Origin of the sequence: Halomonas sp. AOP43-D1-4, assembly GCF_052446175.1 — a bacterium.
In the GTDB taxonomy this organism is placed as follows: Bacteria; Pseudomonadota; Gammaproteobacteria; order Pseudomonadales; family Halomonadaceae; genus Vreelandella; species Vreelandella citrativorans.
Window position 1 is genome coordinate 112,849 of record NZ_JBQSVY010000003.1, and the last position, 56,833, is coordinate 169,681.

The following is a 56,833-nucleotide window of genomic DNA, read 5'->3' on the forward strand; positions in this document are numbered from 1 at the left end:
TCGTTACCACCCGGAGTGGCGGCCATTTCGTGGAGCGTTATCACCCGCCAGCCGCCGACAAAGTTTGATTATTTTGCAGGGGCTGTTTAGCTGGCTGGTAGAAGCAGGATGGGTCAGCCATAACCCGTTTCGGTTGATGCGCGATAAATCTCGCCGCCTAAATAATCAGACACCGCGTATTGAGCGCTATCTGGAACGTGAGCTATGGGAGTGGTTTTGGTGCTGGCTTAATAAGCCAATGAGTGACGGGAAGGGAAGTCGCGCCGGGTATGAACAGGCCCGACGCCGGTTTATTTTTGGCTTTGCCTACTTATTAGCACCGCGTATTAGCGAAATGGCGGGTGCCCGCATGGGCGATTTTTCCCAATCAGAAGGGCGCTGGTGGTGGTCCGTGGTGGGCAAAGGCTGCAAGCTTGCTCGCGTCCCTGTGCCTGATGATATGCAGGCATGTTTGGCTGATTGGCGACAAGCGCTTGGGCTTGATGGATTGCCCATGCAGTTTGACGAGACGCCTGCTATCCGAGCGCTGGATGGAAAGCGGGGTATTGGTGACAATCAGCTTTACCGGCTGATCCGTGAAACCTTTGCAGAAGCGGCCGACGTGCTTGAAGCTGAAGAGGGGGCGCCCGCCTATGTGGCTGCGCTGCGCAAGGCAACACCGCACTGGCTGCGGCACACCTCGATCACACACCAGGCTCAAGCGGGTATTAGCTTGCGTCACTTGGCAGAAAGCGCCCGCCATGCACGGTTGGACACCACGTCGCGCTACCTGCACACCGAAGATAACGAGTGGCACCGTGAACAGCAACGTCACCGGCTTACGCCATAAGGCACGTCAGGCTGACAAAGCTATCCACGCAAGCCACCTTGAACCCGTATAATGGTCTGACGCTTTTAAATCGAATATGAAAAGGAACGAGTATGAGCACTTCCGGCGCCGAGCAGGCCCAGCAAGAGCTAATCGAAGAGTTTGAAATGTTTGATAACTGGATGGACCGATATCAATACATTATCGATATGGGCAAGCAGCTTCCTGATTTTCCAGAGGCCTGCAAAACTGCGGAGTATAAAATTCAGGGCTGCCAATCCAATGTATGGATGCGCCATGAACAGCAGGGCGACACGCTGGTCTTTAGCGCTACCTCTGATGCGGCAATTGTTTCTGGGCTGATTGCGGTGCTGTTACGCATCTATAGCGAGCGCACAGCGGCTGAAATCCGCACTACCGAACCGCACTTTTTAGCGGATCTTGGGCTGGATAAACATCTTTCCCCCACGCGCAGCAATGGCCTCCACGCCATGCTTGAGCGTATTTACCAAGTGGCGCAGCAAGCCTAATACGGCATTAACGTTGATGTTGATGACAGCATGAAGGAGAGGGCGGCGACTCGTCGTCCTCTTTACAAAGTTGCTCACTACGCCCTCCGGGAACAGGGTCCATGCCACCAGGGTTGCCAGGATGGCATTTTAGGATTCGCTTGATAGCCATCCAGCCACCTTTGGCAGGGCCATGCACCTGAAGGGCTTCAATGGTGTAGGAGGAGCAACTTGGCCAAAATCGGCAGCGTGGCCCGAGCAGGGGGCTAATAAGGTATTGATAGGCACGCACCGTGCCAACCATTACTAAAACCGCCAGCTTGCGTAAAGCACGTAATATGTAATGCACCCAGCGCATGACTAACGGTTACCGTAAAGCTCATCCGGGTGAATAAGCGGTTCACTATTAATGGTGGCATCGGCGCTGGTTAGCGAAAGATAAAAGCAGCTTCGGCGACCGGTATGGCAAGCAGGACCTGTCTGGTCTACCTGTAGCAGCAATGTATCGCCATCACAATCCAGAGCCGCCGACTTAAGATGCTGCTGTTGTCCGGATGACTCGCCTTTACGCCAGAGCTTGTTGCGTGAACGCGAATAGTAGCAAACGCGATGCGTGCTCAGCGTTTCCTCTAGTGCTTCACGCGTCATCCAGGCCATCATTAACACTTCTTTGGTGTCATACTGTTGAGCGATAGCAGGCAATAAACCTTCCGCGTTAAATCTAACAGCATCCAATAACGTCGTGGTGGCGGGTAATGTATCTTGTGGCGTTGCCGCCTCAAGTGCCTTGAATAACGTATCAGCCGGTAGTTGATCAAAACGAGACATATCTATTATTCACTCTTGGCTCGACAGTTTTGACAAAGGCCTTGCAGCTCAATCGTCTGTCGTTCAACACTAAAGCCTTGCCGGCTGGCAAAGGCTGACAGCTGATCGCTAACTTCATCCAAATGCAATTCTTCGACGTAACCACATTGACGGCAAATCAGCAGTTGGAACCCATGAATATGTTCAGGACAGGCGCATGCCACATAGGCGTTTAGCGACTCGATACGATGCACCAATCCTTGGTCAATCAAGAATTCCAGCGCTCGATAAACCGTAGGAGGGCGGGCAGCTGCATGCTCGGTTGAAAGTTTATCCAACAGGTCATAGGCTTTTAAACCGCCGCCATTGTGAGCAATCAATTCAAGCACGCGGCGTCGAATGGGGGTAAATCGAACGCCGCGGCTGTGACACTGTGATTCCGCTTGTTGAAGTAGCGTATTCGCTTCAGTCATTGGTGCACTCAGTAAACGTCATCAGCTTAGTCTACGCGCTTGCGATAGTTGTGTCAGGGCTTTCTGTTAGCTCACTCTTGCGAGCAAAGTGGTGCTGAGCAAACGCTACACGCTCGGCAACTGGCACCCCTTCTGGTTGACGCTCGATGAGATCAAGCCGGCGACGCAAACCCTCTCCGTTGGTCATTTGAATAGCAAGGCCCGGGCGTGCATTCAGCTCAAGCAGCATGGGCCCATGTTGCCTGTCCAACACCATATCGGTTCCCAAATAGCCTAATCCGGTCATTTCATAGCAACCCGCCGCCAGGTTTAGCAGGGTATCCCACTGGGGGACCTCCAGGCTTGCCAGGTCATGCCCGGTATCCGGGTGGTTGAAGCAAGGGCGGTCAAACTGCACGCCGCGAAGGGCTTCTCCGGTGGCAATATTCAAACCAACACCGACTGCTCCCTGGTGCAGGTTGGCTTTGCCATCGGAGGCCGCCGTTGATAAGCGCATCATCGCCATGACGGGGTAGCCCTTGAAAACGATGACCCGAATATCCGGCACGCCTTCGTAGGTATACGCCATCAGACTTTCTTCAAAATTAATCAGCGTTTCAATGACGGCTACATCCGGAGAGCCGCCCAGGGAGTAAAGCCCTGAAAGAATATTAGAGACATGACGCTCTACAGCCTCAAGCGTTAAATGCGCTCCGCTGGGTTTAACAAACTGATTATCAACTACCTTTTCGATAACCAGGATACCCTTACCGCCACTGCCTTTGGCAGGTTTGATAACAAAACCATCATGACCTGTCAGCATATCGCCAATATGCTGAACGCCAAACTGCGTGGTTACCGTACCAATAAGCTCTGGTGTGGTAATGCCATACTCTTGCGCCAAAAGTTTAGTCTTGAGCTTGTCATCCACCAACGGGTAAAGGCGCCGTGAATTATACCGGCCAATATAGCGAATATTACGCCGGTTCATGCCGATAATGCCTTTGTCGCGCAGGCGGCTAGGCCATGTCCAGTTGTTGAGCCAGCTCATGACGGCTTCTCGTCATCAGTAATCGGCTTGAAGCGGCGTAACTCAAGCAAACGATAGCCGGTGTAGTTACCCAAAATCAGAATGAGCGCCATCAAAATCAGCTGAACACCCAGGAAGTTGAAGGTGATGTGACGCACCCAAGGGTTGTTCATGGCAAGGTATGCGAGCACGGCTGTCAACAAGCTGCCGCCCCCCTGAATAATGACCTGTTTTGGGCCTTCTTCTTCCCAGAGGATCGACATCCGCTCAATCGTCCAGGCCAGGATAATCATGGGGAAGAAGGTGACAGTGAGCCCCGCGCTTAGACCCATACGGTAAGCCAATACGGTAAAGATCGAGATAATCGCGATGACCGTTATGATAACCGCCGATACTCTCGCCACCAACAATAAGTTCAAATAAGACAGATAGTTACGAATAACCAAGCCTACAGCCACGATCAGCAGGAAGCCAATCAAACCCGTCAGCAGGGTGGTTTGTATAAAGGCGAGGGCGATCAGAACAGGCATAAAGGTGCCTGATGTTTTCACCCCGACCAATACACGCAAAAACACAACGACCAAAGCGCCAATGGGAATCAGCAGAATCGTTTGGAAAAGTGCTTGTTCTTCAAGCGGTAAGCTATGGATTGAGAAATTCAGCAGCGTATCATCAGAAAAGTGGTTGCGCACAGCAGCAGACGCTGGCTGATGGTGCGTTAGCATAGAGAAGCTAACCCGCGAGTTTGTACCACCTTGAACTTCAAGCACCGCCCGGCCACTTGTTTCCCAGAGCAGCAGGTTCTCGGGCTGGCCTTCCTCGCCCGTTGCAGGGTCGAATATATTCCAGCTTTCTGCAGGCTCATCAAATACCTGAATCCAACTGCTTAATAGTTGACGCCGGCGCCCATCTTCCAGTAGCAGTCCGCTTACTTCTCGCGCTTGTACACCCGCTTGATTTAGCAAGCGCACGATGAGTGCTGACGGCGTTTCCTGGGTGAGCAGTAAGCGGGCATTTTCACCCTGACGCTCACCATTTACATCAAGAATTAGCTCACGCGCAAAGGTCGCATTATTTGCACTTCTGGCCCACGCTCTATCAATTAGCTGGGTAGCTGCTGAATCATAAGGACTTTCCCAAGGCGTGCTCGACGCCAGCCCTGGCGGTGCTTGTACCGGCGGGCGGGAATCAGGTGATACCAGCATTTGCACCGAATAATAGAGCTGCTGGCTGCCAGCAGCATTCCGAATGGTCCACTCCGCTTGGCGCCCGAAATCATCCGTCTGGTAGGCTAAACCATAGCCAGAAGAAGCGGTATTTTCGGTCAGTACACGAAAGCCTGCCTGATGGGAGGGCAGCGCTAAGTCCACTTTTACGGGGCCATTCTGGGCATTGAAATTGATAACGGCCTCAATTTCCCATACCTGACGCTGCTCGCCTGGTACCCACGGAATTTCAAAATGAAGATGTCTATGCACACTGGTGGCAATACCTGCCACAAGAAGTAGACCTACAATGATATAAAACGGAAGGCGTGACATTAAAATTCCTTTCAGCGAAAAGCGGCAGGGGAGCTTTTACTCTTCGATATCGTCTTGGTCGACCGCTTCATCTTCAGCGGCTTGTTCAGCAGGGTCCCCGCCGGGGAATTCTGGACGCTCATGTAAGTAGGTTTGCGCCACATCAACAATAGCAATATCCATTAAGAAACGGCGGCCTAGCAATACGGGGAAATCGAGGTGGGTACGATCATTCAGCGTAAATTCGACGTTTTCACGAATAGGACCGAGCGTCATTAATAGAGAGACAACGGGGCGAGACTCTTCACCAGACGCTTGAACAATGCGTACACGCCGTTGAACAGGTGCCTCTATCCACTCGTTACGCAATGACTCCACGACACTATCATCCTCAGTCAGTGCCAGCTTGAAGCGCACCCAATCTTCGCCATCGCGCTCAAAGCGCGTAATGTCGGAGGCTGATAATGATGATGTCTCTGCACCGGAGTCCACGCGTGCTTTTAAATAGGTACCTACACTCGGCAGGCCAACCCATTCGCTACGTCCCAGCATGGTTTTCATATCTAGCGTGGTATCCACTTCACACTCTTCGCGGATAATGATGGGCTCGTCACCCCGAGCTTCAAGCTCCTTTATATCACCGCGTAAAAGGCGTAGCAGGCTACCCACTTCACGAACATCAGCGGTAAGCACCTGCTGATGGCTGAGTTGTTGCGCCTGATGCTGAGCATTAGCACTGCATTGTTGCCCTAATGCATCCTGTAGCTCGAGCATTCGGGTATTGAATGCTACCTCGTTCAATAACGGTGGCTCATTAGAATCTGGTTGCTGAAGGGCGCAGCCAGAAAACAGAAGTGATAAACCAGCCATCAGCCACAAAACACCTGGGCGCATAACGAGAGACATCCTTGAAAATTAAAAAGGAATAATAAGGAGAAGCTAGACCAGTTGTCCAACGCCGTATTAACTTTTTAGAAGCTATCTGAATCTGTAATTTAACATAATATATATTATGCGAATGCCGGGGTCTTGATTTTCACACAGAACAATTAAGATGGCGTATACCCACCTAACTGGCTGATTTTTGGACCCCAATGGCTTTAACGTGTTCATTCTTACATAACCAGATTCCGATTGCTTCCTCTTGGACCAATTCCGATCGCGGAGATGACATTTATGCTGCAGACAAGCCCAGACAGGTCATCTTAGTCATCAGGCACTAAAAAGCAGCCTGCGTTAGCAAGGCTGCTTTTAAAAGCGGTAAATAACTAAGGTTTACTCATCGGCCGGCGCATAGGATCCATCTTCGCGGTGCACCTCATTGCCACTCAGTGCCGGTGTAAAGACACAGGCCACGGTCATGCCTTTTTCTTTGCCGCGCAGGAGGTGCTCGTCATGCTTGTCCAGTAGATAAATATCGCCCGCTTTGATTGGCCAGATTTTGCCATCCGCGAGGGTTTCGACTTCACCTTCGCCTTCATAGCAAAAAACGGCTTCGTAATGATGCTTATACTGAATGTGAGTCTCTGTGCCCGGGAAGATGCGTGTGATGTGGAAAGAGAAACCCGCATTATCCTCGGCAAGCACCAAACGGGTACTGTCCCAGTTACCATTTTCAGCAGTTACCAGTCGGCTTGTTTTACGTGCTTCTTCAAGACTACGGACGATCATAATATGCTCCATGCCTGAACGGCTGGCGATACCAGCCGTTGAGTTTATCGTTAAGGTTCGTTAACTACCCAAAGTAACGTCAGGTTATCCGTTGATAACCGTGTTGACAGCCGCTTCCAGAATATCCAGCGCTTCAAGCAGATCTTCGTCGCTAATCGTTAACGGACAGAGGCATTTAACGACTTCGCCGCCTTGGCCGCTTGTCTCAATAATCAAGCCGTTTGCAAACGCTTCGCTGGTAATCTTGTCGGCGATGTCACCCGAAACAACGTCGATACCACGCATCAGGCCGCGGCCGCGCTCGGTAGCTGGGATACCATTTTCAGTCAACAGCGCCGCTAGCTTCTGGAAACGCTCTTCAACGATGCGGGCTTTGCGTTGTACGTCGCGCTCAAACGTATCGTTTGCCCAGTATTTTTTAAGCGCGGCAGTCGCCGTTACCATGGCAAGGTTAAAGCCACGGAAGGTGCCGTTATATTGGCCAGGTTTCCACACGTCCAGCTCTGGACGAATCAATACATGAGCAAAGGGCAAGCCAAAGCCAGACAGTGACTTCGAGTTAGTGACGATGTCCGGCTTGATGCCGGCGTGTTCAAAACTGAAGAACTTGCCGGTACGGCCACAGCCTGCCTGGATATCGTCCACGATGAGTAAAATATCGTGTTCACGGCAAATACTTTCAAGCCGTTTTAACCAGTCCAAGCCTGCTACGTTGATACCGCCCTCGCCTTGCACGGTTTCAACAATAACCCCTGCGGGAATATCCAAGCCGCCTGACTGGTCGCCCAGTAATTTTTCAAAGTAATCAAGCGTATCGGCATGCTCTCCCATATAGCCATCATAGGGTAAAAAGCTTGCCCCTTGCGTCGGAATGCCGCCGGTTGCTTCACGGAATTTACGGTTGCCGGTGGTGGCCAACGCCCCCATGGTCACACCGTGGAAACCGTTAGTGAACGTCACAATATTGTGGCGACCTTTGGCTACGCGTGCCAAACGAATAGCCGCTTCAACTGCATTCGTCCCGGTCGGGCCAGGCAGATGAACTTTATAATCCAGCCCACGCGGTTTAAAGATGAGTTCTTCGAGTGTTTCGAGATATTCCCGTTTAGCTGCCGTCCACATATCCAGACCGTGGACAATACCGTCGCTAGACAGGTAGTCAATCATGGCTTGCTTGAGATGCGGGTTGTTATGGCCGTAGTTAAGCGTTCCGGCACCCGCCAAAAAGTCGATATATTCGCGACCGTTTTCGTCGGTTAAACGAGCATTTTGCGCTTTGGTAAACACAACGGGAAATGAACGTGAATAGGTACGAACATTAGATTCCATACGTTCAAGCGATTGGGTCTTCATTGGCGACCTCCTTGTGTCATCGTTAAGCCGAGAGATGTCGAGAGCATCGAGGCAATACGGATAGAAAAAGAAAAATCAGATGTGATCAGTTTGGAATGGGCCGATGCGAACCAGGTTCTCTGGGTCATGCTCCCCACCAAGCTGTTCGGTAGAGAAATATTCACGGCTATTTAACGGCGCATGCCAGCGAGTGGCTAAACGTCGAAACAGTCCCCAGGAAGCCAGGTTGTCAGGTGTAATAGTGGTTTCCAAGTGGTGAACATCGGCGAGTTCAGGGCGAGAAAGAATGGCTTCAACAAGGCGGCGGGCAAGCCCTGTACCGCGTGCTTTTTCACCTACGGCTACTTGCCATAAGAAATAGGTATCGGGGGCATTGTCTTTTACATAGCCAGACACAAATCCGACTATTTCGCCCTCTTCGTTGGTGGCAACAGCGCAGGTATCACGAAATTGGGTGGCTAACAGCAAGTAAGCGTAAGCAGAGTTAACGTCCAGAGGAGGACACGCTTTTACCAGCTCGTATATTCCCCAACCGTCCTCTGCATTTGGCTTTCGGATATAGAGAGGCGCTTCTGAAAACCCAACGACCGCGTCGGCAACGGTGGGTCGTGCGAGCTCAGATGAAGGGGTAAAAGGTTGCATTGGCGTATTCATGGTTATGCTTCGCTGTAGCGAATTTGAGCATCATTATAACAGCTGATTATTAGCAATTCAAAAGCCATATTATCCACCACCCTGTTTTCCATAATTTATGGTTATATTAGGCTTGGTTTTTTAATACTGACATCGCCACTGGCGAAATAAAAATATGAGTTTAGTCCAACTTTTAAAAAACGGTGATATTAAAAAAGCGAGCCACTGGCTCGCTTGATGTACTGCACATTAGGAAGCTGCTGGCAGGTTATTGCCGAGTAACGGTCCGCATGGTGACAAACTCTTCAGCACCGGTTGGATGAATACCAACGGTGAGATCAAAATCCTGTTTGGTAAGACCAGCTCTAACGGCGATGGCAATGCCTTGAATAATCTCCCCGGCCTCTTCGCCTACCATGTGCGCTCCGACGACAATATCCGTTGCATCATCAACAATAAGCTTCATCAACGTGCGCTCCTGGCTTCCCGACAAGGTGTGCTTCATCGCCCGGAACTCCGTGGAGTAAACCCGAATGTTGGTAAACTTTTGGCGGGCGCCCTCCTCGCTTAAGCCAACCGTGCCAATATTGGGCTGACAAAAAACCGCGGTAGGCACCGTAGTGAAATCAAGCCGTGTCGGCGTGGTGTCTTTGAAATGATAATCCACCAACTGCATGGCTTCAGCCAGCGCCACTGGAGTGAGCTCTGGACCAGCCGTTAGATCTCCAAGCGCTAACACAGATGGGACCAGTGTTTCATAATGTGCGTTAACCGGAATTTTGCCGTTGCCATCCAACTGAATACTCAGCTCTTCAAGGCCCAGGCCCTGAATATTGGCTTTACGCCCTGTTGCTGCCAGTACAGCGTCTACCTCTAACGTCTCGCCGGTCGTCAGATGAACGTTGTAACCGGATTCAATGGCTTCAATACGCTCTATATTGGCGTTGAAATGGAGATTGACACCTTTTTTATCCATTTCCTTACGAGTGAATTCACGCACTTCATGATCAAAGGGTTTCAAAAATAGATCGCCACGATAAATCAAATGCGTTTCGCTGCCCAGGCCATTAAAAATACTCGCAAACTCAACGGCGATGTACCCGCCGCCCAGGACCATAAAACGCTTGGGAAATTCGTCCAGGTCAAACACCTGGTTAGAGTCCAGCGCATGCTCATTACCCGGGAAGTCAGGCACCCATGGCCAGCCACCGGTGGCCAATAGTATTTTTTTTGCGCTCACGTGAGTAACGCCGTTTTCATCTTCTAACGCCACCGTATGCGCATCGACCAGTCGACCGCGAGCGCTAAGCAGGGTGACGTCTGCTCCTTCCAGCATGCGTTGGTAAATATTGTTTAAACGCTTAATTTCACTTGTTTTATTGTCTCGCAATGTGGCCCAGTCAAAGGTGGCCGGCTCGGATAGCTGCCAGCCAAAACCTGCAGCGTCATCAAAACTGTCATGAAAATGTGCGGCATAGGCATAAAGTTTCTTGGGTACGCAGCCTACGTTGACACAAGTCCCCCCGAGATAGCGGTCTTCCACAATAGCGACGTTGGCACCCGTTGCTGCAGCCATGCGTGCAGCGCGAACGCCCCCTGAACCTGCGCCAATCACTAATAAGTCATATTGATACTCAGAATCGGCTACCATTATTTGCTCCTAAAAATTGGCATGCGCGTTAAGAAACCGACGGCACATGCTTATTGACCTTAGTCGCGATGAAGGTTAAAACCTTCATCGCTTGCTTGATTTCGCCTTAACCTGACGATGTAACGATACGGAGACTCAATGTCTGACCCTATTGCGACGCTCCTCGAAAATAATCGTGCCTGGGCTGAACGCATGTGCGAAGAGGATCCCGAGTATTTTAAGCGCCTGTCTAATCAGCAAAACCCTGATTATTTATGGATAGGCTGTTCTGATAGCCGGGTTCCCGCTAATCAGATTATTTCATTGCCACCGGGCGAAGTATTTGTTCACCGCAATGTCGCCAACCTTTTACATCACACCGACATGAATGCGCTCTCTGTTGTGCAGTATGCGGTCGATGTCCTTAACGTGAGCCACATCATGATTGTGGGGCACTACGGCTGTGGCGGTATTAGAGCGGCAGTGACGGGGGGTGAGTGCGGTGTCGTTGATTACTGGCTGCACTCCGTCCGTGAGCAATATAACCACCATCGCCACTCGCTTGATCACCTTCCGTTGGATGAGCAAATTGACCGTATGTGTGAGCTTAATGTTAAAGCACAGGTTAAAAGCTTATGTCGCACTAAAATCTTGCAACGCGCCTGGCAAAGCGGCCAGAATATTTCAGTACATGGCTGGGTCTACGGCTTAAGCGATGGTCGTGTTAAAGACCTTAAATGCACCGTCACTGGGCTGGATCAGGTAGAAACGCTTTACCGCATTGATCGAGTGCAGCCAACCGATTAAGCCCTAGGCGACTATTGCCCGAAGCAATAGTCGCCTTTGCCTGCTAATACCGCGTTACCTACCCGCCAATGGGGCATGTTACCCCTGTCCCTTTTAAGCCACAGTATCCGTTAGGGTTTTTGTCCAGATATTGCTGATGGTACGCTTCTGCAAAATAGAAAGTATCCAGCGGCTTTATCTCGGTGGTAACAGTACCTTTACCTGCCGCCTCTAACGCCTTTTGGTACGCTTTGGCACTCTGCTCAGCCGCCTGCAGCTGTTCATCGGTGGTTGTATAGATAGCAGAACGATACTGCGAGCCTATGTCATTTCCCTGCCGATTGCCTTGGGTTGGGTCGTGTTGCTCCCAAAATATCTGGAGCAAGGTGTCAATATCGGTCTTGCTGGGGTCGTACACCACGCGAACCACTTCAGCGTGCCCGGTCCGCCCCGAGCAGAGTGCATCATAATCGGGGTCAGGCGTTTGGCCACCCGCATAGCCTGCGGCAGTCACGTATACGCCTGGTTGCTGCCAAAAGAGCCGCTCGACACCCCAAAAGCACCCCATTCCCAGAACGATTTCCTGATAACCCTCAGGATACTGCGCTTGTAGCGAGTGTCCGCTAATAGTATGAACATAGTTCTCGGTTAATCGTGTCATATCACTCTCTATTCGTTTCGTGCTGAATCACTGGGTTGCCTTGGCGAGTAAAAGTATAAATCAAATCGATCGCCTGATTAGTACCCGATACAGCCTGCACGTATAAGTTACGCCATAGCGTATAGCGAACGGTTAGTTCTGCAATGGGTGAGAAAATTCCCACACCATAGCTAATTCTAATGTCTTCGGTCAGCTGACCGCTAAGGGCAACCTGACTTTCATCCCCGGCGCCGGTTGTATCCAGCGCTAGGTCATCAATGCCAAACGATTGACCAATAGAGCCGACAGCCCCCCCTACACGGCCTAGCGACATTCCGATCAACGCGGTTGTCAGTGCGCTGTCCATCCCACCACCGGAATCCTGACTACGCCCGCGCAGTAAGTAGGAAAGCGCTTGTGTTTCACTCATGGAAGGCTCTGAGAAAATCCCTACGTTAGGCTCGACAGCACTTCCAGTCACGCGGACCCCAGCAATAACGTTATCTTCTGTTCTATCAGGATTACGTATTGCTTCAAAGTCCAGTGTGGGAAGCGATGGTGGACCACTAAACAGTAGTCGGCCACGGCGAACCAGCAAGTCTTGCCCAAAGGCCTGGAAACGCCCGTCAACCAGGTTTACATCCCCAAAAAGCTGAAGTCCACCGCTATCCTGGCGAACTTGAAGTGTCCCGCCCAAATCGGATTCCAGACCATAAGCGGAAATATGCATATCGCGACCTAGCGTCAGGTCAATCAATACATCAAGCGTCATGCCCGTTTGGCCTAGCTCCTCCGAATTGCTAATCCCCCCATTTGCCGCGGCCCTTAGCGCGGCCTCTTCTGCCATGCGGTCGTCGCGCTCAGTAATGACGACCTCATCAGGGCTTGGCTCAATAGCGGACGAGGATCTGGCACCAATAACAAGCCGGGACCACGGTAAATCAACATTACCGCGCACCTGTAAATGCTCGGGTGTAACACGTACCCGAATATCCGGGGCGACTTCTATACGACCAAATTGGGGCAGCACCAGAAGGACGGGCTCCTGAACGGCTTCAAGATCGACACCGATACGCCAATCATCTAGCGCTGGCCAATAGCTGTCGCCGGTAATGTTAAGCCGACCTTTTTCGGCTTCCACAAACCCATTGATATTCCCCTGCTCTCCATCAAATAAAAGCGTAAGTTCGCCATCACGGATGTCAACAGGGATACCTGGCCCATGAACATGCAGGTTGCGCAACGCTAACGCACCCTGTAAATCTGGCTGGCTTGTGGTTCCGCCAATGAGCACCCGCCCATCAAACTCGCCTTCAAGACGGTCTAAGCCGATGGCCATGGGTAGATAAGGTTCAAGCAACAGTTTATTCGCGCGTAGATCGCCTTCTAGCGTGCCCCGACCCATCGGATCATCGAGGGTAAGATCCAGGGTTAGGTCTCCCGCCTCAGAAAACGAGAGTACGATGTTGGCGTCCGCTTGCGCTTGATTCGCCTGCACCTGAACATTGAGGTCAATAGCAGGAAGCTGAACCGGCTGACCATAGTCGTTAACAGCGGTAATGGCGAGATTGCTTAGCAGTTCTACATCAGCCTGCCAGCGCGCTCCACCTTGACGCCAGTCAACAACCATATCGGCCGTTGTATCACCCTCAAACGTCCACTCTTCAGGCAGGAAAGGCTCGAGCATTTCCATAGGTACTTCGCGTACGCTTACCACCGCACGGCCCTGGTTAGCCGAGGCGTTAATCGGCTCTTCAGAGCACACCAGCCCGCCTTCCTCACGGCGCAAACAAAACGCGGAGAGACGCGCTTGACCATTGGCGAGGTTGTAGCTTAGGTCCAAGGGTTCCTCCAGGCGAATAGTGCCCGCCTCGGAATCAATTTCCAGCGGTGTCAAACGGCCTTGGTAGACTTGGCGCTGTTGATCAAAGCGACCATTCAACGCCACTACCACACGGCTTAATGGACTCTCTGGTTGACCTTGCACAGTCGCTTCAAGCTGGTGCTGAGAAAGTCGGCCAGTTAGGTTCAGGTCAACGGCCTCAAGATCCTGCCCGCCTGCAAAAATTTCTTTCAAGCCTAGCTGAACATCAAGTCTTGGATCCTCAAGCCCCCGCACATTAGCGTTAAGCGAGAGTTGCTCCACGAGGCTGTCGGTGAAGCGCAGATCACTGCCTGACAAGTCAGCAACAAGAGTAGGTTGCTCAAAACTACCTCCGGCCTGCAGGTTACCCGTCAATGTACCGCCCAACTCAGGCGAGAGCGTATTGAGTTCACTCAGGTCAATATCAGCCTTCAAGGACATTGCTCGCTCGCTTAGCTGGCCTGACGCGTGAAGCCGGTTGTTGCCCTGAGCGAACTGAAGTTGATGAATATCGATTTCCAGATTACTGTTAGCATCCAGTGCCGCCTGCAAGGTCAAGGGATAATCGCGAAGCTTGCCTTCAATATCGATGTTTGCCACGTTAACCGACCATACATCGTCTAGCTGGCGCACGTTGAGATCAATATCGCCGGTTAAGCTACCTTCCATTTGGTCAACAAAATTGCCGGGATTAAATTGATCCAACCAGACCTGTGCATCGACCGTTAGCGGCGCTAACCAGTGGATACGCCCTTCGCTGCGCAGCCTGCTTTCTTCTACCTGAAGAACCAGCGGCTCCCAACGGAAATGATTAGCATCGCCATCGCCTGTCAGTGTAACGCTGGCGCGAGGCAACTCAGGGCCATGCGCCTCAAGGCTAACCTCCGCATGGTAAGCCTCCATGCTGCCTTCCACCGTCAGGTCGACCGCCTCAGCCACATACGGTTGAGTAGCGTGCACGCCGTCGGCCGCAGGTTCGTCTACCAAGGGCCATTGCAGTCGTTCACTTTGTACACGCGCCTGGAAGGATAAATCGGGTGTTGACCAATCGACATGCCCCTCGCTACGCAGCGTGTTTTCCCCCAGTTGCAGAACTAAAGGCTGCCACTGGTAATGGCCAACGTCTCCATCGCCAGTAAGTGTTACCTGAGTCGGTGGTAACTGAGGGCCCTGCGCGCGTAGGCTAATCTCGGTGCGGTAAGCCTCAAGACTGCCCTCTACCGTAAGGTCAACGGCTTCAATCACATAAGGCTCAAGAGCACTCTCGCCCGCTGGCGGCGTTTCCTCTACCAAAGGCCATTGCAACCGGTCGCTTTGTAGCCGCGCATGGAAAGGTACGTCGGGTGCTAATGCATCTACGCTTACTGCAAGGGATGCGGTTACCACCTCTGAGGCACTAAGCTCAGCCTGTAGATTGTTTAGCGGACCGGACAGCGTAAGAGCCAGTTTTTCCCCCCTTAATTCTGGATAAAGTTCGGGTAAAAACAGCTCGGCATTTAACTGCGCTTCCAGCGGATAACTACCGGTTAAGCCCACATTGCCTACAAGAGTGGCTTCAACATCCTTGGTCACCACATCAAAAGATGTGATATCTACCTTACTTTCCTTCGTGCTACCCGCTAACTGCAAGCGCTCGACAGTATATTCAAAGGCACCTGTCAGTTGAACATCGGTTACTGTCAGGTCGCTCACGCTTATATCGACAGGTAAAGCGATCTCAGGCAGCTCAATACGCTCTCCGTCAGCCAAGCGTTGCTCGGGCGACGGAGCAGGTAAGGCATCCTCTTGAGGCTGAGGCGTGGCCACGGCAATGGCGCCGTCAATGCCCTCAGCCGTTAGTGAGGTTTGAGCACCCTGCGTAAGCTGAACACCCGCTGAGGGCGGTAAATAAATGGTCAACTGATCAAGATGTGTTGGCGCTAAATCAACGTTGCTCCACGCGGCACTAGCAGATGATTCAAATGATGCCCATTGGATACGCGTACCATCCGCAAGCTGCACATTGCTATTATTGACAACCACCGAGCGCAGCTCGATAGGAAATGGCAGATGTAGCCGGAAAGGCTCGCCCGACGCTTGTGGCTCTTCAGGCGTGTCATCTGCACTCAAGCGCACATTTAATCCATCAGCGTGCAATGTATCCAGGCAGAGTCGTCCAGAGAGGAGGCAATCATCGGCCCAGGCAATCTCAAGGTCAGCAATGCCGATCGTTAGGTTACCTAGATCAAGATGAAAGCCTTTTAACGTAAATTGTTCCAGTAATGCGCCGTCTTGTTGCTCGTAAGAAAAGTATCCTCGCTTTTCCCCTTGTGAGAATAAAAAATCAGTCCCCCAAGGTGATAATGCCGTACCCAGTAGCAGTGCGACTAACCCAAATAACCAAAGTGGCAGAACAATAGCCAGCCGTATAAGGCTCCAGATCAATAACCACGCCCGGTGTCGGGATGAGTATGGTTGGCGCGTCGTAGAAGTAGAAGATTCAACCTGGGACAAAGCGTACTCCTAGAATTCCGGGCCGATGGAGAAATGCACACGATATGCATCGTCGTTATCGAAGGGGTGCGCTACATCAAGGCGAATTGGTCCTACCGGCGATACCCAGCGGACACCCACCCCGGCGCCGGTTTTTAAATCGTGTGGCCCCCAGTTATCGAACGCATCACCGGTATCCACGAACGTCGCCGCCCACCAGTCGCCCCTAACACGACGTTGATATTCAAGCGTCGAGGTAATCATTTGACGCCCGCCCTGCAAGCGTCCCTCGTCGTTTCGTGGCGACAGGCTCTCATAGGAGTATCCGCGCACGCTGCGATCGCCCCCTGCGAAAAAACGCAGCGAGGGTGGAATTTTGGAAAAATCATCTGTTTCGATAGCGCCAATGCTTAGCCGTGCTAAAAAGCGATTATCATTGTTGATAGTGCGGATAAATTCGGTATCACCGGTTAAACGCAAAAACTGGGCGTCTGATCCCCACACTGTGTCGGAATACTCAATCGAGAGCTGCTGACGGTCGCCCCAAAGAGGGAATCGCTGTGGCCGTGTCCGCGTTCGGGACCACTGGATGCCTGGATAAAAGAGCCAGACTTTGTCTGCCTCTCCCCCTTGGGTAAAGTCTTCATACGTTGTTCGAAAATACACCGACTGGATCCAGTCGTTGTCAAATTGCCAACGACGAGCCAGCTCAACAGAGCCTTGCATCGACCGGGTATCGCTATTATCAATATTGCGAACCCCGTACTGCAATCGATAGCTATCGCGGAGCGGGTCTTCAAGGGGAACGTTGTACACACCGGTAAAACGCTGTTCCGGCGCAGAAAGATAAAGGTCATGATTCAGGCTGTGACCTAAACTATTAACCCATGGCTGGTGCCAGCTAAAGCGTAAACGGGGGCCTACATCTGTCGCATAACCGATACCCACCTCAAACTGGTGACGGTTCGCAGGATCAACGTTCACATCAATAGGCAAACGAATATCGTCATTTTTATTGATAGTCAGTACGCTCGCCAGTGCCGCACTACTAATCCGCGGGCGCTTCGGCTGGGAAGCTGTGGCTGACTCCCACCAAGGCGAGGCTCCCCCCTCAGGAGGCGCAACAACCAGCTCTTGGGCCGTTGTCAAACGAGGGCGAATCGAAACGGATCGAAACCAACCGGTTTCAACCAAGCGCTGCGTATAAGTAGCAAGCGACTCCGTGAGATAGGGATCGTTATTCTCATACGTCTGCATGTTATGCAGGCGATCAAGAACAATGTGGCTCCCTGTGATATTGGTTTCACCAAACCGAAAGCGTGGGCCGCTATCAAAATCCATATAGAGGCGCGCACTTCGTAAATAAGGGCGCACTTCCATACGCCGTTTGGTAAAAGCCCAATCAAAGTAGCCACGTTCGATAGCTAACCCCGAAAATTGCGAACGCAATTGATCCCAGGGCGGCTGAACTAACGGGTCGCCTACTTTTAAGGGAAAGCTATCCAGGGCGTCTTTAAACGTAGGATCATCTTTGGCATCGCCATCAACATTAATCGCAAGCTCCTGAATTTCGACTCGAGGACCAGAATCAATATTGAGTACAACGGCAGGGTCAATTTGAACCTCAACGGTGGGCTCATAATAACCATAGACACGCATTGCCACTCTTGTACGGCTACGTATCTCACCCTCTAAACGAGTTTGGGTATATAGTTCTTCATCAATACTCTCTAAATAGGCGCTGATATTATCTTCAACGTCGCCGTCAACCCCGTTAATAGTAGCCGTTAACGCCAAAACTGATGGAACATAGGCAAAACTCAGAGGGAGCGCAATCAAACAAGCCATCCGAGTAGCTGAAAGCCAACGCCACTGTCTTCCCATACAATAAACTCCCTAACAAACTCTTTTGTTGGCGGTTATAGCCTGTTCCACTACTACTATCTAAGCATTTCTATTTGGGCACTAAAAGCGAGTTGGGCCTGGCGAATTTGCCGTATATCACTTTCAAGGGTAGACAAACGCTGAGTCCACTGCTCTTCAAATGCCGCAATTTCATCACTTGGAGAGGATGAGTCTAACTGTAGCGTATTTAGCTGAGTGTCCAATTGATTAAAGCGCTCGCTCAAAGCAGCGATTTTCTCTTCCAACGGCCCTGTTACTGTTTGGTTTAACTGATTGACCTGCTCTTCCAGTGACGTGAGCTGCTGAGCGGTGGTTTGCTCCAAATGATTAACCTCTTCAACAAGGTTCTGCCGACCGGATATGCCCGCCTGTTCCAGCGCATCCAGGGAGGTGCTAAACGCTGCCAAGCGGCGATCACGTAAGGCAGCCTGCTCTTGGTACTGGGAAAGGCGCTGATTAAACGACGTTATCATCTCATTGGATGGGCGCTCTTCGTCATCTGTCAGCGCACCATAGAGCTCTTCACGCGTATTGATTAACGCAACAGACAGCTGCTCCTGCTCTTGGAACAGCGTTGTCATCTGAGCCTGCACTAGCGCAATTGTATCCTGCACATCAGTATCACCTGAGTCCAACCGAGCATGAACGTTAGAGACCTCGCCACTGACGCGGTGGAGTTCGGTTAATAAACGCTCGCGCTCAAACCACAGCACGACAGCGGCGCCTGCGAGTAGCACACAGAACAAGAGCATTCCAAGCCATAAGGGCCATACGAGAGGCCCTTTTCGGTGGCGCAGATGCTGAGCCGTTAAGCTTTGGCCTACATCGGGAACAATACGTTGGGAAGGCGTCGGATTAGGCATGGCATTTTCTCAAAAAGACGTAGGGTCGGCACGACGACCAATACCACGGTACTTTAAGCCGCAGTTGGCAACAAATGTAGGGTCGTAAATATTTCGACCATCTAACACCAGCTTAGCGCTGAGTAGCCCTGCAAGTCGATGCCAGTCCGGGTTCCAGTATGACTTCCACTCCGTAACCAGCATTAGCGCATCGGCACCTTCACACGCCTGATATGGGTCTTGATCAAATGTTTGAAGGTCATCGCGCTGCCCAACAAGCTGATGTAATGCGCTAGTAGCGGCGGGATCATGAAGCTTTACCTTTACACCTTGTGCCCACAAAGCGTCTAAAAGCGTCAATACCGGCGCATGGTCGATACGTGCTGTGCCAGGCTTGAACGCGGCCCCCCAAATAGCGATCGTTTTACCCGCTAACTCGCCTTCAAAATGGGCCCAAAGTTTACGGAACAGCGTCTCTTTTTTCTGCTCATTAATGTCCATGACCTGTTCAAGCAACGCGGAGTAACGGCCGCTTTTTGACTGAACATCTGCCAGGCGCATTAAGTCCCGCGAAAAGTTGGGGCCACCAAAACCACAGCCGGGATACAAATACTCAAAACCGATACGTGTGTCGGCCCCCATACCTTGGCGAACATGCTCAACATCCACGCCTAGTGTATCGGCTAAACCGGCAATTTCATTCATGTAGCTAATTCGTGTGGCCAGCATGCCATTGATGGCAAGCTTGGTAAGCTCTGCCGCCCTGCGCGGCATGGGCTGGAAAACTTCTTGGCGGCGATTGAATGCGCGTAAAAGCTCGCGTGCAACGTGCTCTCCGTGGGCATCATCACATCCAAGCAGCCAACGCGTGGGGCGAGTAAACGACGCCCAGGCACGCCCTTCTTCAAGCGTATCAGGCAAGGCCACGCTGCTATGTTGGCCTCTCATTAAATCATCCAAGCGCTCCGTTTCGCCGACCGGAAACGTAGAGTTATTAATTAACACGGCACCTTGCTGCAGACATAGTTCCGACTGTTGAAGCAGTGTGCTGGCGTCGTTACGCTGGCTTGGCGAAAGTGCAAGCCAGACAACATCAGCCGAAGACGCCTGTGATACATCATCAATCAGTACTAACGTGCCATCGGCCAGTCCCTGCTCGATATGCGGCATTAGCTCCGGCTCACTGCGCAGCCAATCCACCTGCGAAAGAACCGTCCAGGGCGCACTCTGATGAGGTAACCACTCTACTTGATGACCTACCCAGGCTAATGCGGACGCTGCTGTCACCGCACTTAGTTCACTGCCGTAAAGAAATACTCGCATTTACCGAACTCCTTGTACGGCGGAAAAGCGAGAAAATATAGCCATAAGATTCATACAATGGTCCTTTTCATGCGTTCTGACCTGGGAGTGGTTAGAATGTCCATAATACTGAATGATTGAGTGGATGCCACTCGCACTTGATGCTAATAACCAGGCTGGATAGGAAAACACTATCCATTGCTGACTGACGATGGGAGTCAACACATGCAAGCGACACCTCAGGATAGCACTGCTGATCGCTACCAAGGCAACGTCGATGCAGCGGAAGTTGCTAAATTTGAAGCACTTGCTAGCCGCTGGTGGGACCCAAAGAGTGAATTCAAGCCGCTACATGAGATAAACCCCCTGCGTCTGAATTTTATTGACGCACGCGCCGGTTTAGCCGGAAAACAGGTGCTGGATGTGGGCTGCGGAGGCGGTATCCTGAGTGAGTCCATGGCACATCGTGGTGCCAAGGTAACGGGCATTGATCTTGGCGAAGCGCCGCTTGGCGTTGCCAGGCTGCATGCAGAAGAGAGCGGCGTGTCCGTTGACTACCAAAATATTAGTGTTGAAGCGTTGGCTGCTCAAACCCCGGGGCATTTTGATGTCATTACCTGCATGGAAATGCTGGAGCATGTACCTGACCCCGCCTCAGTGATTCGGGCCTGCTGTGCGTTGGTACGCCCTGGCGGCTATGTGTTTTTTTCAACGCTCAACCGTACGCCAAAATCCTACGCATTTGCGATATTAGGCGCCGAATATGTCCTTAGGCTACTGCCCCGCGGCACCCACGACTATGCCAAATTTATTCGTCCGTCTGAAATGGCGGCATGGTCCCGCCAAGTGGGCTTGGAAGTACGTGAGCAAACAGGGCTGACCTACAACCCTCTTACTCGTCGCTACCGCTTAGTGGCTGACGATGTCTCTGTAAACTACATGATGTATTGCCGCAAAGTGAGTCAATAGATGCCAACAACGCCACCGCTTGCCATTCTGTTTGATCTTGACGGAACCCTGGTGGATACCGCGCCCGATCTTGCTCAAGCAACAAACGCCCTACGCGCCCACCACGGGCTGGCGCCCCTGGCCTACGAGCAGATTCGTCGTCAGGTTTCCAATGGGGGGAGCGCGCTAGTCACCTTGGCGTTGGATCTTGATCACAAAGCCCTAGGCCATGATACCGCCCGCCAGTTTCTGCTCGATGCCTATGAACAAGCCGTAGCGGTGCATAGCCAAGTATTTATCCCGCTTGACCAATGGCTTATTGAATGGCACGGAAATCAACGGCCCTGGGGGATTGTCACCAATAAGCCGCGCCGCTATGCCGAGCCTTTACTCGCCGCATTAGCGCTGGAGCCCGGTGCGTTGCTGTGTGCCGATGACCTGAGTGTTAAGAAGCCCGACCCGGAACCTTTGTGGGAAGCGGCCCGTCGTTTGGGCGTCGCGCCGGAACAGTGCTGGTATGTCGGCGACCACGTACGTGATATGCAAGCAGCGAAAGCCGCTGGCATGACAGCCGTTGCGGTCGGATATGGTTATATCAGTGAAGAGGATGATTATCAGCAGTGGCCCGCCGACCTGTGGTTTGAAGAGTGCTCAATGCTGGTTGATGCATTAAACGCTTTTAATGATGCGGCGTAGTTAGCAGCTTTCACTACAGCTGGCGTAACAACCACCGTTAGGGCCTTGCTTTAAGGCTCTTCTTAAAGGCTCTTCTTAAAGGCTCTTTTTTAAAGGCGCTGCATTCAAGCCCTAACGGTAGAATTAAGAATCAAACACGCGGCGGTTGCGCATCAAACTTTTGGCCGCTAACACCGGCACTATCGGGGCCCATTAGCCATAAATAGGTCGGCATAATGTCATTGGGCATTCGAAGTGTGGCAGGATCTTCACCAGGGTAGGCGCTTCGCCGCATTTGAGTGCGGGTAGCTCCCGGGTTAAGGGTATTCACCCGGATATTGGTTTGATGCTCAAGCTCGTCGGCCAGCACTTCAACAAACCCTTCGGTGGCAAATTTGGAAACCGAGTAGGCCCCCCAATACGCGCGCCCTTTGCGTCCCACACTGGATGAGGTGAAAATAATGGAGGCGTCGTCTGATTGCTTAAGCAACGGTAATAACGCTTGAGTCATCCATACTGGGCCATTGATATTCACCTGCATGACCTGCTCCCATAGCTCAGCATCGTACTGCTCGAAGGGAGTAATCCGGCCCAGCAATCCAGCATTATGCAAAAGCCCATCCAAACGACCAAATTCTTTATCGAGCGTTTTTGCCATATCATCGAAGTCACTAAGCGTTGCGCCTTCAAAATTAAGCGGAAAAATAGCGGGCTGTGGCCCACCTAACGCCTCAATTTCGTCATAGACCCGCTCCAGCTTTTCGATAGTACGGCCTAGCAAGATAACGGTCGCACCGTGTTGCGCATACTGCAACGCTGCCGCACGACCAATCCCATCGCCGGCTCCAGTGACCAATACGACACGGTTTTCAAGCAATTGCGGCGATGCTTGATAGTCGATTTTGCAACTCATGATACTTCCTGCAAACAAACATTTAACGTGATATTACCCAGCCGACTGGCGAAGAAAATCATTGGCAAGCCCAGCCGCACTACTTTGCGGATAGTCGTCACGCACTTGCTCTAGCAGCTCACGGCTGCGCTCTGCATCGCCTTGACGTGCTTTAACCAAACCAAGTTTATAAAGGGCATCGGGCACTTTACTGCTGCTATCAAAGTCGGTAATAACCCGGCTAAAGGCCGCATCGGCATTATCAAGCTGGCCTTCAGCGGCATACAATTCACCTAACCAGTAATAGCCATTAGAGGTCAAGCTGGTATCAGGATGAGCAGTGACGAATTCATCAAACGCTTGAATTGCCTCTTCAAATTGGCGTGCCTGAACATGGGCAAAGGCAGCCTGATAGTCCGCCTGGGCATCATCACTCACGTTACGTGCTGAGGGTGCACTGATAACTTCTTGAGCGGCCTCAGGTTCAACCTGTGGCGTAGACTGCTCTATGGGCGTAGATCCACTGCTCATTAGGCGGTCTTCGATATCCAGATACTGCTGCTGCGATTGGCGACGCAATTGTTCAAGCTGATGGCGCAACTCTTCAATTTGGCCACGCAACTGTTGGATTTCCTGCGTGTGCGCTTCCACCTGGTTGAACAGCACAAGGTTGCCACCGGATGCTTCCTGACGCTGAGTCTGCTGATAAAATCCGCTGGAATTACCGGAAGAAAGATCCTGGACCAGCGGCTGCTGGGCAATAGCTGCAAGGGGCAATACGGACAGCGGGAGCACTAAGGCTCCCGCACCGCACAGCCTCTCAAAACAGCGTTTGAGACTGTGATTCATGACGACTCCGTAGACAAAGTCGGCGTGCCGTTTACACGCCGTCAATATCAGTAATTAAATACAACGCGACGGTTTTGGGCATAAGCATTTTCGTTATGACCATTTACTGCCGGACGCTCTTCGCCATAGCTTACAACAGTCATTTGTGAAGGAGAAACGCCTTGGATATTCATGAAACGCTGAACAGCGCGTGCGCGACGCTCGCCCAGTGCCATGTTGTACTCCCGGGTACCACGCTCATCGGTATGTCCCTGTAACACAACCTGGGCACTCGGATTAGCACGCAGGTAGCGTACATGAGCCATTACCGCAGATTCATACTCGCTCTTGATAGCATCGCGGTCATAATCGAAGTAAATCGTGCGTACTTCAGGAATGCGAGAGTCAGCTTGTTGACCAGCGCCTGTACCTGAGCCGGTAGTAGAGCCATATTGACCACCGGTACCCGCACCAGAAGTGCCAGCGCCCGTGCTGCTGCCATTCTGGCTTCCGTAAGAATCCCCATCCTGGGTTCCGCCGGTGCTGGAGCAACCAGCAATCGCTACGATAGATAACGCTACGGCCAATGAGCGAGCCAACGGCTTAAGTTGCATAATCAGACTCCTTGCCTGAAAAAAATAACACGATAGATCATTAGTTTAAAAACGGTGACCATGCGGGGTCACGTACTTCGCCTTGAGCAGCAGGAAGCCGGAATGACGATCGCCCGTCGGCAGAAACGGCACTTAGCACCCCATTGTTACCCTCTTGGTTAGCGAAGATTACCATGGTCCCGTTCGGCGCAACACTAGGAGATTCATCTCTTATCGAATCGCTTATTACGACCAGCCGCCCTCCATCCAAATCCTGGCGCGCGACCTGGTATCCTCGGCTGGAACGGTGGATTAAAAAGATCTGATCGCCGTCCGGAGAGTAGCGCGCACGGGCATTATAATTGCCGGTAAACGTCACGCGATTTGTCTCGCCGCTACCTAACGAAAGCTGGTAAATCTGAGGGCCGCCGCTACGATCAGAGGTGAACAGCAGGCTACGACCATCCGGTGACCAAGCGGGCTCGGTGTCAATGCTATTGCTGTCGGTAACGCGCTCTACCGAGCGGTTAGCGATATCCATGATATAGATTTCAGGCTGCCCATCCTTGGATAACGACATAGCGATACGGCGACCATCGGGGGACCACGTGGGTGCACCATTGATACCGTCAAAGGATGTTGCCATGACACGCTGACCGGTGGCGATATCCTGGATATAAATCGCTGGGCGCTCCGTTTCAAAGGAAACATAAGCAAGCTTGCGTCCGTCCGGCGACCAAGTGGGCGACATAATCGGTTGATCAGACGTTAATACCTGCTGGCTATTGCGACCATCAGCATCGGCTATATAGAGACCGAACTGCATATTATCGCCAACCCCTTGGGCCGTTACGTAAGCAATGCTGGTTGAGAAAGCACCGCGTATATCAGTAATCGCCTCAAATATCTGGTCGCTGATATAGTGTGCCGCACCACGCAGATCATCGGCATTCGCTGTGACGGTTTCGCCAATCATCCGGCGCTGGCCACTGACATCCATCAGGTCAAACTGTAGCTGATAGCCGTTGTCCGTTTGCTCGGCACGCCCGACGACCAGATAACGCACGTCCAATGACCGCCAGGTCCCAAACTCAACATCATCCGCCTGGCTTGGTTGGTCAAACATGGCACTACGCTCTAGCGGTGAAAATAGACCACTACGTTCAAGATCATCCTGAATGATTTGAGCAACATCTTCCGACATGCCCTGATTGCCTGCGAAAGGCACCACCCCAATGGGTAATGCCTGGTCGCTGCCCCGTGTAATTTCGATGGTCAAGTTTGCATTCGCAGCTGCGAAACCACTTACTAGCAGTAGTACGCAAAATAACCACACTTTCCTTAGTTTTTGCATCAGCGAACATCCCCCGGGGTAAATCGCAGATTAAATTGACGTAAGTTCCGCTGCTGTTCCGCAGGTAAATCTCTTAATTCACCAAACGGTGCAGCATGTTCAACGGCTTGCATGGCAGATCGATCAAATGCACTGTCGCCACTAGATGTAGCAATTGACGTTGCAAGTAGTTCGCCCGAAGGGCCTAAACGTATTTGTAGCGTAGCACTCAATGAGTCGCTTGCTCCAGGTGGGATCAACCATGCCTGTTCAACCGCTCGACGCACAATATTGATAAAGCTATTGGCGGCCTGCTGCGCTTGCTGTGCATTGGCTGCTGCTTCCGCCTCACCTTCTAACTGGCGCTGCATAGCGGCTTCCGCTGCGGCAGCAGCTTGGCGTTCAGCTTCTTCACGAGCACGCTGCTCTTCAGCTTCACGTTGACGCTCTGCCTCGGCTTCTGCCTGAGCTTCTGCTTCAGCCGCTGCCTGGGCTTCTGCTTCAGCCGCTGCCTGGGCTTCTGCTTCGGCCGCTGCCTGGGCTTCTGCTTCGGCCGCTGCCTGAGCTTCTGCTTCGGCCGCTGCCTGAGCTTCTGCTTCGGCTGCTGCCTGAGCTTCTGCTTCGGCTGCTGCCTGAGCTTCTGCTTCGGCCGCTGCCTGGGCTTCTGCTTCGGCCGCTGCCTGGGCTTCTGCTTCAGCCGCTGCCTGGGCCTCTGCTTCCGCCGCTGCTTGGGCTTCTGCCTCACGGGCTTGAGCTTGCGCCGCCTGTTCTTGCGCTAGTCGTTCGGCTTCCTCAGCGCGGCGTTGCGCTTCGGCTTCTGCTGCGGCTTGGGCTTCTTCCAAAGCTTGTTCCTGCGCTTCAGCTTCAGCGGCAGCCTGCTGCTCGGCCTCTTGGTTATCCGGCTCTGGCTCAGCGACCTCCGGCTCAGGAACAGGTTCAGTTGAGCTGTTCATTGCCGCCTGCTGTTCAGTTACCTGTTGGGCCTGATCTGTGAACGTCTCGGTACTCACAAACGTGGCCTGAACAATGGATGAAGAGTCAGGTTCCGGGGTTGAACTGGGCCAATTGATAAGGCTAAAAACAATAATAGCCAAATGCACAGCGACCGCGAGGATGATTGGCAATGTGTAGCCAACGTCTTGCGGGTCATGCGGCGCAGCAACGGTTACTTGCGGCTTGCCCTTACTCATCTTGCGGTGGCTCTGAAAGCAGTCCTACGTTTTCAACGCCCGAGCGCTGGAGCGTGCTCATGAGTAGAATAATTTGTCCATACTGTACGCCTTGGTCGCCACGCACCATGACGGGCGTGCCCGGGCGACGTTGCAATATGGCCGAAACGCGTTCTGATATTTGCTCCAGCGAAACGGCGGTTGAATCCTCACCCAGCGTAATAAAATATCTACCTTCACGATCCACCGAAATAATGATCGGGTCACTGTCCTGAGTATCGATCGGTTCGGATGACACCTGAGGCAAATCCACCTGAACGCCTTGCGTTAGCATCGGAGCGGTAATCATAAAAATGACCAGCAGTACCAACATAACGTCGATAAAGGGGACAACGTTAATCTCCCCCATCGGCTTACTTTTGCCGCTGCGATTGAACGGACCTTGCATGGCTAACTCCCTTAACTGGCGCTAGGCTTGCCATCACGGCCTTGCAAATTACGATGCAAGATAGCGTGAAACTCTTCGGCGAAGTCTTCATATTTACCGAGTAAGCGAGACGCACTGTTAGATAAGCGGTTATAGAAGATAACAGCGGGAATAGCCGCGAAAAGCCCCATAGCGGTCGCAATGAGTGCCTCGGCGATCCAGGGTGCTACGGTTGCCAGTGTCGCTTGCTGGGTCATTGAAAGGGACTGGAAAGAGCCCATGATGCCCCAGACGGTACCAAACAAGCCGATATAGGGGCTGGCAGAGGCAACCGTTGCCAAAAACACCAGGTGTTGAGTCAGACGGTCTTCTTCGCGTGACCAGGCAACGCGCATGCTGCGCTGCACACCTTCAAGCACGGTGTCGGCATTGTGAGTTTTTGGCATTAGTCGGTTGAATTCACGAAACCCAGACTGAAAGATATGTTCGGCGCCATGGCGCGGGTCATCAGCTGGTATTTCTCGGTAAAGTTCGTTTAAGTCGACACCTGACCAAAACGACTCTTCGAATTGGTCGTATTCCCGCTTGGCACGGCGCAGCGCAATACTGCGCTGAAAAATCACCACCCAAGAGAGGACTGACCCCACCACCAAGAGTAGCATTACCAGCTGTACAACCGTGCTGGCATTCATAATCAGGTGCGGGATGGACATGGTGTTATCGTTCACAGGTGCCCTCATCAATCAATGATTGTCGGTCAAGCCCGACAAGTAGTGGTCTCTAAATTACGAAACCGCAGTGTTAAGAAATCGCTAACGTTTGTAGCTGGGACTGAAAAAAAGCGGGCCAGGCTTTGGGCCGCATCCGTTCAGCGCTCAAGCACGCTATCTCGACTGTCGCGCTGCATAGGAGTTCCTCACCGCGCATTACAAACTGCTCAAACGTTACTCGGCATCGCCCTATATCAATGACCCGTGCGGTTATCTCTAGCGCTTCGTCCAGGCGAGCCGGTTTCGCATAGTGACAGGCTAAGCGATATACCACTAGCTGCGTGCCCTCGTCTAGTAACGTTTGCTGGTTGAGTCCTTGCTCGCGCAGCCACTCACTGCGCGCTCGCTCCATAAACTTCAAGTAGTTAACGTAGTAGACAATGCCACCAGCGTCAGTATCTTCCATATAAACACGTAGAGGCATTGAAAACGAAGTACTCATGGGCGACGCTCCCCCTCCATATCAACCGAGTGCTCGTTGGGAACGCGGTTAAAGTGCCGCCATGCCTGACGCGTAACGGTACGTCCACGCGGCGTGCGCATCATCAACCCTTGTTGAATAAGATACGGCTCAATGACATCTTCTATCGTTGTGCGCTCCTCTCCAATGGCGGCCGAGAGAGAGTCGACGCCTACCGGTCCGCCTTCGAACTTATCGATCATCGCGAGCAGCAGCCGCCGGTCCATGTGGTCCAGACCATAGTGATCCACATTGAGCATATTAAGCGCCGCATCCGCCAATGCCACGTCTACGGTGCCATCCCCTTTAATTTCTGCGTAGTCACGCACTCGGCGCAGCAAGCGATTGGCAATACGTGGCGTCCCTCGGGAGCGCCGGGCAACCTCAACCGCGCCTTCATGGTTGGTTTTTACACCCAACAGGCGAGCTGAACGGGTCACAATTTCAGTGAGTTCTTCGAGATTATAAAACTCAAGCCGCTGAACGATCCCGAACCGATCACGTAGCGGTGCTGTTAAAAGACCTGCGCGGGTCGTCGCCCCCACCAGCGTAAAACGCGGCAAGTCCAGCTTGATGGATCGCGCAGCGGGTCCTTCACCAATCATGATATCCAGCTGAAAGTCTTCCATGGCGGGATAAAGGACTTCTTCAACGGCGGGCGATAACCGATGGATCTCATCGATAAACAAGACATCGCCTGGCTCAAGGTTGGTCAGCATGGCAGCCAAGTCGCCTGCACGCTCCAATACGGGACCAGACGTTGACTTAAGCCCTACGCCCATTTCCGTTGCAATGATGTTGGCCAGAGTGGTTTTACCTAGCCCTGGTGGGCCAAATACAAGGGTATGGTCAAGGCTCTCTTCGCGTAATCGGGCTGCGCCAATAAATATCTCAAGCTGCTCGCGAACCCGTGGCTGGCCGATGTAATCATCCAGCCGCTTGGGGCGAATGGCATAATCAATCCGCCCCTCTCCCTGTTCTGGTTCAGCCGCTATCAACCGATCATGTTCTAACATAGATGCTCTTTTTGAATATCTGGCGATCTGTTTGCACTGGGTGACGGCAAAACGGCGACCGCTATCAACCGCTCATTCGCCGTGTTAACGCTGCCTTGATCAAGGCCTCTGCCGATTGCTGTGGGTCAAGGTCTGAGAGCATTTTACTGGCTTCGGCTAGCTTGTAGCCCAGACTAACGAGTCCGGACTCGGCATCGGCCAGGTTATTACGGCTCGGTTGCCCATTGGTGCCTTCCAGGGCAAGCGGCGCGTCAGCACCTTGCTCCCATTCGGGAAAACGGTCACGCATTTCGATGATAAGTCGTTCGGCGGTTTTCTTGCCAACACCAGGCAGCTTGGTTAACGCCTTACTGTCATCATCACGAACACAGCGCATGAAGGCGTCTTCATCCATTCCTGACAAGATCGCCAATGCTAGCTTGGGACCTACACCGTTGACTTTAATCAGCGCCCGAAAAAGAGCGCGTTCGTGCTGCCGCGCAAACCCGTACAGCAGGTGGGCATCATCACGAATGGTTAAATGAGTATACAGAGATGTGCTTTCGCCTAACGCAGGAAGCGAGACAAGCGTATTCATTGAAGTCTCAAGCTCATAACCCACGCCATGAACGTCAATAACGATCCAGGGCGGTTGTTTTTCCAGCAAATAGCCACTTAGACGTCCGATCATAAATACGCTCGCGATAGTAAAAACAGACGGTTACTATAATGCTACTCTGTACAAGTGACCAGTGGTCGTTAGAGTCGCCAGCGCCCTGTAGAGGCGCGCCGCCCGCGCCCACGAGGCGTACTGGAAACTGAATTGTTGGTATAAGCGTGGGTTAATGCGATGGCCAAGGCGTCTGCCGCGTCCGCTTGGGGTGTGGCAGACAGCGTTAAAAGCGCGGTCACCATGTGCTGAACCTGTTCTTTATCTGCGCCTCCCTGCCCGGTTACCGCTTCCTTGATACGCCGCGCGGCATATTCGGCGACGCTTAGCCCGTGGTTTGCCATACATACCAACGCAGCACCGCGCGCTTGCCCCAGCTTTAGCGCTGAATCGACGTTTTTAGCCATAAAAACGCGCTCTATCGCAGTATCTGTGGGTTTGTACAAACCTACTACTTCGCTTAGTCCTGCGTATATTTGCGCCAAACGCTGCTCCAGCGGCCCTTCTGAGGTGCGAATGCAGCCGCTAGCAACATAGCTGGGTTTAACACCGACAAGATCAATAACACCATAGCCAGTAATTCGTGACCCAGGGTCGATGCCTAATATGCGCACGGGTAACGCAGCGCCTGCTTTATCCATTAACGTTTATCCGCTCAAGGTTACAAATTCCACACCACAAAAAGCACTGATACAAAAACACCGACGCCGGGGCGTCGGTGTTTTTAGCCATTGTGCAACTCATAGCCGTTACATCAAATAGCGCCAGGCTTACTCGCTGGCTGCTTCAGGCTTGGCTTTTTGACGCAAGCGGATATTAAGGTCTTTCAACTGATCTGGGCTAACCTCACCAGGTGCATCCGTCATTAAGCAAGCGGCGCTTTGCGTTTTCGGGAAGGCAATAACTTCACGAATGGTGTTGGCACCGACCATTAACATCACCAAGCGGTCCAGGCCAAAGGCCAAACCACCATGAGGCGGTGCACCGTACTGAAGTGCATCCAGCAGGAAGCCAAACTTCTCCTGGGCTTCTTCCTCGCCAATACCCAGAATCTCAAACACCGTGCTTTGCATGTCTTGATTATGGATACGGATAGAGCCGCCACCCAGCTCGGTACCGTTGAGCACCATATCATAGGCGCGTGAAAGCGCTTTTGCCGGGTCAGCCTTGAGCTCCTCCGGCGAGCAGGACGGCGCGGTGAACGGGTGGTGCAACGGGCTTAAGCGACCATTGTCATCCGCCTCGAACATCGGGAAGTCGACCACCCACAGCGGTGCCCACGCTTGGGTGTACAGATCAAGATCAGCACCCAGCTTAACGCGCAGCGCGCCAATGGCTTCGTTAACGATGCGCGTTTTGTCAGCACCGAAGAAGATGATATCGCCATCTTCTGCGCCAAGACGATCAAGCAGCTCTTCAACGATGTTTTCCATGAACTTGACGATAGGCGACTGAAGCCCTTCAAGTCCTTTGGCACGCTCATTGACCTTGATCCAAGCCAACCCTTTCGCGCCATAGATACCCACAAACTTGGTGTATTCGTCGATTTCCTTACGCGAGAGCTTGGCACCGCCCGGTACTTTAAGCGCGGCTACTCGGCCATCATCGGCACTGGCGGGGCCAGAGAAAACCTTGAAATCGACCTGTTTCATTAGGTCGTCAACGTCGGTCAGTTCAAGCGGAATACGCAGATCCGGCTTGTCTGAACCAAAACGGTCCATAGCTTCTTGCCAGGTCATGCGCGGAAATTCTGACAGTTCAACGTTCAGCACTTCCTGGAAGAGCTGACGAATCATGTCTTCAGTGATGCCCATGATGTCGTTTTCTTCGACAAATGACGCTTCGATATCAATCTGAGTAAACTCAGGCTGACGGTCGGCGCGCAGGTCTTCGTCACGGAAGCACTTGGCAATTTGATAGTAACGATCAAAGCCCGCCACCATCAGCAGCTGTTTAAAGAGCTGTGGAGACTGAGGCAGTGCAAAGAAGCTACCCGCATGCGTACGGCTAGGCACCAAGTAGTCACGGGCGCCTTCGGGCGTCGCACGCGTTAGGATCGGCGTTTCGATATCCAGAAAGCCCTGATTTTCCAGGAACGCACGGACGTTATGCGAAATGCGCGAGCGCAGACGCAGTTTTTCGATCATGTCGGGGCGACGCAGATCAATATAGCGGTGCTTCAGGCGAACTTCTTCACCCACCTTGCCATGCTCATCAAGCTGGAACGGCGGTGTGGCCGCGGTGTTCAGCACTTCAACGTCTTTGGCTAGCACCTCAATCATGCCGGTGGGCATATTGGGGTTTTGGGTACCTTCTGGGCGCAGCCTAACGCGGCCGGTAATACGCAGAACATACTCACCGCGCGCACGATCAGCATTGGCAAATGCATCAGCAGTATCCGGGTCTACCACAAACTGCGCAATGCCATCACGGTCACGCATATCGAGGAAAATTACCCCGCCGTGGTCGCGACGACGGTGTACCCATCCGCAAACGGTGACCGTTTGATCTACCAATGTCTCGTTTAGCTGGCCGCAATAATGGCTGCGCATGTCAAATCCTGTTCTGTTTCGTGGCAAATAAGGTGTCTTGGGCCAACCAGGCCCCGACCGCTACAGTCAAACTGCAGAGTCTTTTGACGTGGAAGTAGTATCGCTTTTAGCACTGTTAGCCGTTGTGCTTTTTGCATCAGCGACCAGGTTCTTTTTACTTCCCGTTTTAAAATCGGTTTCATACCAACCACCGCCCGCCAGGCGGAACCCTGCCGCGGATACAAGCCGCGCCAAGTCATTACGATTGCACGCAGGGCACTCTTTTAACGGATCTGCGCTGATTTTCTGTAATTTTTCCATGCGATGGCCGCAGGCCTTGCACTCATATTCATAGATAGGCATGTTGATAATTCCTGAAAGCTCAACGACGACAGAATATTGTCGAATATAAACGCAGCCAGCTGCGAATATGTAGCCTGTCGATATAAAATCCAAGGCTGCGGTTGATAAAGCGTCAATATTATACCCTTTTGTGCCCCCTGCCGAGCAAGGTTAACAAGCCCAGGCAGCAACTGGAGAGAATAAAATGCCTCATGCGGTCATGTTGGATGCGAAAAGTCTTGGGCCTCAAATAGATTTAAGCGCTATTCGCGGTGCGGTTACTCAACTGGATGTCTTCGATCAAAGTACAACGCAACAAGCTAAAGAGCGCTTGGAAAATGCTGACATCGCATTAGTAAACAAGGTGGTCCTGGATGCGGAAACGTTAAAACAGCTGCCTTCGCTTCGCTTGATTTGTGTCATGGCTACTGGTCTAAATAATATCGACCTTGAGGCAGCAAAAGCACTTAATATCAGCGTTAAGAATGTTGCGGCATACGGCACGGCAAGCGTGTCTCAGCACACATTAATGCTGATACTTAACCTGGCAAACCGGCTACCTCTATACCAACAGGAAGTCGCCAAAGGTGTTTGGCAGCAAAGCGACTTTTTCTGCCTCCAGGACCACGTAACGCTACAGTTAGCGGGCAAGCGGCTGGTGATGGTGGGCCAGGGCGAACTGGGAACTGAAGTGGCGCGCTTGGCGGAGGCCTTTGGCCTTCAGGTGACCTTTACGGCACGCCCCGGTCATGAAGCTAACGACGCACGCCCTTCTCTCGATGACGTGCTGCCTGAAGCCGATATTATCAGCCTACACTGCCCGCTTAATGCTGAGACACAGCACCTTATTAACCAAGAGCGCTTGGCCAAGGCTAAATCGTCCCTTCTGCTCGTAAATTGCGCTCGCGGTGGCATTATTGATGAAGTAGCGGCGCTTGAGGCATTACGCCAAGGGCGTATCGGCGGGTTAGCGGTAGACGTGCTTCCTGTAGAACCACCGAGGGAGGGACATCCACTATTGGCAGCGCTGGATGAACCGCTCAATTTGATTGTCACCCCGCACAATGCATGGGTAACGCCAGAAGCGCGCCAAAACATTATCGCTCTAACGGCGGATAATATTGCTCATTGGAAGCACGCCCAGTAAGCCTAAAATAAATATTAGCCTAATGCATCGTGAAGGCATCAGGAGCGTGGCATTGGGCTAATGCCTCATATTCGATATGGGTTACCTGCGCATTAGCAGGGCCTTGCCAAAGCCACTTACCTAGCATATTTACATGATGGCGCTCGCCACACATAAGCACCTCAACCCGACCATCCGCCAGATTTTTGGCATGACCGGTTACTCCCGCTGGTAACGCCTGCTTTTGAACGGCACGGCGATACCCTACGCCCTGCACTTTTCCGCTGACCAAGGCTTTTATGCAACACGCTGACACTATTCGTCTCCTGCTATCCTGGGCGTAAACGCCTCTGGTTCCAAGACTTCCTGCCTAACCTGAACGGCACTGTTTCGCGGAATAAGCTTTCTGCCTCGACGTAGTAAAAGCGAGCGTGTAAAGGCGGCACCAAACAATAAAATAAGCGACGAGTAATACACCCATAGCAATACCATCACCACCGACCCGGCAGCACCGTATGTCGATGCCGTCGCGGTATAGGTGAGATAAATCGCAATCACGGTGCGGCCGATAGTAAACAGTACGGCCGTGACAACAGCCCCGGTTAAGACATCCTGCCAACGCAGCACTACATCGGGCAACACTTTGAAAATAGCCGCAAACAGCAAGGTAACGACGCCAAGTGACACAAGAGAGTCCAATAGTGTCGTGGTATAACCGGCGAGCGGGACAAGATCACCTGCCATTTGCAGGATACTTCGCAAAGCAATACTTAATACCAACGAAATTAATAGAATAATACCAATGAGAAAGACAACCATTAACGATAAAAAGCGCGTTTTTATAAATACAAACAAGCTGTTACTGGCCGGCTTGGCGATCACTCCCCAAATGGTGTTCAGTGAAAGCTGCATTTGCGCAAAGACGGTTGTTGCACCGACTAACAAAGCACAAACGCCTAACACAGAAGGCAATACACCAGACTCTTCGAACCGAGAGTGGATAACGGCCTCTTCAATCGCGGAGGCCACATCGGTACCCAGTGAGTCCTGCAGCTGGGCCACGATTTGACCCTGAGCAGCGTTTTCACCAAAGACAATACCGATAACCGCAACGGCAATAATGACAGTAGGGGCTAATGAAAAAAGCGTATAAAACGCTAATGAGCCCGCGAAGCTAAACGCATGACGCTCTAACCATAGCTTCGTTGCATCCTGAACCACCTTCCACCAAAAAGTGAGGGTGTCTTTAGTCATATTCGGTCCCTTGCGTCATTGATGGATACCTTCATGTGCAATAGCTTAGCAGCATACCCAATACGGGTGCAGTACGTAGCCTTCGCCAGATTGCACCGCTGAACCGCTCTCTTCATAATGACGCTGTTATTTGACCAAATGTTAAAGGAAGCACCATGGCCCTTGATGCAAGATGCTCTACGCCTGATTACACCTTTGATTGTTTGGTATTTATTGGGCGTTTTCAGCCTCCTCACTTAGGCCACTTGGCCGTTATCCGTGAAGCGCTTAATCAGGCACGTCAGGTCATTGTATTGGTAGGCTCTGCATGGCAGGCGCGCTCGCTGAGAAACCCATGGCGCTTTGATGAGCGCCAGGCAATGATTCGTTCCGGGTTTGATGATGCTGATAACCAGCGGTTAGAAATCACGCCGCTGCTGGATGCTCTGTATAACGATGATGCTTGGGTAAGAGATGTACAGCGAAAGGTACGAGACTTAGCCGCACCGGCTAATATTCGTTTACCACGCATTGGTTTGATTGGTGCAAGCCGTGGTCAGTCAAGCTACTACTTGTCTCTGTTTCCGCAGTGGGAATCCGTCAGCGTTCCGCTGATTGAAGGCATTTCAGCCAGCCAGATTCGTGAACGACTGTTTCGATCGCCAAGCGCTTCAGACGATTATTTGAGCACGGGGGCTTATCATGACCTGCCGCCCGGCGTGGTCAGTCGCGTTAGCGAATTTTGTCGCGCAAGCGCCTATCAACAATTACTGGAAGAGCAACGGCTACTGGATCAGTACCATCAAGCCTGGTCACACGCTCCCTACCCGCCTATTTTTGTTACCGTGAATGCGGTGGTTGTGCAATCCGGGCATGTACTTCTGGTGCGCCGTAATGCAGCACCCGGTAAAGGATTGTTTGCGCTGCCTGGCGGATTCATTAACCCTCATGAGCGACTGCTGGATGCGTGCTTGCGGGAGCTCAGGGAACGGCTGCGCTTGAAAGTACCAGAGCCCGTTCTAAAAGGGTCATTACGTGGGCAACGCCTTTTTGATGAGCCGCACCGAAGCTGGCGAGGACGCACGCTAGCGGAAGCCTTCTACTTTGCGCTACGCCCAGACCAACAGCTACCGCGTTTAAAACCTGTGAAAGGGGGCGACCAAGCGCGGTGGGTGGCACTGGCTGATTTAGAGCCAGACAGCCTGTTCGAAGACCATTTTTTTATTATTCAGAACTTTCTTGGCCTGCCTGCTGACTTCGGCACGTCAACGTAACCCATTACGCTTGTAAAAAATCACGGGGCAGCTTCATCATCTGACGCCAAAGCTTCTCAACGCCAGGTTTGTGTACCAACGAGCAGCGATAAAGGCGGATTTCGAGCGGTATGTCCCAACTTTCATCACCGGCCCTGACCAAGCGCCCACTTTTGAGCTCTTCACGAATACAAAAATCCGGGATCCACGCCGCTCCAATGCCTTGAAGTACCATGCCTTTTAATCCTTCTGCCATGGCGGTTTCATAAACCGTACGTAATTTCATACGCAAAGGGTCATTCTTTAACAGCATTCGCACACTGCGCCCTAAAAAAGCACCCTGGGTATAGGCCAGGTAGGGAATTGAGGCCTCTTGCTGTAGCGAAAAACAGGGTTTCCCCGTTTCGTCGGGTAGCGAGACGGGCAGCATATTGACCTTGCCTATCGAGAAGGACGGGAAAACCTCGGCATCCAACTGCATAGTGGCAAAGGGGTCATAATAGGCCAGCATGAGATCGCAATTACCTTCACGCAGCACGTGGATCGCTTCGCCTACATTCATGGCGACCAAACGCGTTGGCAACTCTCCAAGGCCTTTCTGAAGGCGTGATATCCAAGGGGGGAAAAAGCTTAATGCCAATGAGTGGGCGGCCACAATATCAAGTGCTTCATTGGCAATCGACAAGCCACGCAAATGACTTAATGACTCGTTAAGCTGTTCAACGAGGTTTCTCGCTGTCACCAGAAACAACTGCCCTTCTGACGTAAGCCCTACGGGGGTTGTTGAGCGGTCAACAAGGGTTACGCCAATGGCTTGTTCCAGTGCTCGAATGCGGCGGCTAAAAGCAGGTTGAGTAACATGACGCTGGCGGGCAGACGCTGAAAAGCTGCGTGTATTCGCAAGTGCGACAAAATCTTCTAGCCATTTTGTTTCAAGATTCACCCAACACTCCTTTGCCGATTATTGCTATTGGACAGGCGACATTAAATACGCCGCCCGTGATACTACTTTTTTCCATAATGGACGCTGTTGAATTTCATCAATTGTGATACGCCGACAATCATTAAAGTCTTTCACCAACATGGTGTGCACTTCGGCGGCAAATATGGTGTCAGGAATATACGCTGTAATTTCAAAATTTAAGCGAAATGAACGATTATCCAAGTTTACCGTACCTACGGTGGCGGCATCATTATCAATCAGAATTACTTTTTGGTGCAGAAACCCAGGCTGATAACGGTATATTTTAACACCTGCTTTTAACATATCGGCCAAAAAAGCAAAGGCCGAGAGAAATACCAGCAGATGGTCTGGCCGCTCGGGAATCATCACTCGTACGTCAATTCCCCGCATGGCGGCCAAGCGTAGCGCATCCTGAACGCCTTGGTCGGGTACAAAATAGGGGCTGGTGACCCATAGTCGATGCGTTGCACTATGAATCAATTGCTGAATCAACAGGCTGGCTGTGTCCTGTTTGTCCGCGGGGCCTGAAGGGACAATAACAACATTCTGATCAATATTAGGGTGGCTTTCCGCCTGCCAATTCAAGCTGGTGACCTCCCCCGTTGCCCAGTGCCAATCTTCCCAAAAAGCTTCTTGTAGCCCCAATACGCTGGGCCCTTCCAGTACCAGGTGCGTATCTCGCCAAGGCCCATGGCGTGGATCCTGGCCCAGATATTCAACCCCTACATTAAAGCCCCCTAACCAACCCCGCTTACCATCGACAACAGCTACCTTGCGGTGATTACGAAAATTGAGCTGAAAACGATGTTTAAAGCCTCTTGAGGAGCGAAACGGGCTGACTTCTACGCCTTCTGCGGCCAGTTCCCGAAGATAACCCTCATTGAGTTTGCGACTACCAATTTCATCGTAAAGAAAATACACCCGTACCCCACGGCGTACCGCACCCAGCAAGTGCTGTTGAAGACGGCGGCCCAGCGCATCATCTCGCACAATAAAAAACTGCAGCAGTAAATAGTGCTCTGCTTCATCAATACCGTTAAACAAGCTATTGAACGTGGCGTCACCATCAATAAGCAACTCAGCGCTATTGCCCCGAGTGAGAGGCATCATGGCCAACTGCTCTACTGCTTGTGTATCAGAATTAGAAAACGGGACTAAATAAGGTAAGGAGCTTTCCTGGTAGCGAGCAAGCACACGCCTTAACACGCTATCGCGCTCCCCACGGGCCATTACGTATCCATAAAAGCGCGGCCGACCAAAGAACCAATAGGCCGGTAAAGCGATATAAGGAAAGGTAAGAAGAGAGATAATCCATGCGATGGCGCCTTGTGATGTCCGGCTAGACATTAGCGCCATGATCGCCGACATCACCCCTAACAGGTGTATCAGCATAATGCTTGTCCCTAGCAGCCAAGAGACCATACCTACATCTCCATTAAACGTATGGATATTTCAAACAGGGTATCGCTATGGTTCTCAATGCACAGAAGCCCCGTATGAACGGGGCTTCTGTAATTTAATCACTCGTCACAGCACAGACTGCCTTATGCCGTTTGAGCAATAATCTCCTTCCATTTGGCCGGTCCGGTTTGATGAACCGAAGTGCCCTGGCTATCAACCGCTACGGTGACCGGCATATCTTCTACTTCAAACTCATAGATGGCTTCCATCCCCAGGTCCTCAAAACCAACGACCCGGGATTTTTTAATTGCCTGAGCGACCAGGTAAGCCGAGCCACCCACCGCCATCAAGTAGACAGCCTCGTTATCGCGGATTGCGTCTATGGCCACTTGGCCACGTTCCGCTTTACCAACCATACCCAAAAGCCCGGTTTCTTCGAGCATGGTGCGCGTGAATTTATCCATCCGCGTCGCCGTTGTGGGCCCTGCTGGCCCCACCACTTCGTCACGTATCGGGTCAACTGGGCCAACGTAATAGATAAACCTGCCTTTCATATCAACAGGCAGTGGCTCGCCTTTCGCCAGCATATCCACCATGCGCTTATGAGCAGCATCACGACCGGTCAGTAATTTTCCATTCAGTAACAGCGTATCACCTGGCTGCCAGGTTTTAACTTCTTCGGGTGTTACGGTATCCAGATTAACGCGCTTCACGTTATCACCCATTTCACGGGTAATTTCTGGCCAGTCTTCCAGCTTCGGCGGGTCAAGCGCTGCAGGGCCTGAGCCATCCAGCGTGAAATGCGCATGGCGAGTTGCCGCACAGTTAGGAATGATCGCAACCGGCTTATTCGCCGCGTGGGTCGGGTAATCTTTTACTTTTATGTCCAACACCGTGGTAAGGCCGCCGAGACCCTGAGCGCCAATACCACTTTTATTGACCTTATCAAAAAGCTCTAACCGTAGTTCTTCAGCGCGGTTGCTCGGGCCACGTGCTTGCAGGTCCTGAATATCAATAGGGTCAAGCAGTGCTTCTTTTGCGATTTGCATCGCTTTTTCAGCCGTACCACCAATCCCAATACCCAACATGCCCGGCGGGCACCACCCTGCCCCCATTTTGGGAAGCTGCTCCATGACCCAATCGACAACGCTGTCAGAGGGGTTAAGCATCGCGAACTTCGATTTCGCTTCACTACCGCCGCCTTTTGCCGCAACGTGAATGTCGACCTTGTCACCCGGCACCAGCTTGTGGTGGATAATAGCCGGCGTATTATCTTTGGTGTTTTGGCGCTTCCCGTCCGGGTCTGCCAGCACGGATGCACGCAGCACGTTATCGGGCAACTGGTAAGCGCGGCGAACACCTTCGTTGACCATGTCGTCCAGGCTCATATCCGCGTCCCAGGTAACGTTCATGCCTACATGAACGAAGACGGTCACAATACCCGTGTCCTGGCAGATAGGCCGATGGCCAGTGGCGCACATTCTTGAGTTAATCAAAATCTGCGCGATAGCATCCTTTGCAGCCGGGTTTTGTTCTCGTTTATATGCTGCATCCATGGCATCAATAAAATCTTTAGGATGATAGTAAGAGATATACTGCAGAGCATCGGCAACGCTTTGTATCACGTCGTCCTGGCGAATCACGGTCATGGAGTAACAGCTCCTTGGTTTTCGTCTTGTCTACGGCTACTTTAACGAAGGTGGAAATAGCCGTTTAAGCGTGCAAGCAGTATACCGTATTGATCCCCAAGCGGCAGCTTCTACGATTTCTTAACTACCATTGAATGAGTTTGATAGTGATGTTTTGACAATCCAAACAAGATAACGGTATAAATTTTTTAATTATGCGCTCGGCTGCCCGGCGGATTTCGGGACCTTCTGGCATATCTCTATCCTAGCGCCAGCTGTTTTTCTTTCATTTGATGCAGTTGATCGCGCAGGCGCGCTGCTTCTTCAAACTCCAGATTCTGCGCTGCCTCAAACATTGCGTCTTCCAGCTTGCTGATAGCGGCTAACAAATCATGCGCCCCCATACTGGCGATATCATAATCACCGGCACCTTCTGCCACCTTACGCTCGGACCCACGCTTGCGGCTGCTCTTTTTGCCGGGGGTTTGCGCAGCCTCCAGAATATCTGCCACGGTGCGCGTCACGGTGGTTGGCGTAATACCATGCTTTTCATTGTGGGCTTGCTGTTTGGCCCGACGACGCTCTGTCTCATCAATCGCTTTGCGCATAGAGTCGGTAATGCGATCACCGTACAAAATAGCTTTACCGTGGGCGTTACGTGCCGCGCGTCCAATGGTCTGAATTAGCGAGCGCTCTGCACGCAGGAAGCCTTCCTTGTCAGCATCCAGAATCGCCACCAACGAAACTTCGGGAATATCCAACCCCTCGCGCAGCAGGTTAATACCTACCAACACATCAAACTTGCCCAGGCGCAGATCACGAATAATTTCTACCCGCTCGACGGTATCGATATCGGAGTGCAAATAGCGAACACGTACCCCATGCTCATCAAAGTATTCTGTTAAATCTTCAGCCATACGCTTGGTAAGCGTTGTCACCAGTACGCGCTCACCGACGGCAGTACGCAAGCCTATCTCGGAAAGCAGATCGTCTACCTGAGTGCTGGCCGGACGAACTTCAATTTCAGGATCCAGCAGCCCCGTAGGACGCACAACCTGTTCAACGACTTGACCGGCATGCTCGGCCTCGTACTTACCCGGGGTTGCCGAAACAAAAATAGCCTGAGGAACAATGGATTCCCACTCCTCGAATTTCATGGGACGGTTATCCAACGCCGAAGGCAAGCGGAAACCATACTCTACCAACGTCTCTTTACGTGAACGGTCACCCTTATACATACCGCCCACCTGAGGCACGCTGACGTGAGACTCATCAATAAACAGCAGCGCGTCGTCAGGCAGGTAGTCAAAAAACGTGGGCGGAGGCTCGCCAGGCGCACGCCCGGACAAGTAGCGTGAGTAGTTCTCAATACCATTGCAGTAACCCAGCTCCAGCATCATCTCGATATCGTAAAGCGTACGCTGTTCAAGGCGCTGCGCTTCTACCAGGCGTTCATGCTTGCGCATCCATTCAAGGCGCTCTTTTAACTCATCTTTTATTGAGTCAATCGCGCCTAAAATGGTTTCACGCGGCGTCACATAGTGAGACTTGGGGTAAATTGTCATGCGCGGGACTTGGCCCCGTATGTCCCCGGTTAGCGGATCAAAAATGCGAATAGTGTCAATTTCGTTATCAAACAGTTCAACCCGTACCGCATCCTCATCAGAATCAGCAGGAAAGATATCAATGACGTCACCGCGCACGCGATACGTGCCTCGACGAAAGTCCATGTCATTGCGGGTGTATTGAAGCTCTGCCAAACGGCGCAAAAAGGCACGCTGATCAATCAACTCGCCGCGGGTAAAGTGCAGACGCATTTTTAAGTACTGGTCGGGATCACCCAACCCGTAAATAGCAGAAACGGAAACAACGATGAGCGCATCACGACGTTCAAGCAACGCCTTGGTTGCCGAGAGACGCATCTGCTCAATATGATCATTGATAGAGGCATCTTTTTCGATAAACGTATCCGATGATGGTACGTAGGCTTCGGGCTGATAGTAGTCATAATACGAAACAAAGTACTCGACAGCATTATCCGGAAAGAAGGACTTAAACTCTCCATAAAGCTGAGCCGCGAGGGTTTTGTTAGGTGCCATCACAATGGTCGGGCGCTGAAGCTGCTCAACCACATTCGCCATGGTGAATGTTTTGCCCGACCCGGTTACCCCCAGCAGCGTTTGATGGGCAAGTCCTGACTCCAAGCCACTTACCAAGTCTTTTATCGCATTTGGCTGGTCACCGGCAGGCTTAAATTTCGACTGTAACCGAAACTCTTTGCTCATCATTGCTCCTGAATGAAAAGTTAAATAACGTGCGTAGTGATATCGACAGTTGCCTGCGTCATCAGGCGCTGGATGGGGCAGCGATGGCTGATCTCTTCCAGGCGCGCCCGCTGTTCCGGGTCGCTGATCCCATGCAGTGTTAACGCTACATTCAATTTATAAGTTCCATGCGCTTCCTCACTGTCGTCCCGCTGCACCGTGACAGTAATCGCCGTAAGCGGCCACTTCTTGCGCTTGGCATACATCTGCACCGTAATGGCCTTACACGTTCCCAGAGAAATATCGAAATAGTCATGTGGGTCGGGCGCACTGCCTTCGCCTCCAGCCAGAGTGGGAACATCGGCATACAGGGCCTCCAGGCTATCGACCTCAATACGCTGGCGAAATACATGGTTACGCTGGCTGATTACCGTAATAGGCGGATGCATCAGGATACTTTCACTCCCAGTTTGAGCTTCTCTACAGCGTTGATCAGTGCCTCACGTTTAACACGGCCATCCACATCTGCGCCGTGGCGACCTACCTCTGCACTATCAACCCCCTCCAACATCATCAACGCCGTGGTAATCTTGTTAACTTGATCAGCGTTTTTTACGCCTTGAAACGTTAACGATTGCTGTGCCATTACGCTACCCTCCTCACTTAACCTTATGCAAAACTGATACAACAGAAAGATTCTAGCACGCTATTACACCTTGCAATTAGTATCATTAGCCCACAGGTTGAGAAGCGCGGCGTCCTAATCCTACTTTCAGCGATCAGCTACTCATCAGGAGTCTATATGGCAACGGTTATCCCCTCTACTGCGATCACCGACAATGTGCGCCTTCATCACTTGGCAGCGCTGGATGTAACAGGGGCAGATGCTGAAAAATTCCTGCAGGGCCAAACAAGCGCTCAGGTAAGTTTAGCGGATGGCGAGTTTGCCCCTCTTACGTGTTTTTGCACACCCAAAGGAAGAATGCTCGCCAATGGTCAGCTGCTGCGCCTTAACGCTGAACACTTTAGACTTATCCTTAGTGTCTCTCTTGCCGACTCGCTGGCGGCCCATTTAAAAAAATTTGCCGCGTTTTATCGAGCTGAATTGATCCATAACACAAACATCACGTTTATTGGCGCCAGCAAAGCAGCAGGCACCTTAGCTGAGTCACTGGGATTAACCCTTCCTGAACAACCATACGCACAAAGCGTTAATGAACAATCAAGCGTTGTACGCGTGGCCGGGAAAATGCCTCGCTGGCTGTTTTGCACGACTGAGACAACGACAGAGGCATCCTCTCAACAGGTGGTGGACGACGAAGCCCAGCAGGCTGCCTGGCAACTTGCCGACATTCGCAGCGGAATTGCCTGGCTCTCAGAGGCTCAGCAGGATCAATTTCTGCCTCAAATGCTGAACTGGGAAGCACTAGGGGGCATTAGCTTTAAAAAGGGCTGCTACACAGGACAGGAAGTGGTAGCCCGAGCACACTTTCGTGGACAAGTTAAAAAACGCTTGGTTCACGCTGAACTGACATCGACAACGCTACCCGAGACAGGCGCCAGCATAAAAACCGAGCTGGATAAAGCCATGGGCGAGGTCGTTGCAAGCGTAAGGCGCGATAATGATAGTGTGGAGCTACTGGCAGTGATGAATACCAAGGCGACAGAAGAAGCGATACCGCTTTACTGGGAAGGCAACGCAATCACCCTACTGCCGCTACCCTACGCTATTGAACGGCTTGACCCTGAACAACTGGTGGCCACGTTAAAGGGCCAGGTTTAAAAGGGCTAGGTTTAAAAGGACTAGGCCTACAAGGGCTAAGCTCACTCGTTTAAGAATCCTGAAAAGCCTTAAGCTTAAACAACCGGGCGGCATTGGCACTGCTATGTGCCGCCACCTCTTCTTCTGTTTGGTTGCGCAGCGTGGCCACGACGCGACATACGTGAGCAACACATTGGGGTTCGTTACGCTCACCCTGATGGTCGCTAAGGGGCATATCAGGGCTATCTGTTTCCAGTACAAAGCCATCATTGGGCAGTGCCGCTACCGTTCGCCGCAGCCGCTGAGCACGCTCATAGGTAACAGCGCCCCCAAGCCCCAGTACAAAGCCTCCGTCTAAAAACTTTTGGGCTTGCTCTATAGAGCCAGAGAAGGCGTGAATCAGCCCCGCTTGCGGAAGCGCTAACTGGCGCAGTCGTTTACTGACCTTGTCATTGGCCTGCACACAGTGAACCACGACAGGGAGCTTGTACTGCTTGGCCAAGCGCAGCTGATCATCGAAAAGGCGCCACTGCGGCTCCCAGGAATCTGTAAAGCGTGCATCAATACCGCACTCCCCAACCGCTACGACCCTTGGATTTGAACGCAACGCCTGCTCTAGCGCGAGGATATCCTTATCGTGCTGGTGCTGTTTTATAAAATAGGGGTGGAGGCCCAAGCACACGCTAACATCACTGCGCTTGCCTAGCGCCAGCACCTGTTGCCAACGCTTCCGAGTAGTGCCAGGCACAATGAAATGAGAGACACCGGCCGCGTGTGCTGCTGCAAAAACAGCATCGCGGTCCTGATCAAACGCGCTAAAGTCCAGATGACAATGGGCATCGATTAGCACTGTCGGGCCTCCCTGTTGATATATCACGCAAGCCCCTCCTTGGGCTTGCCAACCTTTGCTTATCTTAAAGAGTAGCTAACTTAATGCTCTCGTGTGGGCTGGAAGCGAATATCGGGCCAGCGCTCCTGGGTCATTTGTAAATTAACCCGAGTAGGTGCGATGTAGGTTAAGTAACCGCCTCCATCAATAGCCAAATTCGTGCTGGCTTTACGCTTAAACTCTTCGAGCATTTTGACATCGTCGCAATATACCCAGCGGGCCGTTTGTACGTTGACCCCCTCATACAGACAATCGACCTTGTACTCCTCCTTTAGCCGATGGGCGACCACGTCAAACTGCAAGGTGCCCACCGCCCCCAGGATTAGATCGTTGTTATCCATAGGCATGAAGACCTGAGTAGCGCCCTCTTCGGACAGCTGCTGCAAGCCCTTCTGAAGCGCTTTCATTTTCAGCGGGTCTTTCAGGCGGACTCGCTTGAAGAGCTCGGGCGCGAAGTGAGGAATACCGGTAAAACGCATATCCTCTCCGACGGTAAAGGTATCGCCGATTTGGATCGTGCCATGGTTATGCAAGCCAATGATGTCACCCGGCCAGGCTTCTTCTACATGGGAGCGATCAGATGCCATAAACGTCAACGCATCGGCAATTTTGACATCCTTGCCAATACGTACATGGCGCATCTTCATGTTCTTCTCATATTTGCCGGAGCAAACACGTAAAAAAGCGATACGGTCACGATGATTAGGATCCATATTGGCCTGGATCTTAAATACAAACCCGGTGAAACGCTCGTCGTGAGCGGTTACTTCACGCAGGTCAGTTTTATGCGGCTGAGGGGCAGGCGCATACTCGACGAAGCCGTCCAGCATTTCGCGTACACCAAAGTTCCCCATCGCGGTACCGAAGTAGACGGGCGTAAGCTCACCTCGCCGATAAGCCTCAAGATCAAACGTGTGCGAAGCGCCCCGTACCAGCTCAACTTCCATACGCAGCTCTTCGGCCTGCTCTTCGCCCAGAACGGCATCAACTTCAGGGCTATCCAAGCCCTCAATGCGCTTGTCTTCCGGAATATGGCTGCCCTGGCCCTGGGTATAAAGATGGATAACATCATTGTAAAGGTGGTAGACACCCTTGAAATGACGCCCCATACCGACAGGCCATGTCATGGGCGCGCACTGAATATTTAAAACGGTCTCGACTTCGTCCATCACCTCAATAGGGTCACGGATATCACGGTCCATTTTGTTAATAAAGGTCAGGATGGGCGTGGCACGTAAACGACACACCTCCATCAATTTGATGGTCCGGTCTTCGACACCCTTGGCGCCATCAATCACCATCAAAGCGGAGTCAACGGCGGTCAGCGTTCGGTAGGTATCTTCCGAGAAGTCTTCGTGCCCTGGCGTATCCAGCAAGTTCACAACACGGCCGCCATAGGGGAACTGCATAACGGAGGTCGTCACCGAGATTCCCCGCTCCTGCTCCATCTTCATCCAGTCAGACGTCGCGTGTCGGTCATTACGCTTACTTTTCACCGAGCCTGCCAGCTGAATAGCATTCCCAAACAGCAGCATTTTTTCGGTGATGGTTGTTTTACCCGCATCCGGGTGCGAAATGATAGCGAATGTGCGGCGCAGATCCGCTTCCTGGGCTAACTGAGTGTCTTTCATCTTGCCTCTACAGAAATTAGTACTCAGCAACGTAACGCGACTCTGGCTGAGTGATTCAGAATTGGGCGAGATTGTAACGTTATGACCGTTTTAGCGCCATGTTCATTGAAACCTGCGCCTTGAAACCCTTGGGGGAAGACACATGATGGATGCTGGGAATTTTTAAGGGCTACTACTAAGGGCTACTACAAGGCGTCCGCGCAAGCGAGGCCTGCAAAATCACTTTTGAGCTCAATAAAAAACGCCGAACGGGTCGGCGCTTTAAAATGCTAGCTGATGGTGGTCGCGGGCAACGTTCTAAGCGTAGGTATTAACCTGCGTACCCACACTACCTTCTTGAGCAAGATTGGGTTCAGCGCCCATATCCGCTGACGCCATGATTTCCGTGACCCGTTGAGCCTGAATATCCAATACGTCTTTGAATATCTGCCTTGCGGCGTGGCGATTTAGAACCGCTCAGCTCGAAAGGGTGACATATCAACTTCTGTCGGCTTGCCTTCGATCATGTCAGCCAATAGCTGACCTGTTGCGGGACCAAGGGTAAACCCCTGGTGCCCGTGCCCAAATGCTAACCATAACCCAGGATGGCGTGGTGCCGGACCAATAATCGGCTTCATATCAGGCAAACAGGGGCGCGCGCCCTTCCAGGCGGCCGCATCATGGCGCTCGCCAAGCGGAAAAATAGTCCTGGCCACTTTTTCCGCCGCTTCCAGCTGATGCTCATCAGCGGGCGACTCTATTCGATCAAGCTCAGCACCGGTCGTCAGACGCACTCCTGCGTTCATGGGCGCCAGCAAATAGCCAACTTCAGCATCCATTAACCAGTAATTCAGCTTGGCTGGCGCTTGGGCAGCATAGTGCATGTGATAGCCACGTTTAACAAAGGTAGGAAAATGATAGCCAAGCCCTTTCATCCATTCGCCAGACCATGGTCCCAAGGCAACCACCACGTCATCAGCATCAAGGGTTTGCGTTTCAGTAACGATCCGCCAGCGCTCGCCTGCTTGCTCAACTTTTTGAATATCCGCCTGAAGAAGCTTGCCTCCGTTGTCCATAAAACCTTGCGCATAGGCGGCCACCAAGGCACCCGGATCGGCCACCGTCCAGGGGTCCAGCCAATGAATAGCACCAATAATATCCTTACCTAAATTCGACTCTTTGCTTTCAACGCCTGCACGATCCAGCACGTTAAACTGCACCCCATAATGCTCACGAGCTTCTTCAGCCTCTTTAATACGTTTTGCCAAACGCGACTGCGTGCGGTAAATCTCTAACCACCCTTCACGGCGCACCAAGTGCTCGGCGCCAGCAGCTTCAATCATCGGACCGTGCGTTTTTAAGCACAATTGGATGAGGGAAGCCCACTCAGGAATGATTTTTTTATAGCGGCCTGATGAAGAGTTATGCCAATAGCTTAACAGGGGTGAAGCGGCATTCAGCATGCCTGCCGGGCGGTAACGAATATCCACGCGCTTGTTAGGCAGCACGCTTAAAATGGTTTTCATATCACGAGGGAATGCATAAGGACGCACCGCTTCTCGCTGAATGATGCCCGCATTACCAAACGACGTTTCCCGACCAGGCTGGCGTCTGTCCACCAAGGTGACCTGGTGCCCGCGACGCTGTAAATGCCATGCAATACTGACACCCACCATGCCTGCCCCTAGCACTACCGTTTGTCGCGTCATCTTGTATTCTCCTCAGCGCTAATACCTACGTTTAATACAGGCGAAAACAACGCCAGCAACTGATTGAAAAATATCACTAAACAAAGGGCACTTGCACAGCTTAAAAAGCTTTTTTCAAGGCTTTTTACAGCAATTAACGCTATAAAAATATCACTAGCAGACAACTCCACTGCTTTAGAGCTTTGCAGGCGGACAAAGCCACAAAAACAGCTTAAGCAGCAATTAAATGCAGGGTGCATGAAGAGCAAGCACAGCCAAGAAAGCAGTAAGGAAGCATGACGAATAAAACAAGCTGTCTTTAAACAGACATTACAACATGCAGGAAGGAATATGAAAGAAAAATGCAGGGATCAAAAACAAAAAAACCACAATTAAGTGGTATCAGATAAGAAGAGAAGACATTAAATAAGCAATACGAATGGGGTGGATGATGGGTTTCGAACCCACGACCACCGGAGTCACAATCCGGGGCTCTACCACTGAGCTACATCCACCACAACCTAAAACTGTAGCCGCATATTACTATCGAATGGGGTGGATGATGGGGTTCGAACCCACGACCACCGGAGTCACAATCCGGGGCTCTACCACTGAGCTACACCCACCATTGATAGCACTAACGTACTTAAACTTTCCTAACCGGCAAATGACCATCGAACAGCATTACTAATGGCACGCCCAGCAGGACTTGAACCCGCAACCTACGGCTTAGAAGGCCGTTGCTCTATCCGGTTGAGCTATGGGCGCACATAAAGCATCCCAAAAAACACTGAACGCCAATGAGCACTTGACCACAACCAAACTTGGAAAAGCAAAGTAACGCCTTTCGCGTTAAGTGTGGTCGGGATGGAGGGATTCGAACCCCCGACATCCTGCTCCCAAAGCAGGCGCGCTACCAGACTGCGCTACATCCCGATTTATCACCTTTGACGCTTACCGCGCTGCTCGTCTCAAGCGAGGCATATATTACTATTTTTAAAATTAAAGTCAACACTTAACGCGATTGATTGTGTAGATGCTTTGCCTGGCCGCTTGGGCATGCGAAAATTACTCCCTATAGTAAATGCTCAAGCAAGCGTGCTTTTGCATCAGCGCTCCAACCTCCATAGGATCTTTGTAAATGACCGCCCAACTTATCGATGGAAAAGCCATCGCTGCTCATGTCCGTCAACGCGTTGCCGAGAAGATAGCCAAACGTCAGCAAGCAGGCGCTCGTGCACCAGGACTAGCCGTTGTTGTGGTCGGTGAAGACCCGGCGTCTCACGTCTATGTTAGTAATAAACATCGAGCCTGCGAACAAGCGGGCATCCTATCGTTTCAACATGCCCTCCCCGCCGCTACCACGCAGCAAGCGTTGGAAGCATTGGTTGACCAGCTTAATGATGATGCAAGCATAGACGGCATCCTGGTTCAGCTACCGCTTCCAGCTCACCTGGACGCCAACCCGATTCTGGAGCGCATTAAGCCCGACAAAGATGTCGATGGTTTTCACCCCTACAATCTTGGCCGGCTTGCTCAGCGGTTGCCGGCTCTACGCCCCTGCACCCCCAAAGGGGTCATGACCATGCTGGCAGAAAGCGGCCTGTCGGTGCGTGGCTTAAACGCCACTATCGTTGGCGCTTCTAACATCGTGGGCCGTCCAATGTCGCTGGAACTGATGCTGGCAGGCGCGACCATCACTGTATGCCATCGCTTTACCCAGGATTTGCAGGCCCATGTTAACCGTGCCGACCTGGTGGTCGTGGCTGTCGGCAAACCTGGCATTGTTAAAGGGGAGTGGATTAAGGAAGGTGCCATTGTGATTGATGTTGGTATTAACCGTCAGGAAGATGGCTCGCTGGTGGGAGATGTTGATTTTGCAGCTGCGGCCGAGCGGGCCAGCTTTATCACCCCCGTTCCGGGGGGCGTAGGCCCCATGACCGTTGCCACTTTGCTTGAAAATACGCTTGAAGCGGCTGAGCATCACGACGCCAACGCTTAGGCTTACTGTACTGTTAATTTTTAGGGTTTGATAAAGGAGCCTATTCGATGAAGCGTATTGGCATTATTGGCGCAATGGCGCAAGAAGTCGGCATTCTGGTCGAGCAGCTCGACAATGCCGAGCGCTATGAGCATGCAGGGTTTGTATTTCATACAGGTATGCGCCATGGGCTAGAGGTAGTGATACTACAGTCCGGCATTGGCAAGGTGAATGCGGCTGTGGGTACCGCCATTCTGCTGGAGCGCCACCACCCTGACGCTATCATCAATACGGGTTCAGCGGGCGGATTTGCAAGCGATCTCAACATTGGTGACGTCATCATTTCAGATGAAGTACGCCATCATGATGTCGATGCAGTGGTGTTCGGCTATGAAATAGGTCAGGTGCCCGGCATGCCCGCGGCTTACCTGGCAGATGTTCAGCTACGCACCATTGCCCGCCAGGCAATCAAAGAGGTTGGCGAGGTTAACGTCCGAGAGGGTCTCATTGCGACAGGTGATGCGTTTATGTCTGACCCTGCACACGTGGCTGCGACACAGGCCCACTTCCCTTCCATGCTGGCGGTTGAGATGGAGGCTGCGGCGATTGCGCAAACCTGTCACCTGTATCAATGCCCATTCGTGGTGATTCGTGCGTTATCCGATATTCCAGGCAACGATGATAACCACCTTTCTTTTGAACAGTTCCTGGACGTAGCCGCCGCCCACTCATCGCGTATGGTGGACCACATGCTACAAACACTTGGCCAGCGCTAAGATCGTACCAACAGCCGGTGTTTACCACTAACGAAAACGGAGCCGAATGGCTCCGTTTTCGTTTCTTACTTCATCAACAGATTTCTTACTTCATCAACAGTTACGCTTTAATGGACCACTCAAGCGACTCTCCCGCCAGCAATGGGACAATCGTTTTGCCCCCCGCGTAAGGATAGGCTTCCGGCAGTTGCCAAGGCTTACGCTCTAACGTGATTTTATCGGCATTAGGCGCCAAGCCATAAAAACGCGGACCATTCAGGCTGGCAAACGCTTCCAGCTTATCGAGCGCGCCCATTTCATCAAAGGCCCTTGCATATAATTCAATCGCCGCCGGTGCCGTGTAAGCGCCAGCGCAGCCACAACTGGATTCCTTATCGCCCTTGGCGTGAGGCGCGCTATCCGTACCTAAAAAGAACTTGGGGCTGCCACTGGTGGCTGCTTTCAGTAATGCCTGGCGATGCTGTTCGCGCTTTAAGATGGGCAAGCAGTAGTAGTGCGGGCGAATCCCACCCACCAGCATTTTGTTGCGGTTAAACAGCAAGTGATGAACCGTAATAGTGGCCGCAACATTATCCGGCGCGTTTGCCACAAACTCTGCCGCTTGCTGGGTCGTAATATGCTCACAAACAACCTTTAACGCGGGATGGCGCGCCAGCAGAGGCTTCAGCACCGTTTCGATAAATACCGCTTCACGATCAAAAATATCGATATCGGCAGTGGTTACTTCACCATGAACAAGCAGCGGCATTCCCACCTTGGCAAGTATGGCAATGGTGTCATCGCAGTGCGCAAGATCGGTGACACCCGAATCCGAATTAGTGGTTGCCCCAGCAGGGTAAAGCTTAACCGCTTTGATCACGCCGCTTTGTGCTGCGCGCTCAATTTCCTCAGGCGGCGTCGCATCGGTTAAATAGAGCGTCATAAGAGGCTCGAACGTGCTGCCTTCAGGCAAGGCAGCCAAAATACGCTCACGGTATTCAAGCGCCTGAGCCGTGGTCGTTACCGGAGGCGTTAAGTTAGGCATAATAATCGCACGGCCCATTTGGGCGGCGGTATGGCCTACCACGGCTTTCAGCGCCTCGCCATCACGCAAATGGAGGTGCCAGTCATCGGGGCGGGTCAGGGTAATAGCGTCCACGGCAAGTCCTAAGCTGTTTAAAGAAGAAAAGCCAATACAGTATACGTGATCCACTTGGCGGAGAAATCTGCTTATCAATGTCACACACCGTAACAAGTATCGTATTATAACGGCACTCTTAGAGGTTCAAGGTCCAATTGTTTATGCAAAATGTGCGACGCTATGCGGATATTATTGCCAGCATAGAGGGGCTGGTATGGCTAGGTCTCGCCTGGTCGATTTCTATTTCCGTACATACCGGCAATACCGAGCCGACGCTGGCAGCACTTTTTATCGTGGGTGCGCTGGTGCTATTTAGCTGGGCACACCGACCGATGCGCTATCTACTGCGCCGCTACCATATCCGTAAGCGGCGCACGGATATGTGGATTCATATTCTGGCGCTACCCCTTCTGCTCGCGATGTTCTTTCATATCATGGTGGAAGCGACGTTAGGCAGCACCTGGCTGCCACCAAAAATGCTGTTATTCAATCTAATGGCATCCGCTGGCTGGCTGACCTATGTCATGACGCTACTCATTAAGGTTGTCATTCACAGCATCAAAACTTCACGTAAATAGGTAGTAGCCCATGCAAACGGCTTTGCCGCTGCCCCTCTCGACCCCGAACCGCAATCTGGTTCGCCTCACTATTGTTCGGGGAATCACCTGGACAGGGTTTCTGATCGCCATTGTGGTCGGCGTGGAGCTACTGGCCTTTGAATTACCCGTCACCGCGGTCGTCAGTGTCGTTATCGCCATGGGCTTATTGAATATCGCCACCTGGTGGCGATTGGGGCGCCCGCGAGCGGTGGAACATATTGAGTATCTGCTGCATTTATTGGCCGACATTGCGGGCCTGACCCTGGTATTTTATTTTTCGGGAGGCTCCACTAATCCGTTTATTACCTACTATCTGGTGCCTGTGACGATTGCTGCGGCAACGCTTCCGTGGCGCCATGCCTGGATATGTGCGGTCTGCGCCATGGCAGGCTACAGCTTTCTAATGTTCTTTTACCACCATGTCCCCCAACTGGCGCATATTAATAGCGATGAAATGCTCAATCTGCATGTCATGGGCATGTGGCTTAACTTTGGCCTTTCAGCAGGCCTGGTCACGTTTTTTATCTATAAGATGGCCCATGCACTGCGTAATCGAGATAAAGCACTTTCACTTACTCGCGAAGCGGCGCTGCGTAACGAACAGGTGCTGGCTGTAGCCACTCAGGCGGCGGGCACAGCACACGAACTAGGCACCCCGCTTTCGACCATGGCCATACTGTTAAAAGAGATGCAGGATGAGGCCCCCGAAGGGGGAACGTTACAGCAGGATATTCGCTTACTGCGCCAGCAAGTCGACATTTGCAAATCTCGTCTTCAGCATTTGGTCACCAGCGCTGATCGGCGACGTATGGCAGAACCCGAAATACTGGATGCCCAGATTTGGCTAACCGGTGTTGTGCAGCGCTGGTTAGTGTTGCGGCCAGATGTTAGCCACCAATTTGAGATCGTTGAAAGGCGCGGCAAACCCTGGCTTGCGGTTGACACAACGCTGGACCAGGCACTAATGAACCTGCTAAACAATGCCGCTGATGCCAACCCCGAACATGTTTCTATTCGTCTTGATTGGCAGGAAGAGAGTGTTGTCATTGATATTCGTGACCACGGCCCGGGCATTGCCATGTCTATCGCTGACCAGCTCGGTGATACGTTTATTTCTACCAAGAGCAAGGGGATGGGCATTGGCCTGTTTTTAACCCATGCCACGATCAATCGCTTTGGCGGAGGTGTTAGTCTGTATAATCATCCCGAAGGTGGCACGCTGACAGAAGTAACGCTTCCGCGTAGCTCCGCCCCCCTTTAAGCCAAACTAACGGCACAGCCTAATTGAAACGCGTTTTAGTGTGTTTCAAGCACTATCGTTGAGGACATCATGCAAACGACAGATCAGCGCCTGCTAATTATTGATGACGATGAAATGTTCTGTCACGTGCTCAGCCGCGCGTTTACCCGCCGCGGTTATGAGGTAATGACAGCGCATGATGCAGACCAGGCGCTTGCGGTAGCCGTTCAGTTTCAACCCACCATGGCCACGCTCGACCTGAAGCTTGAAAACAGCTCAGGACTAAAGCTGCTCCCAGAGATGTTAGCCGCCGTGCCAAGCTGTCGTATTGTGGTGCTTACCGGTTACTCAAGCATTGCCACGGCCGTGGAGGCCATGAAGCTCGGAGCCGTCAACTACCTGTGCAAACCAGCCGACGCTGACGACATTGTCGCATCCTTTGAACACCAGGAAGGCGACCCCAATATAGAGCTTGCTGATAACCCTCCGTCCATTAATCGAATCACGTGGGAGCATATTCAAAAAGTGCTTCATGAACACGACGGCAATATTTCCGCGACGGCTCGCGCGCTCGGTATGCATCGCCGGACACTCCAGCGTAAGCTGCAAAAACGCCCCGTTAAGCGCTAGCCTACCCCAGCGGCCTGCTCCGCGGCAGAGCCAACACTCGCCGCGTTGAGTTTGCCTACCGCATTAGCTCCCAAACCGGCCACCGCAGACGCCGATACCATCGGCGTCATTGCCTTACCCTATTGGCGAAACAAGGACTGCTACGCCACAATAGGCACCCTTGAGCCATCCATCACTTTGACGTTAGGAGTTTTCGCATGTTTGTGGTTATTTTTGGCAGAATGACCTGTCCTTTCTGTGTCCGTGCCAAGCAACTTGCTGAGCATTTGGAAACAATCGGTAAGATCGAGGGTTACCGCTATGTCGATATGCCCTCTGAAGGCGTTACTAAAGAGGACATCGCTAAAACGGCAGGCAAGCCTATCCATACGGTGCCGCAAGTATTTGTCGACCAAACGCACATAGGCGGTTTTACCGAATTCGACAGGTTTGTACGTGAGAAGCAGTTATTAGCTCCCCTGGAAGATTCGTTACGTTAAATTTGCCGTTTATAGTCGTTGAACACGCTTTTTCTCGCCTGCCTATACTGGGTTTTAAACAAGTACCCTCTTTCTAACATCGCTTGTTTAGGCGGCGAGGATAGCATCGTGCAACGTGATGAATTCGTACAGCAGCTTTGGCTTGACTATATTCACTCGCACCCCGACATCGGCGGTTTGCGTCTTTGGCCTCTCTCCTCTACGGCGGAATACTTAACGCTCGTAACGCTTAACCATGGTCCTTTTTCTGCTTCCGTTTTGAATAACCGGTTGGCGCACATGGGGTATCGTCAGGTTGCCCATTATGCGATGGCTGACAAGGGCCTTCTTATTCGCCTTCTCGCGCCTGATGACCATGGAAGTTGGCTAGTACTAGCTGAGCTACAGTTGGGGACGCTGTCAAAACTGCCTCGCGAGGCGCTGGCTGCGCTGGTGAATCAATCACACCCACAGGACTGCAAGGGCCACAACTTACTTTGTCGCGGTCGTCCGTGGCCCATGCCCTCCTGGTCGCTGTATCAGCAGCTTCTAAAGGCGCACCCTCTTGCTGCCTGGCTGGCGGTTATGGGCCCGCGCCTACACCATGCAGGCTTTGATTGTGCCGAGCTCGGCGATACGCTAACAGCGCTTAATGACCAGCTAGAAAAAACAGGCATGCCCGGTGAAAAAGAGCCACAAAACGGCGTGTTTGCGCTTTCGACGCTGATTGAGCATCATTTTTATCCTGCCATGCCGCAACGCATCATCTTTAGTGATGGCGATGAGCATCGCCTCTGCCTGGGCGGTTTGGCGCTGACTCAAAAACATATCGATGCGGGCCATGAACGCATCGCCGAAATACTCATTCCGGCCCATGCCCGCTGTGAGATTGTCTAAGCAGCCTGCCAAGGCTGCTTAAAACAAGTAACGTACTGACATTTACGTTTACGCTTCCACAAACGTCATTTCGGGTACATGGTCAGGCACTATCAGCTTACCCGCCGTTTTTTCGATAATTTCATCGATGCTGACCCCGGGCGCGCGCTCTTTAAGCACAAAGGCGCCATCTTTAATTTCCAGGTAGGCCAAGTCAGTCAGAACACGGTTAATACAACCAGCGCCCGTCAGCGGTAGAGCACACTGCTCAAGTAGCTTCGACTCGCCATGCTTGGAGGCGTGGGTCATCGTGCAAATAATATTTTCAGCGCCAGCCACCAGGTCCATGGCCCCCCCCATTCCTTTAATCAACTTGCCTGGCACCATCCATGACGCAATATTGCCATTCTGATCGACTTCAAACGCACCTAAAACGGTGAGATCCACATGCCCACCGCGGATCATGGCAAAAGATTCT

The 56,833-nt window shown here is 52.1% G+C and carries 57 protein-coding genes and 4 tRNA genes (2 of these 61 running past the window's edge); 16 read left to right on the forward strand and 45 right to left on the reverse strand.

Annotation, left to right across the window (positions count from 1 at the left end; genetic code table 11):
- Nucleotides 1-829, forward strand: partial view of a tyrosine-type recombinase/integrase gene (locus ACT3RQ_RS04125; protein WP_444639920.1) — the 3' portion only. The gene continues 272 nt to the left of window position 1, outside the view; 829 of the gene's 1,101 nt are visible here — the last part of the coding sequence; the start codon falls outside the window, past its left edge; it ends in the stop codon at nt 827-829.
- Nucleotides 830-921: 92 nt separating this feature from the next.
- A complete protein-coding gene (locus ACT3RQ_RS04130; protein ID WP_193053557.1) occupies nt 922-1,338 on the forward strand; it encodes a SufE family protein in 417 nt (138 codons plus the stop codon).
- A gap of 7 nt (nt 1,339-1,345) precedes the next feature.
- On the opposite strand, the gene yidD is transcribed toward ACT3RQ_RS04130, so the two are convergent.
- The 10 genes from yidD to gorA all read right to left on the reverse strand — a co-directional run bounded on the left by yidD (nt 1,346) and on the right by gorA (nt 10,434).
- A complete protein-coding gene (gene yidD, locus ACT3RQ_RS04135; RefSeq protein ID WP_444639888.1) occupies nt 1,346-1,675 on the reverse strand; it encodes a membrane protein insertion efficiency factor YidD in 330 nt (109 codons plus the stop codon).
- 2 nt (nt 1,676-1,677) lie between these two features.
- Nucleotides 1,678-2,145: a phosphoribosyl-AMP cyclohydrolase gene (hisI, locus tag ACT3RQ_RS04140; protein ID WP_444639887.1), complete on the reverse strand. Its 468-nt coding sequence runs from the start codon at nt 2,143-2,145 to the stop codon at nt 1,678-1,680.
- Nucleotides 2,146-2,150: 5 nt separating this feature from the next.
- On the reverse strand, nt 2,151-2,597 hold the full coding sequence (locus tag ACT3RQ_RS04145) for a Fur family transcriptional regulator (RefSeq protein WP_172116630.1): 447 nt from the start codon (nt 2,595-2,597) through the stop codon (nt 2,151-2,153).
- A 31-nt stretch (nt 2,598-2,628) separates the two neighbouring features.
- Entirely contained in the window at nt 2,629-3,627 is a 999-nt protein-coding gene (locus ACT3RQ_RS04150; RefSeq protein ID WP_444639885.1) for an alpha-L-glutamate ligase-like protein, read from the reverse strand.
- Nucleotides 3,624-5,147 (reverse strand): inactive transglutaminase family protein, encoded by a 1,524-nt coding sequence (locus tag ACT3RQ_RS04155; protein WP_444639884.1) that lies wholly within the window; start codon nt 5,145-5,147, stop codon nt 3,624-3,626. The genes ACT3RQ_RS04150 and ACT3RQ_RS04155 overlap by 4 nt, the downstream gene beginning before the upstream one ends.
- A gap of 36 nt (nt 5,148-5,183) precedes the next feature.
- On the reverse strand, nt 5,184-6,020 hold the full coding sequence (locus ACT3RQ_RS04160; protein WP_444639882.1) for an ATP-dependent zinc protease family protein: 837 nt from the start codon (nt 6,018-6,020) through the stop codon (nt 5,184-5,186).
- Nucleotides 6,021-6,401: 381 nt separating this feature from the next.
- Nucleotides 6,402-6,797, reverse strand: a complete 396-nt coding sequence (locus ACT3RQ_RS04165; protein WP_172116624.1) for an ectoine synthase — start codon at nt 6,795-6,797, stop codon at nt 6,402-6,404.
- A gap of 84 nt (nt 6,798-6,881) precedes the next feature.
- Nucleotides 6,882-8,150, reverse strand: coding sequence for a diaminobutyrate--2-oxoglutarate transaminase (ectB, locus tag ACT3RQ_RS04170; protein WP_444621647.1), 1,269 nt, complete (start codon nt 8,148-8,150; stop codon nt 6,882-6,884).
- Between the two features lie 75 nt (nt 8,151-8,225).
- The gene (gene ectA, locus ACT3RQ_RS04175) at nt 8,226-8,804 is read right to left on the reverse strand and encodes a diaminobutyrate acetyltransferase (protein ID WP_172116622.1); all 579 of its coding nucleotides are present in this window, start codon (nt 8,802-8,804) and stop codon (nt 8,226-8,228) included.
- A 247-nt stretch (nt 8,805-9,051) separates the two neighbouring features.
- Nucleotides 9,052-10,434, reverse strand: coding sequence for a glutathione-disulfide reductase (gene gorA / locus ACT3RQ_RS04180; RefSeq protein WP_444639878.1), 1,383 nt, complete (start codon nt 10,432-10,434; stop codon nt 9,052-9,054).
- 138 nt (nt 10,435-10,572) lie between these two features.
- Between gorA and can the strand changes: the two genes are divergently transcribed.
- Complete coding sequence (gene can / locus ACT3RQ_RS04185) at nt 10,573-11,220, forward strand: carbonate dehydratase (protein WP_087105449.1); 648 nt, start codon at nt 10,573-10,575, stop codon at nt 11,218-11,220.
- A 58-nt stretch (nt 11,221-11,278) separates the two neighbouring features.
- On the opposite strand, the gene msrA is transcribed toward can, so the two are convergent.
- Genes msrA through ACT3RQ_RS04210 form a run of 5 tightly spaced genes read right to left on the reverse strand, consistent with a single transcriptional unit; the run spans nt 11,279 to nt 20,245 of the window.
- Nucleotides 11,279-11,860 (reverse strand): peptide-methionine (S)-S-oxide reductase MsrA, encoded by a 582-nt coding sequence (gene msrA, locus ACT3RQ_RS04190; RefSeq protein WP_444639877.1) that lies wholly within the window; start codon nt 11,858-11,860, stop codon nt 11,279-11,281.
- 1 nt (nt 11,861) lies between these two features.
- Nucleotides 11,862-16,196: an autotransporter assembly complex protein TamB gene (gene tamB / locus ACT3RQ_RS04195; protein ID WP_444680049.1), complete on the reverse strand. Its 4,335-nt coding sequence runs from the start codon at nt 16,194-16,196 to the stop codon at nt 11,862-11,864.
- 9 nt (nt 16,197-16,205) lie between these two features.
- Nucleotides 16,206-18,059, reverse strand: a complete 1,854-nt coding sequence (gene tamA / locus ACT3RQ_RS04200) for an autotransporter assembly complex protein TamA (RefSeq protein ID WP_444680050.1) — start codon at nt 18,057-18,059, stop codon at nt 16,206-16,208.
- A gap of 56 nt (nt 18,060-18,115) precedes the next feature.
- Complete coding sequence (locus ACT3RQ_RS04205) at nt 18,116-18,943, reverse strand: hypothetical protein (RefSeq protein ID WP_444639873.1); 828 nt, start codon at nt 18,941-18,943, stop codon at nt 18,116-18,118.
- Nucleotides 18,944-18,952: 9 nt separating this feature from the next.
- Complete coding sequence (locus tag ACT3RQ_RS04210; protein WP_444639871.1) at nt 18,953-20,245, reverse strand: nucleotide sugar dehydrogenase; 1,293 nt, start codon at nt 20,243-20,245, stop codon at nt 18,953-18,955.
- 204 nt (nt 20,246-20,449) lie between these two features.
- Here ACT3RQ_RS04210 and ubiG point away from each other — a divergent pair, with 204 nt between their 5' ends.
- Both ubiG and ACT3RQ_RS04220 read left to right on the forward strand, forming a co-directional pair.
- Nucleotides 20,450-21,193 carry a bifunctional 2-polyprenyl-6-hydroxyphenol methylase/3-demethylubiquinol 3-O-methyltransferase UbiG gene (gene ubiG, locus ACT3RQ_RS04215; RefSeq protein ID WP_444639870.1) on the forward strand — a complete coding sequence of 248 codons (744 nt, stop codon included), beginning with the start codon at nt 20,450-20,452 and terminating at the stop codon, nt 21,191-21,193.
- Nucleotides 21,194-21,868 (forward strand): HAD family hydrolase, encoded by a 675-nt coding sequence (locus ACT3RQ_RS04220; protein ID WP_444680051.1) that lies wholly within the window; start codon nt 21,194-21,196, stop codon nt 21,866-21,868.
- 130 nt (nt 21,869-21,998) lie between these two features.
- Here ACT3RQ_RS04220 and ACT3RQ_RS04225 read toward each other — a convergent pair whose 3' ends face one another.
- From ACT3RQ_RS04225 to ACT3RQ_RS04285, 13 genes are all read right to left on the reverse strand, one after another.
- Entirely contained in the window at nt 21,999-22,760 is a 762-nt protein-coding gene (locus ACT3RQ_RS04225) for a YciK family oxidoreductase (protein WP_444639868.1), read from the reverse strand.
- A gap of 33 nt (nt 22,761-22,793) precedes the next feature.
- The gene (gene ybgF, locus ACT3RQ_RS04230) at nt 22,794-23,588 is read right to left on the reverse strand and encodes a tol-pal system protein YbgF (protein WP_172116613.1); all 795 of its coding nucleotides are present in this window, start codon (nt 23,586-23,588) and stop codon (nt 22,794-22,796) included.
- A gap of 47 nt (nt 23,589-23,635) precedes the next feature.
- A complete protein-coding gene (gene pal, locus ACT3RQ_RS04235; RefSeq protein ID WP_172116612.1) occupies nt 23,636-24,181 on the reverse strand; it encodes a peptidoglycan-associated lipoprotein Pal in 546 nt (181 codons plus the stop codon).
- Between the two features lie 40 nt (nt 24,182-24,221).
- Complete coding sequence (tolB, locus tag ACT3RQ_RS04240) at nt 24,222-25,514, reverse strand: Tol-Pal system beta propeller repeat protein TolB (protein WP_444639867.1); 1,293 nt, start codon at nt 25,512-25,514, stop codon at nt 24,222-24,224.
- Entirely contained in the window at nt 25,514-26,683 is a 1,170-nt protein-coding gene (tolA, locus tag ACT3RQ_RS04245) for a cell envelope integrity protein TolA (RefSeq protein WP_444680052.1), read from the reverse strand. Before tolA ends, tolB begins: the two co-directional genes overlap by 1 nt.
- On the reverse strand, nt 26,676-27,110 hold the full coding sequence (gene tolR, locus ACT3RQ_RS04250) for a protein TolR (protein ID WP_444639864.1): 435 nt from the start codon (nt 27,108-27,110) through the stop codon (nt 26,676-26,678). The genes tolA and tolR overlap by 8 nt, the downstream gene beginning before the upstream one ends.
- Before the next feature lie 11 nt (nt 27,111-27,121).
- Nucleotides 27,122-27,817: a protein TolQ gene (gene tolQ, locus ACT3RQ_RS04255; RefSeq protein ID WP_172116608.1), complete on the reverse strand. Its 696-nt coding sequence runs from the start codon at nt 27,815-27,817 to the stop codon at nt 27,122-27,124.
- A 73-nt stretch (nt 27,818-27,890) separates the two neighbouring features.
- Nucleotides 27,891-28,301 (reverse strand): tol-pal system-associated acyl-CoA thioesterase, encoded by a 411-nt coding sequence (gene ybgC, locus ACT3RQ_RS04260; RefSeq protein WP_172116607.1) that lies wholly within the window; start codon nt 28,299-28,301, stop codon nt 27,891-27,893.
- Nucleotides 28,298-29,335 carry a Holliday junction branch migration DNA helicase RuvB gene (gene ruvB, locus ACT3RQ_RS04265; protein ID WP_172116606.1) on the reverse strand — a complete coding sequence of 346 codons (1,038 nt, stop codon included), beginning with the start codon at nt 29,333-29,335 and terminating at the stop codon, nt 28,298-28,300. Before ruvB ends, ybgC begins: the two co-directional genes overlap by 4 nt.
- A 64-nt stretch (nt 29,336-29,399) precedes the next feature.
- Nucleotides 29,400-30,005 carry a Holliday junction branch migration protein RuvA gene (gene ruvA / locus ACT3RQ_RS04270; RefSeq protein ID WP_444639862.1) on the reverse strand — a complete coding sequence of 202 codons (606 nt, stop codon included), beginning with the start codon at nt 30,003-30,005 and terminating at the stop codon, nt 29,400-29,402.
- Nucleotides 30,006-30,073: 68 nt separating this feature from the next.
- Nucleotides 30,074-30,598 (reverse strand): crossover junction endodeoxyribonuclease RuvC, encoded by a 525-nt coding sequence (ruvC, locus tag ACT3RQ_RS04275; protein WP_444639860.1) that lies wholly within the window; start codon nt 30,596-30,598, stop codon nt 30,074-30,076.
- A gap of 156 nt (nt 30,599-30,754) precedes the next feature.
- Complete coding sequence (gene aspS / locus ACT3RQ_RS04280) at nt 30,755-32,536, reverse strand: aspartate--tRNA ligase (RefSeq protein ID WP_444639859.1); 1,782 nt, start codon at nt 32,534-32,536, stop codon at nt 30,755-30,757.
- A gap of 66 nt (nt 32,537-32,602) precedes the next feature.
- The gene (locus ACT3RQ_RS04285; RefSeq protein WP_444639858.1) at nt 32,603-32,878 is read right to left on the reverse strand and encodes an FmdB family zinc ribbon protein; all 276 of its coding nucleotides are present in this window, start codon (nt 32,876-32,878) and stop codon (nt 32,603-32,605) included.
- A gap of 184 nt (nt 32,879-33,062) precedes the next feature.
- Here ACT3RQ_RS04285 and ACT3RQ_RS04290 point away from each other — a divergent pair, with 184 nt between their 5' ends.
- Nucleotides 33,063-34,004 (forward strand): D-2-hydroxyacid dehydrogenase, encoded by a 942-nt coding sequence (locus ACT3RQ_RS04290; RefSeq protein ID WP_444639856.1) that lies wholly within the window; start codon nt 33,063-33,065, stop codon nt 34,002-34,004.
- 19 nt (nt 34,005-34,023) lie between these two features.
- Here the strand turns inward: ACT3RQ_RS04290 and ACT3RQ_RS04295 are convergent, their stop codons facing one another.
- Both ACT3RQ_RS04295 and ACT3RQ_RS04300 read right to left on the reverse strand, forming a co-directional pair.
- Nucleotides 34,024-34,299 carry an acylphosphatase gene (locus tag ACT3RQ_RS04295; RefSeq protein WP_444639855.1) on the reverse strand — a complete coding sequence of 92 codons (276 nt, stop codon included), beginning with the start codon at nt 34,297-34,299 and terminating at the stop codon, nt 34,024-34,026.
- The gene (locus ACT3RQ_RS04300; RefSeq protein WP_192526953.1) at nt 34,299-35,237 is read right to left on the reverse strand and encodes a YihY/virulence factor BrkB family protein; all 939 of its coding nucleotides are present in this window, start codon (nt 35,235-35,237) and stop codon (nt 34,299-34,301) included. The genes ACT3RQ_RS04295 and ACT3RQ_RS04300 overlap by 1 nt, the downstream gene beginning before the upstream one ends.
- A 155-nt stretch (nt 35,238-35,392) precedes the next feature.
- On the opposite strand from ACT3RQ_RS04300, the gene ACT3RQ_RS04305 reads away from it, so the two are divergent.
- Nucleotides 35,393-36,490 (forward strand): bifunctional nicotinamide-nucleotide adenylyltransferase/Nudix hydroxylase, encoded by a 1,098-nt coding sequence (locus ACT3RQ_RS04305; protein ID WP_444680053.1) that lies wholly within the window; start codon nt 35,393-35,395, stop codon nt 36,488-36,490.
- A 4-nt stretch (nt 36,491-36,494) separates the two neighbouring features.
- On the opposite strand, the gene ACT3RQ_RS04310 is transcribed toward ACT3RQ_RS04305, so the two are convergent.
- From ACT3RQ_RS04310 to ACT3RQ_RS04335, 6 genes are all read right to left on the reverse strand, one after another.
- On the reverse strand, nt 36,495-37,412 hold the full coding sequence (locus ACT3RQ_RS04310) for a LysR substrate-binding domain-containing protein (RefSeq protein ID WP_087105473.1): 918 nt from the start codon (nt 37,410-37,412) through the stop codon (nt 36,495-36,497).
- A gap of 24 nt (nt 37,413-37,436) precedes the next feature.
- Nucleotides 37,437-38,855, reverse strand: coding sequence for a cardiolipin synthase (gene cls, locus ACT3RQ_RS04315; RefSeq protein WP_444639851.1), 1,419 nt, complete (start codon nt 38,853-38,855; stop codon nt 37,437-37,439).
- Between the two features lie 122 nt (nt 38,856-38,977).
- Nucleotides 38,978-40,483: a fumarate hydratase gene (locus tag ACT3RQ_RS04320; RefSeq protein ID WP_444621728.1), complete on the reverse strand. Its 1,506-nt coding sequence runs from the start codon at nt 40,481-40,483 to the stop codon at nt 38,978-38,980.
- A gap of 239 nt (nt 40,484-40,722) precedes the next feature.
- On the reverse strand, nt 40,723-42,747 hold the full coding sequence (gene uvrB, locus ACT3RQ_RS04325; RefSeq protein WP_444639850.1) for an excinuclease ABC subunit UvrB: 2,025 nt from the start codon (nt 42,745-42,747) through the stop codon (nt 40,723-40,725).
- A 20-nt stretch (nt 42,748-42,767) separates the two neighbouring features.
- Nucleotides 42,768-43,175, reverse strand: a complete 408-nt coding sequence (locus tag ACT3RQ_RS04330) for an OsmC family protein (RefSeq protein ID WP_444680054.1) — start codon at nt 43,173-43,175, stop codon at nt 42,768-42,770.
- Nucleotides 43,175-43,372, reverse strand: coding sequence for a hypothetical protein (locus tag ACT3RQ_RS04335; protein ID WP_087105479.1), 198 nt, complete (start codon nt 43,370-43,372; stop codon nt 43,175-43,177). Before ACT3RQ_RS04335 ends, ACT3RQ_RS04330 begins: the two co-directional genes overlap by 1 nt.
- A gap of 156 nt (nt 43,373-43,528) precedes the next feature.
- Here ACT3RQ_RS04335 and ygfZ point away from each other — a divergent pair, with 156 nt between their 5' ends.
- The gene (gene ygfZ / locus ACT3RQ_RS04340; protein WP_444680055.1) at nt 43,529-44,509 is read left to right on the forward strand and encodes a CAF17-like 4Fe-4S cluster assembly/insertion protein YgfZ; all 981 of its coding nucleotides are present in this window, start codon (nt 43,529-43,531) and stop codon (nt 44,507-44,509) included.
- Between the two features lie 49 nt (nt 44,510-44,558).
- Here the strand turns inward: ygfZ and ACT3RQ_RS04345 are convergent, their stop codons facing one another.
- The 3 genes from ACT3RQ_RS04345 to ACT3RQ_RS04355 all read right to left on the reverse strand — a co-directional run bounded on the left by ACT3RQ_RS04345 (nt 44,559) and on the right by ACT3RQ_RS04355 (nt 48,696).
- Nucleotides 44,559-45,338 (reverse strand): TatD family hydrolase, encoded by a 780-nt coding sequence (locus tag ACT3RQ_RS04345; RefSeq protein ID WP_444639918.1) that lies wholly within the window; start codon nt 45,336-45,338, stop codon nt 44,559-44,561.
- An 80-nt stretch (nt 45,339-45,418) separates the two neighbouring features.
- Entirely contained in the window at nt 45,419-47,008 is a 1,590-nt protein-coding gene (locus ACT3RQ_RS04350; RefSeq protein ID WP_444639847.1) for a peptide chain release factor 3, read from the reverse strand.
- A gap of 446 nt (nt 47,009-47,454) precedes the next feature.
- Entirely contained in the window at nt 47,455-48,696 is a 1,242-nt protein-coding gene (locus tag ACT3RQ_RS04355) for an NAD(P)/FAD-dependent oxidoreductase (protein ID WP_444680056.1), read from the reverse strand.
- A gap of 63 nt (nt 48,697-48,759) precedes the next feature.
- Here ACT3RQ_RS04355 and ACT3RQ_RS04360 point away from each other — a divergent pair, with 63 nt between their 5' ends.
- The gene (locus ACT3RQ_RS04360) at nt 48,760-48,975 is read left to right on the forward strand and encodes a hypothetical protein (protein WP_444680057.1); all 216 of its coding nucleotides are present in this window, start codon (nt 48,760-48,762) and stop codon (nt 48,973-48,975) included.
- 140 nt (nt 48,976-49,115) lie between these two features.
- Here ACT3RQ_RS04360 and ACT3RQ_RS04365 read toward each other — a convergent pair.
- From ACT3RQ_RS04365 to ACT3RQ_RS04380, 4 genes are all read right to left on the reverse strand, one after another.
- Nucleotides 49,116-49,190 (reverse strand) — tRNA-His (locus tag ACT3RQ_RS04365).
- 36 nt (nt 49,191-49,226) lie between these two features.
- Nucleotides 49,227-49,301, reverse strand: a tRNA-His gene (locus tag ACT3RQ_RS04370).
- A 65-nt stretch (nt 49,302-49,366) separates the two neighbouring features.
- Nucleotides 49,367-49,443: transfer RNA gene (locus tag ACT3RQ_RS04375), tRNA-Arg, on the reverse strand.
- 91 nt (nt 49,444-49,534) lie between these two features.
- A tRNA-Pro gene (locus ACT3RQ_RS04380) sits at nt 49,535-49,611 on the reverse strand.
- A 205-nt stretch (nt 49,612-49,816) separates the two neighbouring features.
- On the opposite strand from ACT3RQ_RS04380, the gene folD reads away from it, so the two are divergent.
- Together folD and mtnN are read left to right on the forward strand one after the other, a co-directional pair.
- The gene (gene folD, locus ACT3RQ_RS04385) at nt 49,817-50,677 is read left to right on the forward strand and encodes a bifunctional methylenetetrahydrofolate dehydrogenase/methenyltetrahydrofolate cyclohydrolase FolD (protein ID WP_444639845.1); all 861 of its coding nucleotides are present in this window, start codon (nt 49,817-49,819) and stop codon (nt 50,675-50,677) included.
- A gap of 47 nt (nt 50,678-50,724) precedes the next feature.
- Nucleotides 50,725-51,432 carry a 5'-methylthioadenosine/S-adenosylhomocysteine nucleosidase gene (gene mtnN / locus ACT3RQ_RS04390; protein WP_444639844.1) on the forward strand — a complete coding sequence of 236 codons (708 nt, stop codon included), beginning with the start codon at nt 50,725-50,727 and terminating at the stop codon, nt 51,430-51,432.
- 100 nt (nt 51,433-51,532) lie between these two features.
- Here the strand turns inward: mtnN and pyrC are convergent, their stop codons facing one another.
- Nucleotides 51,533-52,570: a dihydroorotase gene (gene pyrC, locus ACT3RQ_RS04395; protein ID WP_444680058.1), complete on the reverse strand. Its 1,038-nt coding sequence runs from the start codon at nt 52,568-52,570 to the stop codon at nt 51,533-51,535.
- 143 nt (nt 52,571-52,713) lie between these two features.
- On the opposite strand from pyrC, the gene ACT3RQ_RS04400 reads away from it, so the two are divergent.
- The 5 genes from ACT3RQ_RS04400 (at nt 52,714) to ACT3RQ_RS04420 (ending at nt 56,376) form a co-directional block, all read left to right on the forward strand.
- Nucleotides 52,714-53,130: a hypothetical protein gene (locus ACT3RQ_RS04400; protein WP_444622619.1), complete on the forward strand. Its 417-nt coding sequence runs from the start codon at nt 52,714-52,716 to the stop codon at nt 53,128-53,130.
- Nucleotides 53,131-53,140: 10 nt separating this feature from the next.
- Nucleotides 53,141-54,412, forward strand: coding sequence for an ATP-binding protein (locus ACT3RQ_RS04405; protein ID WP_444639842.1), 1,272 nt, complete (start codon nt 53,141-53,143; stop codon nt 54,410-54,412).
- 69 nt (nt 54,413-54,481) lie between these two features.
- On the forward strand, nt 54,482-55,021 hold the full coding sequence (locus ACT3RQ_RS04410; protein WP_172116582.1) for a response regulator transcription factor: 540 nt from the start codon (nt 54,482-54,484) through the stop codon (nt 55,019-55,021).
- Between the two features lie 197 nt (nt 55,022-55,218).
- A complete protein-coding gene (locus ACT3RQ_RS04415) occupies nt 55,219-55,500 on the forward strand; it encodes a GrxA family glutaredoxin (protein ID WP_444639841.1) in 282 nt (93 codons plus the stop codon).
- Between the two features lie 108 nt (nt 55,501-55,608).
- On the forward strand, nt 55,609-56,376 hold the full coding sequence (locus ACT3RQ_RS04420) for a DUF1338 domain-containing protein (protein ID WP_444639839.1): 768 nt from the start codon (nt 55,609-55,611) through the stop codon (nt 56,374-56,376).
- Between the two features lie 48 nt (nt 56,377-56,424).
- On the opposite strand, the gene ACT3RQ_RS04425 is transcribed toward ACT3RQ_RS04420, so the two are convergent.
- On the reverse strand, nt 56,425-56,833 hold the 3' portion of the coding sequence (locus ACT3RQ_RS04425) for a CoA transferase subunit B (protein ID WP_444639838.1). It continues 257 nt past the right edge of the window; only the last 409 of its 666 coding nucleotides appear in the window; its start codon lies beyond the right edge, outside the window; its stop codon occupies nt 56,425-56,427.

Coding starts and splice junctions, on each gene's coding strand:
- ACT3RQ_RS04130 (WP_193053557.1), top strand. CDS start 922: ATGAGCACTTCCGGCGCCGAGCAGGCCCAGCAAGAGCTAATCGAAGAG.
- yidD (WP_444639888.1), bottom strand. CDS start 1,675: ATGCGCTGGGTGCATTACATATTACGTGCTTTACGCAAGCTGGCGGTT.
- hisI (WP_444639887.1), bottom strand. CDS start 2,145: ATGTCTCGTTTTGATCAACTACCGGCTGATACGTTATTCAAGGCACTT.
- ACT3RQ_RS04145 (WP_172116630.1), bottom strand. CDS start 2,597: ATGACTGAAGCGAATACGCTACTTCAACAAGCGGAATCACAGTGTCAC.
- ACT3RQ_RS04150 (WP_444639885.1), bottom strand. CDS start 3,627: ATGAGCTGGCTCAACAACTGGACATGGCCTAGCCGCCTGCGCGACAAA.
- ACT3RQ_RS04155 (WP_444639884.1), bottom strand. CDS start 5,147: ATGTCACGCCTTCCGTTTTATATCATTGTAGGTCTACTTCTTGTGGCA.
- ACT3RQ_RS04160 (WP_444639882.1), bottom strand. CDS start 6,020: ATGCGCCCAGGTGTTTTGTGGCTGATGGCTGGTTTATCACTTCTGTTT.
- ACT3RQ_RS04165 (WP_172116624.1), bottom strand. CDS start 6,797: ATGATCGTCCGTAGTCTTGAAGAAGCACGTAAAACAAGCCGACTGGTA.
- ectB (WP_444621647.1), bottom strand. CDS start 8,150: ATGAAGACCCAATCGCTTGAACGTATGGAATCTAATGTTCGTACCTAT.
- ectA (WP_172116622.1), bottom strand. CDS start 8,804: ATGAATACGCCAATGCAACCTTTTACCCCTTCATCTGAGCTCGCACGA.
- gorA (WP_444639878.1), bottom strand. CDS start 10,434: ATGGTAGCCGATTCTGAGTATCAATATGACTTATTAGTGATTGGCGCA.
- can (WP_087105449.1), top strand. CDS start 10,573: ATGTCTGACCCTATTGCGACGCTCCTCGAAAATAATCGTGCCTGGGCT.
- msrA (WP_444639877.1), bottom strand. CDS start 11,860: ATGACACGATTAACCGAGAACTATGTTCATACTATTAGCGGACACTCG.
- tamA (WP_444680050.1), bottom strand. CDS start 18,059: ATGGGAAGACAGTGGCGTTGGCTTTCAGCTACTCGGATGGCTTGTTTG.
- ACT3RQ_RS04205 (WP_444639873.1), bottom strand. CDS start 18,943: ATGCCTAATCCGACGCCTTCCCAACGTATTGTTCCCGATGTAGGCCAA.
- ACT3RQ_RS04210 (WP_444639871.1), bottom strand. CDS start 20,245: ATGCGAGTATTTCTTTACGGCAGTGAACTAAGTGCGGTGACAGCAGCG.
- ubiG (WP_444639870.1), top strand. CDS start 20,450: ATGCAAGCGACACCTCAGGATAGCACTGCTGATCGCTACCAAGGCAAC.
- ACT3RQ_RS04220 (WP_444680051.1), top strand. CDS start 21,194: ATGCCAACAACGCCACCGCTTGCCATTCTGTTTGATCTTGACGGAACC.
- ACT3RQ_RS04225 (WP_444639868.1), bottom strand. CDS start 22,760: ATGAGTTGCAAAATCGACTATCAAGCATCGCCGCAATTGCTTGAAAAC.
- ybgF (WP_172116613.1), bottom strand. CDS start 23,588: ATGAATCACAGTCTCAAACGCTGTTTTGAGAGGCTGTGCGGTGCGGGA.
- pal (WP_172116612.1), bottom strand. CDS start 24,181: ATGCAACTTAAGCCGTTGGCTCGCTCATTGGCCGTAGCGTTATCTATC.
- tolB (WP_444639867.1), bottom strand. CDS start 25,514: ATGCAAAAACTAAGGAAAGTGTGGTTATTTTGCGTACTACTGCTAGTA.
- tolA (WP_444680052.1), bottom strand. CDS start 26,683: ATGAGTAAGGGCAAGCCGCAAGTAACCGTTGCTGCGCCGCATGACCCG.
- tolR (WP_444639864.1), bottom strand. CDS start 27,110: ATGCAAGGTCCGTTCAATCGCAGCGGCAAAAGTAAGCCGATGGGGGAG.
- ybgC (WP_172116607.1), bottom strand. CDS start 28,301: ATGAGTACTTCGTTTTCAATGCCTCTACGTGTTTATATGGAAGATACT.
- ruvB (WP_172116606.1), bottom strand. CDS start 29,335: ATGTTAGAACATGATCGGTTGATAGCGGCTGAACCAGAACAGGGAGAG.
- ruvA (WP_444639862.1), bottom strand. CDS start 30,005: ATGATCGGACGTCTAAGTGGCTATTTGCTGGAAAAACAACCGCCCTGG.
- aspS (WP_444639859.1), bottom strand. CDS start 32,536: ATGCGCAGCCATTATTGCGGCCAGCTAAACGAGACATTGGTAGATCAA.
- ACT3RQ_RS04285 (WP_444639858.1), bottom strand. CDS start 32,878: ATGCCTATCTATGAATATGAGTGCAAGGCCTGCGGCCATCGCATGGAA.
- ACT3RQ_RS04290 (WP_444639856.1), top strand. CDS start 33,063: ATGCCTCATGCGGTCATGTTGGATGCGAAAAGTCTTGGGCCTCAAATA.
- ACT3RQ_RS04300 (WP_192526953.1), bottom strand. CDS start 35,237: ATGACTAAAGACACCCTCACTTTTTGGTGGAAGGTGGTTCAGGATGCA.
- ACT3RQ_RS04305 (WP_444680053.1), top strand. CDS start 35,393: ATGGCCCTTGATGCAAGATGCTCTACGCCTGATTACACCTTTGATTGT.
- cls (WP_444639851.1), bottom strand. CDS start 38,855: ATGGTCTCTTGGCTGCTAGGGACAAGCATTATGCTGATACACCTGTTA.
- ACT3RQ_RS04320 (WP_444621728.1), bottom strand. CDS start 40,483: ATGACCGTGATTCGCCAGGACGACGTGATACAAAGCGTTGCCGATGCT.
- uvrB (WP_444639850.1), bottom strand. CDS start 42,747: ATGAGCAAAGAGTTTCGGTTACAGTCGAAATTTAAGCCTGCCGGTGAC.
- ACT3RQ_RS04330 (WP_444680054.1), bottom strand. CDS start 43,175: ATGCATCCGCCTATTACGGTAATCAGCCAGCGTAACCATGTATTTCGC.
- ACT3RQ_RS04335 (WP_087105479.1), bottom strand. CDS start 43,372: ATGGCACAGCAATCGTTAACGTTTCAAGGCGTAAAAAACGCTGATCAA.
- ygfZ (WP_444680055.1), top strand. CDS start 43,529: ATGGCAACGGTTATCCCCTCTACTGCGATCACCGACAATGTGCGCCTT.
- ACT3RQ_RS04350 (WP_444639847.1), bottom strand. CDS start 47,008: ATGAAAGACACTCAGTTAGCCCAGGAAGCGGATCTGCGCCGCACATTC.
- ACT3RQ_RS04355 (WP_444680056.1), bottom strand. CDS start 48,696: ATGACGCGACAAACGGTAGTGCTAGGGGCAGGCATGGTGGGTGTCAGT.
- folD (WP_444639845.1), top strand. CDS start 49,817: ATGACCGCCCAACTTATCGATGGAAAAGCCATCGCTGCTCATGTCCGT.
- mtnN (WP_444639844.1), top strand. CDS start 50,725: ATGAAGCGTATTGGCATTATTGGCGCAATGGCGCAAGAAGTCGGCATT.
- ACT3RQ_RS04400 (WP_444622619.1), top strand. CDS start 52,714: ATGCAAAATGTGCGACGCTATGCGGATATTATTGCCAGCATAGAGGGG.
- ACT3RQ_RS04405 (WP_444639842.1), top strand. CDS start 53,141: ATGCAAACGGCTTTGCCGCTGCCCCTCTCGACCCCGAACCGCAATCTG.
- ACT3RQ_RS04410 (WP_172116582.1), top strand. CDS start 54,482: ATGCAAACGACAGATCAGCGCCTGCTAATTATTGATGACGATGAAATG.
- ACT3RQ_RS04415 (WP_444639841.1), top strand. CDS start 55,219: ATGTTTGTGGTTATTTTTGGCAGAATGACCTGTCCTTTCTGTGTCCGT.